50 protein-coding genes (2 of these 50 only partly in view) are annotated in these 57,671 nt (G+C 40.8%); 44 read left to right on the forward strand and 6 right to left on the reverse strand.

Annotated elements, in window-relative coordinates; translation table 11 throughout:
* On the forward strand, positions 1 to 184 hold the 3' portion of the coding sequence (gene yajC / locus IGI88_RS09075; protein ID WP_005232170.1) for a preprotein translocase subunit YajC. The gene continues 158 nt to the left of window position 1, outside the view; the window shows 184 of its 342 coding nt (coding positions 159-342); the start codon falls outside the window, past its left edge; the stop codon is at positions 182 to 184.
* A 131-nt stretch (positions 185 to 315) separates the two neighbouring features.
* Here the strand turns inward: yajC and IGI88_RS09080 are convergent, their stop codons facing one another.
* Positions 316 to 747, reverse strand: a complete 432-nt coding sequence (locus IGI88_RS09080; protein ID WP_142437207.1) for an Hsp20/alpha crystallin family protein — start codon at positions 745 to 747, stop codon at positions 316 to 318.
* A 247-nt stretch (positions 748 to 994) separates the two neighbouring features.
* On the opposite strand from IGI88_RS09080, the gene IGI88_RS09085 reads away from it, so the two are divergent.
* The 9 genes from IGI88_RS09085 (at position 995) to adhE (ending at position 10,851) form a co-directional block, all read left to right on the forward strand.
* Positions 995 to 1,837: a YitT family protein gene (locus IGI88_RS09085; protein ID WP_142437208.1), complete on the forward strand. Its 843-nt coding sequence runs from the start codon at positions 995 to 997 to the stop codon at positions 1,835 to 1,837.
* Between the two features lie 26 nt (positions 1,838 to 1,863).
* On the forward strand, positions 1,864 to 2,592 hold the full coding sequence (locus tag IGI88_RS09090) for a GntR family transcriptional regulator, LSA1692 subfamily (protein ID WP_016611378.1): 729 nt from the start codon (positions 1,864 to 1,866) through the stop codon (positions 2,590 to 2,592).
* 25 nt (positions 2,593 to 2,617) lie between these two features.
* The gene (locus IGI88_RS09095; protein WP_016619682.1) at positions 2,618 to 3,919 is read left to right on the forward strand and encodes a Sapep family Mn(2+)-dependent dipeptidase; all 1,302 of its coding nucleotides are present in this window, start codon (positions 2,618 to 2,620) and stop codon (positions 3,917 to 3,919) included.
* 124 nt (positions 3,920 to 4,043) lie between these two features.
* Positions 4,044 to 4,991 (forward strand): N(4)-(beta-N-acetylglucosaminyl)-L-asparaginase, encoded by a 948-nt coding sequence (locus IGI88_RS09100; RefSeq protein ID WP_086299062.1) that lies wholly within the window; start codon positions 4,044 to 4,046, stop codon positions 4,989 to 4,991.
* A 39-nt stretch (positions 4,992 to 5,030) separates the two neighbouring features.
* On the forward strand, positions 5,031 to 5,363 hold the full coding sequence (locus tag IGI88_RS09105) for a PTS sugar transporter subunit IIB (RefSeq protein ID WP_005227348.1): 333 nt from the start codon (positions 5,031 to 5,033) through the stop codon (positions 5,361 to 5,363).
* Between the two features lie 68 nt (positions 5,364 to 5,431).
* Positions 5,432 to 6,784, forward strand: a complete 1,353-nt coding sequence (gene celB / locus IGI88_RS09110; protein WP_429960365.1) for a PTS cellobiose transporter subunit IIC — start codon at positions 5,432 to 5,434, stop codon at positions 6,782 to 6,784.
* 17 nt (positions 6,785 to 6,801) lie between these two features.
* Positions 6,802 to 7,320, forward strand: coding sequence for a GrdB-related putative oxidoreductase (locus IGI88_RS09115; RefSeq protein WP_005232156.1), 519 nt, complete (start codon positions 6,802 to 6,804; stop codon positions 7,318 to 7,320).
* Between the two features lie 139 nt (positions 7,321 to 7,459).
* Positions 7,460 to 7,951, forward strand: a complete 492-nt coding sequence (locus IGI88_RS09120) for an NUDIX hydrolase (protein ID WP_005232154.1) — start codon at positions 7,460 to 7,462, stop codon at positions 7,949 to 7,951.
* 308 nt (positions 7,952 to 8,259) lie between these two features.
* Positions 8,260 to 10,851 carry a bifunctional acetaldehyde-CoA/alcohol dehydrogenase gene (adhE, locus tag IGI88_RS09125; RefSeq protein WP_008376050.1) on the forward strand — a complete coding sequence of 864 codons (2,592 nt, stop codon included), beginning with the start codon at positions 8,260 to 8,262 and terminating at the stop codon, positions 10,849 to 10,851.
* A 245-nt stretch (positions 10,852 to 11,096) separates the two neighbouring features.
* Here adhE and IGI88_RS09130 read toward each other — a convergent pair whose 3' ends face one another.
* Entirely contained in the window at positions 11,097 to 12,629 is a 1,533-nt protein-coding gene (locus IGI88_RS09130; RefSeq protein WP_429960366.1) for an alpha-N-arabinofuranosidase, read from the reverse strand.
* A 101-nt stretch (positions 12,630 to 12,730) separates the two neighbouring features.
* On the opposite strand from IGI88_RS09130, the gene IGI88_RS09135 reads away from it, so the two are divergent.
* Both IGI88_RS09135 and IGI88_RS09140 read left to right on the forward strand, forming a co-directional pair.
* Complete coding sequence (locus IGI88_RS09135) at positions 12,731 to 13,498, forward strand: AraC family transcriptional regulator (RefSeq protein WP_010748756.1); 768 nt, start codon at positions 12,731 to 12,733, stop codon at positions 13,496 to 13,498.
* 91 nt (positions 13,499 to 13,589) lie between these two features.
* Complete coding sequence (locus tag IGI88_RS09140; RefSeq protein ID WP_016619690.1) at positions 13,590 to 14,075, forward strand: hypothetical protein; 486 nt, start codon at positions 13,590 to 13,592, stop codon at positions 14,073 to 14,075.
* Positions 14,076 to 14,315: 240 nt separating this feature from the next.
* Here the strand turns inward: IGI88_RS09140 and IGI88_RS09145 are convergent, their stop codons facing one another.
* Entirely contained in the window at positions 14,316 to 16,151 is a 1,836-nt protein-coding gene (locus IGI88_RS09145; protein WP_429960367.1) for a DUF2264 domain-containing protein, read from the reverse strand.
* 169 nt (positions 16,152 to 16,320) lie between these two features.
* Between IGI88_RS09145 and IGI88_RS09150 the strand changes: the two genes are divergently transcribed.
* Together IGI88_RS09150 and IGI88_RS09155 are read left to right on the forward strand one after the other, a co-directional pair.
* The gene (locus IGI88_RS09150; RefSeq protein ID WP_074934378.1) at positions 16,321 to 17,169 is read left to right on the forward strand and encodes a hypothetical protein; all 849 of its coding nucleotides are present in this window, start codon (positions 16,321 to 16,323) and stop codon (positions 17,167 to 17,169) included.
* Entirely contained in the window at positions 17,166 to 18,833 is a 1,668-nt protein-coding gene (locus IGI88_RS09155) for a hypothetical protein (protein ID WP_429960368.1), read from the forward strand. The genes IGI88_RS09150 and IGI88_RS09155 overlap by 4 nt, the downstream gene beginning before the upstream one ends.
* A gap of 59 nt (positions 18,834 to 18,892) precedes the next feature.
* On the opposite strand, the gene IGI88_RS09160 is transcribed toward IGI88_RS09155, so the two are convergent.
* Complete coding sequence (locus IGI88_RS09160) at positions 18,893 to 19,936, reverse strand: LacI family DNA-binding transcriptional regulator (RefSeq protein ID WP_005232137.1); 1,044 nt, start codon at positions 19,934 to 19,936, stop codon at positions 18,893 to 18,895.
* Positions 19,937 to 20,113: 177 nt separating this feature from the next.
* On the opposite strand from IGI88_RS09160, the gene IGI88_RS09165 reads away from it, so the two are divergent.
* The 19 genes from IGI88_RS09165 to IGI88_RS09255 all read left to right on the forward strand — a co-directional run bounded on the left by IGI88_RS09165 (position 20,114) and on the right by IGI88_RS09255 (position 43,858).
* Positions 20,114 to 20,536 (forward strand): hypothetical protein, encoded by a 423-nt coding sequence (locus IGI88_RS09165; RefSeq protein WP_429960369.1) that lies wholly within the window; start codon positions 20,114 to 20,116, stop codon positions 20,534 to 20,536.
* Positions 20,499 to 22,340, forward strand: a complete 1,842-nt coding sequence (locus IGI88_RS09170; RefSeq protein WP_429960370.1) for a DUF2264 domain-containing protein — start codon at positions 20,499 to 20,501, stop codon at positions 22,338 to 22,340. The genes IGI88_RS09165 and IGI88_RS09170 overlap by 38 nt, the downstream gene beginning before the upstream one ends.
* The gene (locus tag IGI88_RS09175; RefSeq protein WP_016609652.1) at positions 22,324 to 23,475 is read left to right on the forward strand and encodes a glycoside hydrolase family 88 protein; all 1,152 of its coding nucleotides are present in this window, start codon (positions 22,324 to 22,326) and stop codon (positions 23,473 to 23,475) included. The genes IGI88_RS09170 and IGI88_RS09175 overlap by 17 nt, the downstream gene beginning before the upstream one ends.
* A 46-nt stretch (positions 23,476 to 23,521) precedes the next feature.
* Entirely contained in the window at positions 23,522 to 24,793 is a 1,272-nt protein-coding gene (locus IGI88_RS09180) for an ABC transporter substrate-binding protein (RefSeq protein ID WP_034857867.1), read from the forward strand.
* 86 nt (positions 24,794 to 24,879) lie between these two features.
* Complete coding sequence (locus tag IGI88_RS09185; protein ID WP_005232126.1) at positions 24,880 to 25,782, forward strand: carbohydrate ABC transporter permease; 903 nt, start codon at positions 24,880 to 24,882, stop codon at positions 25,780 to 25,782.
* A gap of 13 nt (positions 25,783 to 25,795) precedes the next feature.
* On the forward strand, positions 25,796 to 26,668 hold the full coding sequence (locus tag IGI88_RS09190) for a carbohydrate ABC transporter permease (RefSeq protein WP_010748766.1): 873 nt from the start codon (positions 25,796 to 25,798) through the stop codon (positions 26,666 to 26,668).
* A gap of 11 nt (positions 26,669 to 26,679) precedes the next feature.
* Positions 26,680 to 27,336 carry a hypothetical protein gene (locus IGI88_RS09195; RefSeq protein WP_010748767.1) on the forward strand — a complete coding sequence of 219 codons (657 nt, stop codon included), beginning with the start codon at positions 26,680 to 26,682 and terminating at the stop codon, positions 27,334 to 27,336.
* 60 nt (positions 27,337 to 27,396) lie between these two features.
* A complete protein-coding gene (locus IGI88_RS09200) occupies positions 27,397 to 27,939 on the forward strand; it encodes a GNAT family N-acetyltransferase (protein WP_008376042.1) in 543 nt (180 codons plus the stop codon).
* Between the two features lie 227 nt (positions 27,940 to 28,166).
* A complete protein-coding gene (gene sufC / locus IGI88_RS09205) occupies positions 28,167 to 28,940 on the forward strand; it encodes a Fe-S cluster assembly ATPase SufC (RefSeq protein ID WP_005232112.1) in 774 nt (257 codons plus the stop codon).
* Between the two features lie 13 nt (positions 28,941 to 28,953).
* On the forward strand, positions 28,954 to 30,294 hold the full coding sequence (gene sufD / locus IGI88_RS09210) for a Fe-S cluster assembly protein SufD (RefSeq protein ID WP_061053720.1): 1,341 nt from the start codon (positions 28,954 to 28,956) through the stop codon (positions 30,292 to 30,294).
* A complete protein-coding gene (locus IGI88_RS09215) occupies positions 30,291 to 31,535 on the forward strand; it encodes a cysteine desulfurase (RefSeq protein WP_061053721.1) in 1,245 nt (414 codons plus the stop codon). The genes sufD and IGI88_RS09215 overlap by 4 nt, the downstream gene beginning before the upstream one ends.
* Positions 31,513 to 32,007 carry a Fe-S cluster assembly sulfur transfer protein SufU gene (sufU, locus tag IGI88_RS09220; RefSeq protein WP_005232105.1) on the forward strand — a complete coding sequence of 165 codons (495 nt, stop codon included), beginning with the start codon at positions 31,513 to 31,515 and terminating at the stop codon, positions 32,005 to 32,007. Before IGI88_RS09215 ends, sufU begins: the two co-directional genes overlap by 23 nt.
* A gap of 29 nt (positions 32,008 to 32,036) precedes the next feature.
* On the forward strand, positions 32,037 to 33,428 hold the full coding sequence (sufB, locus tag IGI88_RS09225; RefSeq protein ID WP_005232103.1) for a Fe-S cluster assembly protein SufB: 1,392 nt from the start codon (positions 32,037 to 32,039) through the stop codon (positions 33,426 to 33,428).
* 346 nt (positions 33,429 to 33,774) lie between these two features.
* Positions 33,775 to 34,380 (forward strand): hypothetical protein, encoded by a 606-nt coding sequence (locus IGI88_RS09230; protein ID WP_225869342.1) that lies wholly within the window; start codon positions 33,775 to 33,777, stop codon positions 34,378 to 34,380.
* A 56-nt stretch (positions 34,381 to 34,436) separates the two neighbouring features.
* Positions 34,437 to 35,876, forward strand: a complete 1,440-nt coding sequence (locus tag IGI88_RS09235) for a hypothetical protein (protein WP_061053723.1) — start codon at positions 34,437 to 34,439, stop codon at positions 35,874 to 35,876.
* A 984-nt stretch (positions 35,877 to 36,860) separates the two neighbouring features.
* The gene (locus IGI88_RS09240; RefSeq protein WP_104010366.1) at positions 36,861 to 38,321 is read left to right on the forward strand and encodes a type I restriction-modification system subunit M; all 1,461 of its coding nucleotides are present in this window, start codon (positions 36,861 to 36,863) and stop codon (positions 38,319 to 38,321) included.
* Positions 38,318 to 39,466, forward strand: a complete 1,149-nt coding sequence (locus tag IGI88_RS09245) for a restriction endonuclease subunit S (RefSeq protein WP_061053724.1) — start codon at positions 38,318 to 38,320, stop codon at positions 39,464 to 39,466. The genes IGI88_RS09240 and IGI88_RS09245 overlap by 4 nt, the downstream gene beginning before the upstream one ends.
* 30 nt (positions 39,467 to 39,496) lie before the next feature.
* On the forward strand, positions 39,497 to 42,853 hold the full coding sequence (locus IGI88_RS09250; protein ID WP_061053725.1) for a DEAD/DEAH box helicase family protein: 3,357 nt from the start codon (positions 39,497 to 39,499) through the stop codon (positions 42,851 to 42,853).
* An 81-nt stretch (positions 42,854 to 42,934) separates the two neighbouring features.
* Positions 42,935 to 43,858 (forward strand): DUF5655 domain-containing protein, encoded by a 924-nt coding sequence (locus tag IGI88_RS09255; protein WP_061053726.1) that lies wholly within the window; start codon positions 42,935 to 42,937, stop codon positions 43,856 to 43,858.
* A 380-nt stretch (positions 43,859 to 44,238) separates the two neighbouring features.
* On the opposite strand, the gene IGI88_RS09260 is transcribed toward IGI88_RS09255, so the two are convergent.
* Positions 44,239 to 45,549 carry a PTS sugar transporter subunit IIC gene (locus IGI88_RS09260; RefSeq protein WP_194199286.1) on the reverse strand — a complete coding sequence of 437 codons (1,311 nt, stop codon included), beginning with the start codon at positions 45,547 to 45,549 and terminating at the stop codon, positions 44,239 to 44,241.
* 11 nt (positions 45,550 to 45,560) lie between these two features.
* Positions 45,561 to 46,178 (reverse strand): hypothetical protein, encoded by a 618-nt coding sequence (locus tag IGI88_RS09265; RefSeq protein ID WP_061053728.1) that lies wholly within the window; start codon positions 46,176 to 46,178, stop codon positions 45,561 to 45,563.
* Positions 46,179 to 46,216: 38 nt separating this feature from the next.
* On the opposite strand from IGI88_RS09265, the gene IGI88_RS09270 reads away from it, so the two are divergent.
* The 11 genes from IGI88_RS09270 to IGI88_RS09320 all read left to right on the forward strand — a co-directional run.
* On the forward strand, positions 46,217 to 46,909 hold the full coding sequence (locus IGI88_RS09270) for a MurR/RpiR family transcriptional regulator (RefSeq protein WP_061053729.1): 693 nt from the start codon (positions 46,217 to 46,219) through the stop codon (positions 46,907 to 46,909).
* Positions 46,910 to 47,518: 609 nt separating this feature from the next.
* Positions 47,519 to 48,340 (forward strand): PRD domain-containing protein, encoded by an 822-nt coding sequence (locus IGI88_RS09275; RefSeq protein WP_061053730.1) that lies wholly within the window; start codon positions 47,519 to 47,521, stop codon positions 48,338 to 48,340.
* Between the two features lie 111 nt (positions 48,341 to 48,451).
* Entirely contained in the window at positions 48,452 to 49,216 is a 765-nt protein-coding gene (locus IGI88_RS09280) for a carbohydrate deacetylase (protein WP_061053731.1), read from the forward strand.
* Between the two features lie 18 nt (positions 49,217 to 49,234).
* Complete coding sequence (locus tag IGI88_RS09285; protein WP_061053732.1) at positions 49,235 to 50,650, forward strand: PTS transporter subunit EIIC; 1,416 nt, start codon at positions 49,235 to 49,237, stop codon at positions 50,648 to 50,650.
* A 16-nt stretch (positions 50,651 to 50,666) separates the two neighbouring features.
* Positions 50,667 to 51,992, forward strand: a complete 1,326-nt coding sequence (locus tag IGI88_RS09290; RefSeq protein WP_061053733.1) for a maltose-6'-phosphate glucosidase — start codon at positions 50,667 to 50,669, stop codon at positions 51,990 to 51,992.
* Between the two features lie 12 nt (positions 51,993 to 52,004).
* The gene (locus IGI88_RS09295; protein ID WP_061053734.1) at positions 52,005 to 52,463 is read left to right on the forward strand and encodes a PTS glucose transporter subunit IIA; all 459 of its coding nucleotides are present in this window, start codon (positions 52,005 to 52,007) and stop codon (positions 52,461 to 52,463) included.
* A gap of 61 nt (positions 52,464 to 52,524) precedes the next feature.
* A complete protein-coding gene (locus IGI88_RS09300; protein ID WP_082741556.1) occupies positions 52,525 to 53,382 on the forward strand; it encodes a GRP family sugar transporter in 858 nt (285 codons plus the stop codon).
* Between the two features lie 334 nt (positions 53,383 to 53,716).
* Positions 53,717 to 54,052 carry a nucleotide pyrophosphohydrolase gene (locus tag IGI88_RS09305; RefSeq protein WP_061053736.1) on the forward strand — a complete coding sequence of 112 codons (336 nt, stop codon included), beginning with the start codon at positions 53,717 to 53,719 and terminating at the stop codon, positions 54,050 to 54,052.
* A 474-nt stretch (positions 54,053 to 54,526) separates the two neighbouring features.
* A complete protein-coding gene (locus IGI88_RS09310; RefSeq protein WP_008377866.1) occupies positions 54,527 to 55,270 on the forward strand; it encodes a hypothetical protein in 744 nt (247 codons plus the stop codon).
* A 707-nt stretch (positions 55,271 to 55,977) separates the two neighbouring features.
* Complete coding sequence (gene celB / locus IGI88_RS09315; RefSeq protein WP_086332993.1) at positions 55,978 to 57,258, forward strand: PTS cellobiose transporter subunit IIC; 1,281 nt, start codon at positions 55,978 to 55,980, stop codon at positions 57,256 to 57,258.
* Position 57,259: 1 nt separating this feature from the next.
* Positions 57,260 to 57,671, forward strand: partial view of a hypothetical protein gene (locus IGI88_RS09320; RefSeq protein ID WP_061054483.1) — the 5' end (the start) only. Its footprint extends 488 nt past the window's final position; 412 of the gene's 900 nt are visible here — the first part of the coding sequence; its start codon is at positions 57,260 to 57,262; the stop codon falls past the right edge of the window.

Genomic DNA, 57,671 nt, shown 5'->3' on the forward strand with positions numbered 1-57,671 from the left:
TGTTCTTTCTGAAGTCAACACAGAAAAAAGCACCGTGATCATCGACTGTGAAGGAATTTTCTTAGAGTTTGATCGTTCAGCGATCCGCACAGTGAAACCTGGAACTGTTGCATCCGTTGAGACACAAATCGAACCAGCTGATGTCGAAGACGCAACGAGCATCCAAGACGAAACCAAAGAATAAGCACAAACGCACCGTCGCTTTCTCAGAAGCGATGGTGCGTTTTTTTAGTAGTCGGACAGTTTCTAAAATAAAACAAGCACCGCAGCAAAACAGAGATCGCTCGTTTTGCTGCGGTGTTTTGATTGGCTTCGCTACTCGATCGGAATCAGTTTCTTTGACGCTTGTTTGCCTTGATCTTTTGGCAACGTCAATTTCAAAATTCCTTCAGCGTAAGAGGCCTTGATTTCATCCTCTTTGACGTTTTCTAACAGGTATTGCCGTCGAACGCTTGTCAAGCTGCGCTCGCTGCGAACCAGACGTCCTTTTTCATCTTCGGTCGCATGATCCGTCTGGTGTTGTCCCGTAATCGTTAAAATCCCATTCTCATAGGTTACTTGAATATTTTCCTTAGGGATTCCAGGCAGTTCTGCTTCAACGAGAAATTCATTGTCATTCTCGTGAATATCGGTTTTGATCAGGTTCGATGGAAACCCATCAAAAAAACTGCGGCCAAAATCTTCAAAGAAATCAAAAGGTGTCATACTGTATGAATCTGAGCGGCGTGGCACAATCTCATGTGTCATAAGAATCATCCTTTCTTTGTTCTTTTGTTTTTACACTTTTTATTTTATTCATTTTTCAGAGAATCTCAAGTGATTTACTCACTTTAAAAAAATCTTAAAAAACCTTTGATACCAACGTTTTACTCCTTGATTTTGGCGTTTTTTTACATTGCTTTGTTTCCATTTCCGCCTTCATTTCGCCTGCTTTTTTTGCGTGACAGTATATACTTAATGATATATACTAAAAGCGAAGTGGAGGAGGGAAAACATGGCATGTTATAGAAAACGAATGCTTGTTGCTTTGATCTATGCATTGTTGTCGTCGATTGCTCTAAATCTCTTTTGGCTGCCGGGAAATATTTATGCGAGTGGGATCACTGGTTTGTCGCAATTGTTGTCGCAGCTTTTAGACGAGCAGTTGAATCTGCAGCTTTCGATCCCGCTTTTGGTGCTTTTTTTTAATGCGCCATTGTTAGCGGTTGCTTGGGTCAAAATCGATCGAGAATTTACCATCATGACGGTTTGTACCGTCGTCCTGTCTTCTGTTATGATGAAGGTGGTACCGGTCATTGCTTTAACGACCGATCCGGTGATCTGTGCCGTGTTCGGCGGATTGCTGCACGGGGTGTCGGTGGGCTTGACATTGAACGACGATTTTTCAACGGGTGGGCTTGATATTTTAGGGATTTTAGTGAAAAAAGCCACTGGTAGAAGTATCGGCAGTTTCTTTATCGGCTTCAATGTCAGTTTGCAGCTAGCAGCCGGGCTGATCTTTGGCTGGCCCTATGCTTTTTATAGTGCCATTTCCTTCTTCATCAGTGGGCGGATGGTCGACTACGTCAACCTGAAGCAGCGGCGTGTGCAGCTGCTGGTCGTTACAGAAAAAGCAGAACCCGTCATTACGACGCTGCAATGTGCCTTGCAGCGAGGCATCACGGTCATCAACGATGTCGAAGGTGGATTTGATCATCAACAGAAAAAACTATTATTACTTGTCATTTCCCATAGAGAACTCAAGACCGTCGAAGGCATGATCCAAGGAATCGATGAACAAGCGTTTGTCAGTGTTTCTTCTGGCGTCAGTGCCAATCGATCGTTTTATGAATGGTAGCAAAGTGAAAGAAAGTAGGAGAGACGTTGAAAAAACAAGCAGTATTTCAAGAAGTTGCCCAGCAGATTGCGCAACGGGTTCATGAAGGTACGTACGTGACGAGCCAAAAACTTCCTTCCGATTATGATTTAGCAGAGGAATTTCAGTGCAGCCGTTTAACGGTGCGCAAAGCCATCGATCTATTGATTGGCCAGAATTTGTTGGTGAAAGAAAAAGGCAAAGGAACCTATGTCATGAAACAGCCCAAGATCCAAAGCGGCTCCGGCGGCCTTCAAAGTTTTACTGAAACTGCAAAGGTCCAAGGGAAAAAGACCCGTACGGAAGTTCTGCATATCGAAACCGTCAAAGAGCTCCCGATAGAGATTGGTCAGTTGTTTGGTGATTACGCCAAGGAACCGATCGTTTATTTGGTGCGCTTGCGTTACTTTGATGATGAGCCGATGACGGTGGAAAATCTTTACGTACTGAAACGCTATCTGCAAGAAGGCACCGCAGAACTCACGAAAGCTCAATTAGAGTCGTCTTTATATCAAGTCATTGAAGCCAACATCGAGATTGGTTATTCCCATCAAGAGGTGGAAGCTGTGAAAAGTCCTGCCGATATTGCGAAACTTTTACAGGTGCCTCAAGAGGAACCGATGCTTTTGGTCCATTCGATGACCTATTCCGCATCAGCCAAACCGATCTTATACGATACATCCTATTACCGAGCAGACAAATATACCTTCAAAAATACATTAGTTCGTCAAAAATAAAATCAATCCTTTAGAGGTGAAGACAGTGGATCCACTCACAGCAAGTATTGAAGCCAATTGGTCAGAATTTCTCACGCTTTTGAGCGAAGTGATGCAGATTGCAAGCGTCAAAGGTGAGCCGGCGCCCCATGCGCCTTATGGCAAGGGACCACGAGAAGTGTTAGCATACGTCATGGAAAAAAGCGCAGCATACGGGTTTCAAACAACGGTCATTGATGATGCAATCGGCTATGCCCATTGGGGACCAACGGATACCGACTATATCGGTGTGTTAGGACACTTGGATGTCGTGCCGGCAGGTTCTGGCTGGAGCTATCCACCGTTTGCACTAACTGAAAAGGACGGCAACTTTTATGGCCGAGGGATTTTAGACAACAAAGGCCCAATCATCAGCTGTTTGTTTGCCATGAAATTGTTGAAAGACCTTGGTCATCAACCGCAATTACCGCTGCGGATCATTTTCGGTACAGATGAAGAAAGCGGTATGTCGGATATCCCGCATTATCTAGCGGCTGAGCAGCCACCGCGTTTTGGTTTTACGCCAGACTGCAAGTACCCAGTGGTTTACGGCGAACGAGGTGTCGTCAATGTGCAACTTGATTTTCCGTTGCCCGCCCAAGAACAGCAGCTGTTAGCGGCGTTTTCTGGCGATCAATTCCGCGATCATGTGCCAGACCACCTATCGGTAACCATAGGCAGCCAGTCCTTTGAAGCACTAGGCAAACGCTCCCCTAGCAATGCCCCTGAGCTAGGGGACAATGCCATTACAAAGCTTGCCCAGCAAGCAGCACCGCAACTAGCGGCGACACCGTCCTTGCAAGCAGCTTTGCAGTGGATCGCCCAAAGTTTTCACCAGCAGCACTATGGCGAAGGCGTTGATTTGGTACTAGAAGATGCTGATTCAGGAAAGTTGATCTTGACCCCTGTGGTTCTCCAAAAATCCGCCAGTGGACTAGCGTTAGAAGTGGCCTTTCGCTATCCTGTATCGGTAACGGAGGAACAAGTACTCGCTGGGGTGCAAAAGGCATTGCCAGAAGGGGCAAGCCTTACGATCCTTCGCAGCATTCCGGGGTTCTGCCGATCAAAAGATGCCCCCGAAATCCAAACGCTATCGACGATCTATCACCAAGTAACGGGCAATGATCCAACCCCCGTGACCACTACAGGAGCAACCTATGCCCGCAAGATGCCAAATATCCTTGCTTTCGGTCCGTCTTTTCCAGGGCAAAAAGGGATCGCTCATAACCAAGATGAGTACATGGCGGTTGCCGATCTACGGATGAATCTTGAAATTTATCTGCGCAGCTTACAAGCACTGACAAAATAAGCGAAGACGCGAACGAAGAAGAGTTTTTCCAATTTTTTTGAGAAACTCTTTTTTTAGTATAGACATAGTAGTATATACCGTATAGAATATACTTGAAAGCGCTATGAAAAATGGAGGGATATTTATGTGGGGAATGATTGCTACATGGCGGATGGCACACGATGGCGTGCTCGCTGCTAAATCACTATTAGAACAACAAGGCTCCTGCCAAGATGCAGTAGAAACAGCCATTAAAGCAGTGGAAGATTATCCATTTTATAAATCGGTGGGGTATGGCGGGCTGCCCAACGAAGAAGGCGTGTTGGAAATGGACGCTGCCTTCATGGATGGTGATACCTTCAAAATTGGTGCCGTCGCTGGGATCGTCGATGTGGAAAATCCTATTTCCGTGGCACGCCGCCTAAGTGAGGAAAAATTCAATAGTTTTCGGATCGGCCAAGGAGCGGTCGCTTATGCGCTTGCCGAAGGATTCCAGCCCAAAGCGATGCTGACACCGCGAGCCAAAACCATTTGGGAAAAGCGCAAAGCAGAGATCGCTGCCAACAACCTCGATCCCTATGACGGCCACGATACAGTGGGAGTAGTTGCGCTAGATGAACACCAAAGTATGGCAGCAGGAACCTCTAGTTCTGGTTTATTTATGAAAAAAAGCGGTCGTGTCGGCGATTCACCTTTATCTGGTTCTGGTTTTTATGTGGATAGTGAAATCGGCGGTGCCGCTGCCACAGGGTTAGGGGAAGACTTGATGAAAGGCTGCCTTTCCTACGAAATCGTCCGTTTGATGGGAGAAGGGCTAGCACCGCAAGAAGCATGTGATCAAGCCGTTTACGACTTTGAAGCGCGATTGAAGAAGCGCTATGGCAAAGCCGGCGCCTTCTCGCTGATCGCCTTAGATAAACAGGGGCGCTGGGGCGTGGCAACCAATGTAGAATTTACCTTTAGTGTCGCAACCACCAATCAAGCGCCAGCTATTTTTATGGCAACGCCAGGACCTGAGCAGACAACCATGATCGAGCCTATTACGAAAGAATGGTTGGAAGCGTATGAAGAACGAATCAAAGCGCCGGTCTAACAACCGCGATTGAGAAAAACAAACATTGGAGGAATGGATATGGCAACGAAAAAAATCTATTTGTTTTGTGAAGCTGGAATGTCAACGAGTATCATGGTCAATAAAATGATGGAAGTCGTCAAAAAGCACAACATGCCTTTGACGATCGAAGCATTCCCTGCAATCCATGCAGAAGAAAAAGTCGAACAAGAAAAACCAGTTGCTATTTTGTTAGGTCCACAAGTACGACACTTAGATAGCAAAATGAAAGCAACTTTCGAGCCAATGGGGATTCCAGTCGGCACGATCGCAACAGAAGCATACGGCATGATGGATGGCGAACGAGCATTGAAAGATGCCTTAAGCTTGATCAAAAAAGCCAAAGCAAAGTAATAAAAGTGTTGGAGTAACAGGGGACTACGTGTTATCTGCCAGATAGCACGCAGATGGGAGGAAGAAAAATGCAGAAATTTTTAAACTGGTTAGAAAAAGTGTTAACACCGATGGCAAAGACGATTGGTGAAAACAAATATTTGATTGCGATTCGTGATGGTTTCTTATTATCCACACCGTTGTTGATCGTGGGTTCACTCTTTTTAGTCTTGACCAATTTTCCGATTCCAAATTGGAACGAGATGATGAGCAGTTTGCTGGGAGACAACTGGGCAACGATGTTGAATATGCCAGCAACAGCCAGCTTTGACATTATGACGATTTTAGCCGTTGGTGGGATCGGGTATAGTTTGGCAAAACAGTTTAAAGTTGATGCCATGCAAGCAGCCATTATTTCACTCGTTTCTTTTTTTATCGTGACACCATTTACGACCGTTTTCACACCAGAAGGCTCTACGGAAGTGTATGAAGTTGGCAGCCTGCCATTACGGTGGATGGGTTCCAGCGGTTTGTTCTTAGGGATGGTCGTTGCCTTGATTTCCACCAGAATGTTCGTTGCGTTATTACGCAAAGGGTGGACGATCAAAATGCCTGACGGTGTTCCCCCAACCGTGGTGAAATCCTTTGAGGCATTGATTCCTAGTTTTGTGATCGTGACGGTTTTTATGATCGCCAACTGGTTAGCCAACTTGACGTCTTATGGCAATCTCCAAGAGATCCTCTTTAAGTTCTTACAGACACCGTTGTTAAGTTTAGGAAATACTTTAGGTGCCATGATCATAGCTTACCTATTTTTGCATTTTTTCTGGTTCTTTGGGATCAATGGTTCCAGTGTGGTCGGTGCCGTCTTCAACCCTATCTTACGGGCATTATCTATTGAAAACTTAGATGCTTTCAAGAATGGCGCAGAAATTCCTAACATCATCACCGGTCAATTTCAAGACATGTTCGCGACCTTTGGCGGGGGCGGTTCGACATTATCTTTGATTTTAGTCATGATCTTAGTCTGTAAAAGCCAAAGGGTCAAAAAACTATCACAGTTATCGTTAATCCCAGGTATTTTCGGGATCAATGAACCAATCATCTTTGGGTTACCAATCGTCTTGAATCCAGTTCTGCTGATTCCTTTTGCTTTAGTGCCAACGATCAATATTATTATCTCTTACTTCTGTATGGATCTTGGGTTAGTCAACTATACCAATGGAATTCAGCTGCCATGGACCACGCCACCGATTATTTCTGGTTTCTTAGTCAGTGGTTGGCAAGCGGCCGTGTTACAAGTCTTGTTGATCCTCTTAGGAATGGCTATTTATTACCCGTTTATCAAAGTCTTAGATAATCAATATCTAAAAGAAGAAGCGGATGCCGTTGAACAAGAAGAGGAAATCAATTTTGATGATTTCGATTTTGATGATCTGTAAGAAAAGAGGCACCGCTCATGAAAAAAATAATTTTGATTCTCAATCATGTCACTGCAGGGATGGGAAGTGATGAAAATGCTCAGTTGCCGCCAAGCGGCAAAAAAGCTGCCCTTGGTCCAGGTCGAACCTTGAATCCACTTTTTCAAGAGCAAGACGCACAAATCGTTGCAACGCTTTATTGTGGTGACCAATATTATCACGAGCATCAAGAAGAAGTGAATAAAAAATTTGTGGGGTTTGCTAAAAAATTTGACGCCGATGCCGTTCTTTGCGGACCTGCGATGCATTATCCTAATTTTGGCGAAATGGCAGCAGGATTGACGAAAGTATTCAATGCACAAGGAATTCCAGGGGCTGCAGCGATGTCAGAGGAAAACCCAGCAGTGGCAATCTATGCCAAAGATATCTATATCTTGAAGATGCCGAAAAAAGGCGGAATCGGATTGAATGATTCCTACAAAAAGATGGCGCATGTTGTTTCCCAGCTTGCCCACGGGAAGCCTCTAACAGAAGCAGACCAAGAAGATTTGTTTTAAAGAGAAAGACGATCAGCGCTGGCTGGTCGTTTTTTTATGAATCAAGCCAAGCATGTTCGATGTAAGACATAAATCGACTAAGCCTGTTGATGATTTGTTTTGATTTACGTAGAATAGATACAAGTTAGGAGGGATTCGGTTGTACCATACCGCATTTGGAGTATATGGAATTTTGTTTCAAGGCAACTGCTTGGCCGTCATCAAAAAGAAGGCGGGACCTTATCAAAACCGCTATGATTTGCCAGGCGGCAGCATGGAGGCAGGTGAATTGCTGGAAGACACGCTGTGCCGAGAATTTAAAGAAGAAACCGGCATGACCGTCACTAGCTATCATCAATTAGGGGCAATTAATTTTCTTTACCCCTGGCACTATCAAGGAACATCTATGAATAATCACATCTGTGTCTTTTATGAGATTCAAACAACCGTTGGAAGTCTTGAGAAGAATGTTCCTCAATTTACAGGCCAAGATTCATTGGGAGCAGTTTTTTTCCCCATCGAGCAGCTAAATGAACAAAATGCATCACCTCTTGTAATAAAAGCTTGTGAGGTGTTTAAACAGAAGGCATTTACGGCAAGAAGCCAACGCCTAATGAAATGGGATGTATTAGAGGACCCTTCTTATGAATAATCCTTTCAGATCATATGACGTTTGACAGAAAAAGTGAAAAGAGCAGATGATCATATTTAGTAGGGATAAGGTGTTTTCGTAAATCCCTCCATTGTTCAACTTAGCACATGACATTTTTCTTAATAAAAACCGAAACTTTTGTCCACTTCTTTTCCTTAAAAGCTCTTGAAAACGCTTAATTTAAAGGGAGTTTAATAAAACTGTGAAAAAAATCACAAAAACTATTTACAAACAAAAAAAGATGTTGTATGATTTGTATGTGAAGTAGTTAACAAACAAAACATGTTTAAAAACTAGGAGGACAAACAATGGCTAAGACATTGGAAAAAGAAGTGACAATCGACGTACAAGCAATGATCGACGATTTAGCAACGAAGGCAAATGTGGCGTTAAAAGAAATGGAAAGCTTTGATCAAGAAAAAGTGGACCACATTGTTCATGAAATGGCAATGGCAGCATTAGACAAACACATGCCTTTAGCTAAAATGGCAGTAGAAGAAACTGGCCGTGGTATCTATGAAGATAAAGCAATCAAAAACATGTACGCTTCAGAATATATTTGGAACAGTATCAAACATGACAAAACAGTCGGCGTGATCAATGAAGACAAACAAAAAGGCTTGATCGAAATCGCTGAACCAGTTGGTGTCGTTTGTGGGGTAACACCAACAACCAACCCAACATCTACAACGATCTTTAAAGCAATGATCGCTTTGAAAACACGTAATCCGATCGTTTTTGCTTTCCACCCATCTGCACAAAAATGTTCAGCAGAAGCTGCACGTATCGTTCGTGATGCAGCCATCGCTGCTGGGGCACCTGAAAACTGTGTGCAATGGATCGAGCATCCATCAATCGAAGCGACTGGCTTATTGATGAACCACCCAGGAATTGCGATCGTATTAGCAACTGGTGGCGCTGGCATGGTCAAAGCAGCATACTCAACTGGTAAACCTGCATTAGGTGTTGGACCAGGGAACGTACCTGCTTATATCGAAAAAACAGCGAAAGTGAAACGAGCAGTCAATGACTTGATCGTGTCAAAAACTTTTGATAACGGAATGATCTGTGCCTCTGAACAAGCAGTGATCGTTGATAAAGAAGTCTATGCCTCTGTGAAAGCAGAATTTGAAGCACATCAAGTATATGTTGTAAAAGCAAAAGAATTACAAAAACTTGAAGATGCCGTGATGAACGAAGGGAAATATGCCGTAAATCCAGCAATCGTTGGTCATTCAGCAATGGATATCGCGAAATTAGCAGGCATCAACGTACCAGAAGGAACAAAATTATTGATCGCTGAACTTGACGGTGTCGGTGCTGATTACCCACTATCAAGAGAAAAACTTTCTCCAGTTTTAGCAATGATCAAAGCAAACAACACAGAAGACGCGTTCGAAAAATGTGAAGCAATGCTTGATTTAGGCGGATTAGGCCATACAGCGGTGATCCACACTGAAAACGAAGACTTGCAATTAGCATTCGGCCTACGCATGAAAGCTTGCCGTATCTTAGTTAACACACCATCTGCAGAAGGTGGTATCGGAAATATCTACAACGAAATGATTCCATCATTGACACTTGGTTGTGGTTCATACGGGAAAAACTCTGTATCACGAAATGTTTCTGCCGTGAACTTGATCAACGTGAAAACTGTAGCGAAACGGAGAAATAATATGCAATGGTTTAAATTGCCACCAAAAATCTTCTTTGAAAAGAACTCTCTAATGTACTTGGAGAAAATGGAAAACGTTGAACGTGTCATGATCGTTTGTGACCCTGGTATGGTTCAATTCGGCTATTGCGATACGGTTCGTGAAGTACTTGCTCGTCGTAAAAATGACGTGAAAATCGAAGTCTTCTCTGACGTAGAACCAAACCCATCAACAAACACCGTTTACGCTGGAACAAAAATGATGGTTGATTTCAAACCAGATACAGTGATCGCCCTTGGTGGTGGATCAGCAATGGATGCTGCCAAAGGCATGTGGATGTTCTATGAGCACCCAGATACTTCATTCTTCGGCGCGAAACAAAAATTCTTAGATATCCGTAAACGGACATACAAGATCGACAAACCAGAAAAAACCCAATTCGTTTGTATCCCAACAACGTCTGGTACTGGTTCTGAAGTAACCCCATTTGCGGTTATCACTGATAGTGAAACACACGTGAAGTACCCATTAGCTGATTACGCATTGACACCAGATGTTGCAATCGTTGACCCTCAATTCGTAATGTCAGTACCTGCTTCTGTTACAGCAGACACTGGAATGGACGTCTTGACTCATGCGATCGAATCTTATGTGTCCGTAATGGCCTCTGATTACACTCGTGGATTGAGCTTACAAGCAATCAAGCTAGTCTTTGACTACTTAGAAAAATCAGTGAAAACACCTGATATGGAATCTCGCGAAAAAATGCATAATGCCTCAACAATGGCAGGTATGGCCTTCGCCAATGCATTCCTAGGTATTTGTCACTCTGTAGCTCACAAAATCGGTGGTGAATATGGTATTCCTCACGGACGTACAAATGCGATTCTTTTACCGCACATCATCCGTTACAATGCCAAAGACCCACAAAAACATGCAATGTTCCCTAAATATGACTTCTTCCGTGCCGATACAGATTACGCAGACATTGCGAAATTCTTAGGCCTTAAAGGCAAAACAACGGCTGAATTGGTTGAAGCATTGGCAACAGCTGTTTACGAATTAGGACAATCTGTTGGTATCGACATGAGCTTGAAAGCGCAAGGCGTCACTCAACAAACACTAGATACAACAGTTGATCGCATGGCTGAATTGGCTTACGAAGACCAATGTACAACAGCAAATCCAAAAGAACCACTAATCTCTGAATTGAAACAAATCATCGTTGATGCCTATAACGGCTAAACAATGAATCAAGAACACCCTGCGGTATCTTAGCTGCCGCAGGGTGTTCTTTTGTCGTTTCATTTTTTTTGAGAAAGCAAGCTGGCAGTTGCCGCTTCCTTGCCCAGATCAGTTAAGAATGCGAAAAACAGCAATCGAACAGGGGGGGATCATAAAAAAGGAGTGGATGTCTCCACTCCGTAAAAGTCTCATTTTTTCAGGGTATCGCCAAGGCGGCTGCTTTTTTGCTCAAACAGATAGGCTCGTTACTTGCTGCCGTTTTTCTTCAAGCGTAGCATCTGGAAGCTTTGTTTTTCCAAGACGACACGCAAAATGCCGTCATTCAATTCCGCTGTTTTTCCATTGACGGGCACAACGTTGTTCGGGGTTGCTTCGGTATTGACAGCATGCAAGTCTGGGTGGTGCAAGACTTGATGGGTAGCGATTTGCAATGAATCATATTGACGCAAGTCGCAAGTGAATTCGTTGGTATCCTGCAAATCCTTATTCACCAAGAAAAAGGTCAAATAGTCATCTTCGTTTTCGATCGCAATGGCATCCACATATGAAGCTTTTCCATGGCTGCTATCGAAATCGGCCCCTCGAAGGATGCTATGCAACACGTGACCGCGACCATAGTTGCTGATCATTTCATAGGGATAAAAAATCGTTTGTTTCCAAGCGGCAGTATCGGAAGTCATGATCGGTGCGATCACGTTGACCAGCTGTGCCATGCAGGCAATTTTAACGCGATCTGCGTGCTGAAGCATCGTGATCATCATGCTTGCGACGAGTAACGCATCTTCGAAGTGATAGACGTCTTCTAATTGTGGTGGGTGTTGACTCCAAGGTTCGATTTTTTGATCCTGTTCATTTGAGTGATACCAGACGTTCCATTCGTCGAAGGAAATATTGATCGTCTTCTTACTTCGGCGTTTGGCTTTCACTGCATCACAGATTGCTGCGACTTGACTGATGAACTGATCCATTGCGACATTGCTTGCTAGATAATCTTGGCTATCGCCGTTACGGTTGCCATAATATTGGTGCATGGAAATGTAGTCGACTTGATCGTAACAATGACTTAATACTGTATCTTCCCACATGCCAAAGGTCGGCATCGTGAGAGAAGAACTACCACAAGCGACGGTTTCGATCGTTGGGTCCACCAAACGCATCGCTTTGCCAGCTTCTTCTGCGAGACGGCCATATTCATCGGCTGTCTTATGTCCTTCTTGCCAAGGGCCGTCCATTTCATTGCCTAGACACCAAAGTTTGATGTCATGAGGATCGGCCACCCCATGGGCACGACGGAGGTCACTATAATAGCTGCCGCCTTTTAAATTGGTGTATTCGATCAAGTTTTTCGCTGCTTCGATTCCTCGTGTCCCAAGATTGATCGCCATCATCGGTGCCGTATTGACTTGTTTGGTCCAATCCATAAATTCGTTTAAGCCGAACTGATTGCTTTCGATTACCCGCCAGGCCAAATCGATTTTTGCTGGCCGTTGCTCTTTAGGACCGACGCTATCTTCCCATTTATACCCAGAGACGAAATTGCCTCCTGGGTAACGGACGATCGGCACATTCAACTGCTTGATCAAGGCAGCGACATCTTGACGAAAGCCTTGCTCATCGGCAAAAGGACTTTCTGGTTGATAGATCCCTTCGTACACACAGCGCCCTAAGTGCTCCACAAAAGAGCCGTAGATCCGTTCGTCGACTGGTGCCAAAATAAAGTGTTTGTCTAAATACATCGTAGTTTTCTTCAATTTTGCAACCCCTTTCTTTTCTTTCATTGTAGCGATAGTCCATGAAAATAAACACTACATTCTGTCTCATTCTATTGACGTTTTGTCCGTTTTCTTTATACTAAAGGCAAGTAGGAAGGAGTGAGAAGTTGAACGTAACCTATTCAGGATTTCAAATGCACAATGCTGTTTCCGATCATATTTATCGCCCCTCTGGCTTAAAGCATTATCTTTTCGTGTTGACGTTGTCTCCAATGGTGTTCACTTTTGAAGATGGTCATCAAGAAACCAGTGAAAAAGGTAGCTGCATTCTTTTTCCTCCAACCGTCTATCAAGATTATCGTGGCAAAGAAGATTTTTTTAATAGCTTTGTTGAGTTTCAAACGGATCAGGTGATCGAAGAAACCTATGCGATCCCTTGCAACCAATTGTTCCAGCCGAAAAATATTCAACAAATCAACAAATTGATCCAAAAGATCAATCATGAATCCTTGTTGCCACAACGGCACACGGAAGAATTGATTGCGGCGTATATGACAAATCTATTGGTCTTACTTGAACGCAATTTTGAAGAAAGCATCCCGCAACCACAAAATGAACACTATCAACTGTTTCAAGCGATGCGGTTGAAAATGTTAGTCAATTGCGAACAGCAATGGGATTTTTACCAGTTTAGCCGAGAGCTTTCCATCGGTAAAAGCCAATTCTACAAGCTCTATCAACAGTTTTTTCATACCACGCCCAAAGAAGATTTATTGCAAGCTCGGTTTCAAAAGTTTTTTTATCTACGCAGCAACGAAACACTAACGATTCGAGAGGCGGCGTTTCAATCAGGGTTCCAAAACATCAACCATTTTAATCGGCTCTTTGCGAAGCGCTATGGGTGCGCACCATCAAAGTACCAACAGGAGCAATAGGCAGGTCTGATCGGTAAAAACGCAGAAAAAAGTCCGACGAATTCTTGACGGATGCAAGAGAAAACGGGACAATGTCATTAGGAGGTGGCATATGGATACAGAAACGATCGTAAGCGAACTTTCTAAACGTTCAAGTGAATTGGAAGCGCTACAAAGAAAATTGAGTCAAAGTCAATTAATGAATAATGAAGCGGCACAAACGTTCATTTTTGACTTAAAGGATTATTTAGATAGCTTAAAGCTCGTAACGGATTTAGTACCGTCAGCGGCAACTACAACAGTGGAAGTTGACCAGTTGTCGTACGTCTTAGGTGAACAAAATCAAAGCATCCAGCAGCTGCTGGTCATTTTGGAAGAAGCCGAAGCAAACGACGACCAGCGCTTTTTTGGCAAAAGTGCAGGAGAAGTGCGGCGGATGATTGGCAGTCTGTCTGGGATCCTGGAACTAAACGGTCTGTTGCTGCAAGACAATCGGGGCTTTCAGCAAGTCGTGAAGGAAACTGGACCACTTCAGGTGGCTGAAACAAAGGAAGTCTCTGAGAAAAAAGGGTTTCTCCAAAAGCTTTTCGGGAAATAAGCACTGATCGTCAATCAAAACATGAATCACTTGTACCAAAAAAACGGCGCTTCACAATGTGTGAAGAACCGTTTTGTGGTACAAGTATTTTTTTGCTCTTTGCCAATAGAGACGGAGAGATCAGAAGGTACCGACGCTGAAACGTTAGAAATCGAACTTCTGGGGGGGCATTCTTCAATCCCGTAAATCAGAAAGGTGTTTTCGGTAGCTTTTCTACTAGCATTTGCCAATAATTTTTTGCTAGTAGTTAAGCTGAATAGTTTTTCTCTGATCCCCTTTGCTCATTGTTATTTTGTCCGCTGTGATAGTGACATCAAAGGGTGGGATCTGATCAGAAAAGGCATTGCCTAAACACGCAACGAGCCATTCCTGTTGTCCGGCGAGAACGGTTTTGCTTACTTGAGGGATGACTGTTCGACTATAAAGTAGATTCGTGTTGGGTTCTGGCATCAAGAGGGTACCCTCTTGATGCGTCGCGAAGGTTTTGATACCAACACAGCCAACCGAGCTTTGATAAAAGGTGCCTTCTTTGCTAGAAAACGCAGTACCATCAGCCGGTGCTGCAAAGCTGCCATTGACCAGTTGCAACCTTCGATCCGTTTGAATCCGATGGTAACGCAGATGCCAAGGATACATCGGAATCACAAAGGTTTCGATGATGACCTGTTCGTAGGGACGCCAGCGACTATAGACGTAGTCATCTTCAATCGCAAAGGCTTCATAACCAAAAGCCGTTTTAAAATCCGTCTGCCCTTCTGAGATCGCCAATGTATTATCATAAGCACCTTGTTTCAATAAAACGGTTGCTTTCGGTACGCTAAACCCAAACGTTGTCGAATAGACAAACTTTTCGTATTTGGCATTGCCGTGAGCATGTTCGTGGGAATGCTGCCCCGCCGTGAAAGCTTGCAATTCTGTGCCTTCTTGGTTATGCACCAAGAGCATCCGACTATGAAGATTGCGCACCTGTGTGGCAAAGGTTGGCACCTGCTCCTCAAGCGTCCAAAATTCAGCATCCGCTGGGATTGCCAATACACAGAAATTTTTGAAAGCCCAATAAGGCGATCCTGGTGCGTTATAGCCTTCAGCCATATTTAGGTTGGGGTAGGCATAGCCAATACTTAAAAAGCCTTCTTGCGTAAAGATTGGTTGGCGAAACCAGTAACGCATGTTTTGTAACAGTAAATATTTTCCTTCATTTTTTGTGAAGCCTTCATATTCTATATCGGCGAAAGCACCGACGGCAAAGAAACTTGATTGCGCAAACCGATACGTTAGACTACGGCCAAAAGGCAATGCCGCACCGGTTTTTGTGAACCACTGCTTAAAGGATTGAGCAAACGTAGCGGCTCTTTGACGGTAGTTAAACTGATAAGGGCATTGGGAACGACAGGTAAGAACACTGTAAAGGAGTCCGTAGTATTGCATCCCAAAAGGAATATAATAGTCGATTTGATTTTCATAGCCATCAAAATACCAGCCGTCTGCTAAGTAATACCTCTCGATCTCTTCTTGATCAGCCAAAAGGGTGGTTTCTACAAAAGGCAATGCTGCCATTTCAAAGAAGGTATTGACTAAAATCCGAAAGAAGAGCCAATTGGTTTTAGGGATCGTGTGCTGATTGATCTGGTTGAGCCAATCAAAGAGATTCGTTTGCTCTCTTGGTGTGAGGAGATCCCAAAAGACGGGTTTGGTAAAAATCAAATAGCTAGCAAGGGCACCCATTTCCACAAACAATTGGTCGTAGTCATGCAGTTTTCCCCAGTACTCCTGAGAGGTCGGGGTGGTGCCTGCAACGATCCCGGCATTGGCTTGTTGAAAAAGTTTTGGGTAACGAAGGCACGCTTCTTCTTGGCTGAACAATGGGCCCAATCCCCAGAGTGTCCGTAAAAAGCCTTCGATGTCACTCTTTTCCTGAGTGTACACCGCTCCTGAATTTCCTAGGTGGACCCTCCCGGGAGTTCCTTGTTGTGCCATACATTCGTATACGGGAGTGACCAGATCAACAAGGGCCTCTTCTAGATCAGTTTTGGTTCGAAGAGGGTTCTTACTTAATGCTTCTTGGAAGTTTCTCATGCAAACAGCTCCTTTTAGTTGTTATTTTACTTTATTTAGTAAAATAAAGAAATGGAAACTGTTACATTTCTTTATTTTAAGTAAAAAAATAGTAAAAAATCGCTGGAACCAGTTACATTTTTTTGTCGACATCGCTATAATGGAGAAAATACGAGAGGAGCTACATGCAATGACCCAGATTTCCTTAACGATTTATGACCAAAAGCATCAAGTAAAAAAAGGCAAACGAACACCTGAAAGTGAACCTACCCTTCTGCAAGCGACGGCGGAAGACTTTGTCACGTTGGCATCCCAAGCGTATTGTTACGAGGACGGAGATAAAATCGTTGTCTCGCTCTCACGCAGTGGACAATTTGTGTGGGTCACACTCGATGAAACGCTGGCGACTACTTTGGTGTACATCAAAGGCAACGAGTGGATCTACCCCGTACACCTTAGTGAAAATGCCAAAGAAGCCGCGCCAGAAGGCCGTTTTGCTGGGAAAAGCCATTATTTGAGTGTGCGGGTAGCAACAAAAGAAGAACTAGCGGCTTACCGCAACGTCGCCTTAAACCCTCATGATCAAAAAGAATTCTTGGGTGCCTATCCGCATGCCCATGCCAATGTTGAAACAAGAGATGATGCGACGTTTTTCGCTTGTAACGCTATTGATGGCATTTTTGCCAATACGTCTCATGGCAATTATCCCTATGGCTCATGGGGAATCAATCAACAAGCAGATGCCGCTTTGACGATCGACTTTGGTCATGAGGTACGCATCGACCAATGTGCGCTTACGTTACGGGCGGATTTTCCCCATGATAGCTATTGGCAACAAGTCACGTTGGCGTTTTCCGACGGGAGTCAAGAAATCTTGCAGACGGTCAAAAGCAGCCAGCCTCAACGGTTTTCTTTCCAGCCGCGAACGGTCACTTGGGTGAAATTGCATGAGCTGATCCAAAATGACGATCCCTCACCATTTCCAGCGTTGACCCAAATCGAAGTCTTCGGACGCTCCATTCAGGAGGAAAACGCGTGAATCCAGCAGATGTAAAAGAAGAAATTTTACAGACGGCACAGGCTTATCTTGAGACTGGTGAGGTTCCCTATTTGCCTTATCAAGGCTATCAAGAGTATCTCGAATCGGGGAATCGTGTTGCCTTCGAATCCCATTATTTTGCCCGCCGACGGATGTTGGTGGTTTTAGGACTTGCTTATGAAATGGAGCGTAAGGCAGCGATCAAAGTGCTGTTGGAGCAAGTGATTTGGGAAATCTGCAATGAATATACATGGTGTCTGCCAGCGCATCTGCCGATTGTCGATGGCCAGTTTTCTTCGCAAGCGCGCCACACAGTCGATCTTTTTGCAGCTGAAACTGGGCAATCCTTAGCAGAGTTGTTTATGTTGGTTGGGGGAGACCTTTCACCAGTCATCACAGAACGAGTGTTGTATGAGATCGATCAACGGCTTTTTTTACCCTTCGAGGAGCAAACCTGGGAGTGGGAGACAAAAGAGAACAATTGGTCCGCAGTTATTGGTGGCTGTCTTGGAATGACGGCGCTCTATGTATTGCCGAGAAAAAGCGAGCGACAATTGCGGATGATCAAACGATTGGATACTGCAATACAAAGCTATCTCAACAGCTTTGGCGAAGATGGTGCTTGTGTAGAAGGCGTCGGTTACTGGGCGTATGGGTTTGGTTATTTTCTGTATTATGCGCAATTGTTGGCAGAAGTATTGCAAGAAGATACCTACCTAAAGCAGCCTAAAACCAGAAAAATTGCCGCTTTTCCTTATTACACGATGATTTCTCCAGGGCATTACATTCCTTTTTCTGATTATTCGGCGATCGAACTGCCTAGCGGCTTGGTCAGTTATTGCTACGAGCATTTGGGCGTGGTGGTTCCCCAATTATCGGGGGTCAGTCCGTTAGATTTTGATCCTTGCTACCGGTTTGCCCACAGCTATCGAAATTTGTATTGGCATAACGAAGCGATCACACGAGAAACGAATGCCTCGTTTCATCACTATTTTGAACAAGCACAGTGGTTCATGGCAAAAGATGTGCAACAGGATCTTTTTTTTGCTGCCAAAGGGGGGAGCAATCAAGAAAGCCATAATCATCTTGATGTCGGTCATTTTGTCTTAGGAACGACGGAGGAGTTGTTTCTGACGGACCTTGGTGCAGGGGAGTACACCAAAGAGTATTTTGACGAGAACACGCGCTATCACTACTTTCCCGCAGCCGCAATCAGTCATTCGCTGCCAATCATCAACCAGCACACCCAACGCCCAACAGCCGAGGAAGCAACGGTGCTACAGGTTAATGACCAGCAATTTGACTTAGACCTCAGTGCGTTCTATCCGAAAGCAGCGGTCACTGAATACCAGCGGCGCTTCGTGGTCTCGCAGCAACAAGTAACGATCGAAGACCATTTTGTCTTTGACGAGCACCAACCAAAGAATCTGGTGGTGGAAAACTTTATTACGAACATACCACCAATGGTGCAAGATAAGACCGTTCAACTAATGACAAAAAAAGTACGCTGTGTTCTTGGTTTTACCAGTGATAAGATCCAAATACAGCCAGTCACTTATCAAGACCACCATGGTGTACAGGCACAAGCGTATTTGATCCAAGCCGAATACACGCTTGAGCAGACAGGGGAAATCAAAACGACCATTAAAATAAAAAAAGGGTGAGAAGGATGCGGTGCTTCCTTGCAATGACGTTGATCAATGCAAGAAGACACCGCAGCTTCTCAGCCTTCTTTTGGTTTTGCGGTAGATTGACGAATCACCAGCTGTGTACTTAAAAAGATGCGTCTGGCGATCCCAGGATTTTCGATGCGGTTATAGAGTAGCTCTAACCCCGTTTCACCCATCTCTTCAGTAAATGCTTGGACTGAAGAAAGGGGTGGAGAGACATAGCGGGACACCGAAATATCGTTGATGCCCATAACACTGATGTCTTCAGGAATCTTGATTCCATGAGCCGTTAACGTATGGATGACCCCGATCGCAAAGGCATCATTGGCTGCCAAAATCGCAGTCGGCAAGCGGTCTTGCCACAAAGCCAAAGCCTGCTCCGTTAATTCTTCCCCCGTTTGGACATCCAACCGACTATTTTCTTTCACGATGAAATAATCCTCATCAAACAGCTGATAATGCTGCATCATATCGACATAGGTGTTGACCGTTGGCGTTTTGTACCGCCGATACCCATACATATTTTGACTTTCCTCGGCGCCGATAAAGGCGATTTTTTGATGACCAAGTCCCATCAAGTGAGAAAGAGCCAACTCCGTTGCTTGCGTAAAATCGGTATTGACAGAATCGTAGTCATCCAGCGGAAAGTTACTGCCAATCACACAGAGGTTGGGGTGTAGCTCATGGAGTTTCTTGACCCGCTCTTCTGTAAACTTGCCGATTGCCAGTAAGCCGTCGACGGACTGGATCACTGACTCATCAAGGTTGGAGATTTTTAACAGATCACAACCCAGTTCGGCGGCGCGTTTTTCCACACCCAAACGAATCGACATATAGTAAATGTCTTCTAATTCTTCATCATCCATCCGCCACTGAACGATCCCGATCGATTTGTTGTGTTTTTTTGGTACATCCACTGGTAGTTCACGCTGCTTTTGCTTGTTTTTGTATTTCGTATAATTTAGTTTTTCAGCTGCCTCGAAAATCTTTCGTTTGGTTTCTTCGGTCACTGAAAGACTAGGATCGTAGTTCAGAACCCGTGATACGGTTGATATTGATACCTCAGCTATGGTCGCTATGTCGGTAATCGTAGCCATAGAATCCCTCCTCCAATGCTTCTCCTCTTCAGTATATTTCTTTTTAGTAAAAAAACCAAGAGAGAAATTGCCCTCAAGTAAAAATTTTACTTTTTTTAGGAAAAACTATTGATTATTTTCCTAAAAAAAAGTATGATTTGAAATGAAGAAAGCGTTTTAAAAATGAGGGTGGCATGAATGGAGTGGATTAATTCGTTATTTATCCTGGGTCTACTTATGGGGTTGACTGCTTGTTCTCCAAATGAAGCAACGCAGACGCAAGCATTTTCTCAAAGCAGCGAAAAGCAATTAAAAGAACGAGCGCTTTGTTATTCTGACGAAGATTTTTCGCAAGGTGTCGTCCCGTTGCATGAATTCGTGAAGCTATCTGGCACCATCGTAAAGAGTGATGCGAAAACAGCAGACATTGAGAAAGGGGATCGATTTATTCTAGAAACAGCGGCTGGACAGTACCAAGTATTCAATGAACAAAGTCAAAAACTGAAACTGCAAGATGTGGTGACGGTCTACGGAGAATATTATGGTTTTATTAAAGCGACATTGATTGAAAGGAAGGATGCGGATGCAATCACAGAAGCTGCAGCAATTGAAAAAGAATAAATTTGAAAGTTATGAAGATGTAGCAGCCGGCTTCAAAACGATCATGGATCAACTCAAGTCCGCTTTTGCAAGCAGTCGTCCCGGTCATTTGGCTTTAGGCAGCCATGGGACTGTCTATGAGAAAGAGGTACAGGAACTTGAAGCGTTCTTGCGACCGCTTTGGGGACTCGCGCCTTATCTAACCCAGCAAGAAGATTCATTCATGGAAACCTATCTCTCAGGAATTATTGCGGGTACAGATCCAGAGAGTCCCGATTATTGGGGTGTTGTGGAAGACTTCGACCAACGAATCGTGGAAATGGCTTCGCTAAGTACCTTTTTACTATTAAATAAGGAAAAAACGTGGGATGTTTTATCCCAACGCCAAAAAGATAATCTCCATGCGTGGCTGATCCAAGTCAATCAACGAGAAATTCCCGCAAACAATTGGCATTTCTTTCGGGTTCTCGTCAATGTAGCCATGAAGCGTTGTGGCAGCAGCTTTTCCCAAGAAAAGATCGATGCTGACTTGGCATTGATCGAGACCTTTTATTTAGGGGAAGGATGGTACTGTGACGGAGTAGCCACTCAAATCGATTACTATGTATCTTTTGCGATCCACTACTATAGTCTTCTGTACTGTCGATTTGTCCCTGAGGATCTTGAAAGGGGAAGGAAGTTCAAACAACGAGCCACCGAGTTTGCTCCAACCTTCAAGCATTGGTTTGCAGCAGGTGGAGCTGCCGTTCCTTTTGGTCGAAGTTTGACGTATCGCTTTGCGCAAGTTTCTTTCTTCAGCGCATTGGTTTTTGCGGATGTTGAAGCATTGCCATGGGGAGAGATCAAAGGGTTGATCAGTCGTCACCTGCATCAGTGGATGCAGCAAGACATTTTTACTTCCGAAGGGATACTGACGGTCGGCTATTCGTACCAGAATCTGATCTTTGCCGAAGGCTACAATGCACCAGGTTCACCTTATTGGGCGTTAAAAATCTTTCTTTTGTTAGCGGTACCAAAGGAGCATCCCTATTGGCAAGCCACCCCAACGCCATTAGTGATCACTGAAAGAACACTGGCTCATCCCATCAGTAAGAACTTTTATCAACACAATCAAGACTTGACCCATGCCTTGATGTTTCCTGCAGGACAATGTATCAACTATCAAAGTCATGCCAGCAGCAAATATAGCAAATTTGTCTACTCAACGACGTTTGGCAATAGCGTGCCCAAGAGCAATTATTGGTTTTATGAAGGAAATTATGACAACACATTGGCTTTATCAGAAGATGACCATTACTTTCGCACCAAAGGATTGGATCGCCAGTATCAGCTTTTACCTGATCGGATCATTCATGAATGGAATCCATGGGAAGACGTCCAGATAAAAACAACAATCATTCCACTGATAGGCAGTCACCTTCGCATTCATGAGATCAATTCTCAGCGCGCCCTTTCTTTCTATGAGGGTGGGTTTTCATCACCGAAAGAGGCAACTGCCATCACTGAAAAAACCGCAAGCAGCGCTGCGGTACGAACATCGATCGGCTATTCGAAAATCGAGGCGATCGCTGGCTATGAAACGAGCGATGTCCTACGAACGGAGCCAAATACGAACCTCTTGTATCCTGCAACGTGGCTGCCGTATTTAACTGCTCAACGACAAGCGGGAAAGCACCTGTTCGTTTCCCTCGTCACCGGCTTGCTTCCACAAGAACAAGAACAAGCAGTGACCGTCGAAGTGACAACAAACAACATTACGATCAATCAATCCGGACATATGATCCAGGTTGAGCGAATAGGAGGAAAAAATGGAAACCAGCTATGACGTACAGCTATCACAATGGGTAGCCGAGCAAATCGACTTCACCGTTAATCAAGTAAGAAAGAATACTAAGACCTTTGACACGTTGGTCCCACCTGCAGCAAGTGAACAGCTTGTCTATCGACCAGAAGCCAACCATGATTGGACGGCGAGTTTTTGGACTGGCATGTTGTTTTTGAGTAAAGAACTGACGGGATCAACAGAATTTGATGAAACCATCGAAAAACAACTGCACTCTTTCCAAGAACGATTGGACCAAAGAATTGGACTAGAAACCCATGATATCGGGTTTTTGTATAGTTTGACTGCGATTGCCGACTATCGAGTGAACGGACGGGAATCTTCGAAAAAACTCGCGATTGCCGCCGCCGATCTATTGATGGCCCGTTACTCACCCAAAGCCCAGATCATTCAAGCGTGGGGCAATCTCGATGATCCGCAACAACGCGGGCGCATCATTATTGATTGCTTGATGAATTTGCCGCTATTGTATTTTGCTTCCCAAATGACGGGGGATGAATCCTACAAACAAGCAGCCTATGCTCATGCCAAGCAGACCCAGAAATACATCGTGCGAGACAACGCCACGACGTATCACACCTATTACTTCGACGTTGAAACTGGAGCGGCGATCGGCGGCAATACCCAACAAGGCTATGCCGATGATTCCTGCTGGGCGAGAGGGCAAGCGTGGGGAATCTACGGATTTACGCTGAGTTACCTTTACACCGGTGATACCAGTTTCTTGAAGACTGCTCAAGACCTTGCGGATTACTTTATTGCGGAATTACCGGCGGACAAGGTCAGTTATTGGGATTTAGTGTTTAACGATGGTAGTCAGGAAGAAAGGGATAGTTCGGCCGCCGCCATCGCAGTCTGTGGCTTGCTAGAACTGGCGAAACATTTACCGATCACGCAGCCAAACCAAGCCGCCTATCAGGAAAACGCCTTGGCGATCTTGGCGTCGTTAGCCCAAAACTATACAACGATCGACCATCCCGAATCAAACGGACTTTTGATGCATGGGGTTTATGACAAGAATTCCCTCAAAGGGGTCGATGAATGCATGATCTGGGGCGATTATTATTATATGGAAGCGCTGATGCGGGTGTCACAAAGTTGGTATTCCTATTGGTAGTTTTTAGGGGCGACCCTTTAAAAAAATGTTTAATGGAGGAATGAACATGCACTTTTTGAAAAAAGGTTTATTAGCAGCAACGATGTTTGGGACGATCGCAGCCTTGGCAGCGTGTGGAGGCGGAGCGACAGATGATTCCGCTGCTTCTGAAGATGGCGACATCAAATTGACCGTAACCACTTGGAATTACGATACGACACCTGAATTCGAAAAACTATTCCGTGCCTTTGAAGAAGCGAATCCAGGCATTACCGTTGAACCTGTCGATATTGCTTCAGATGATTATGATACCAAGCTAACGACGATGCTCTCTTCAGGAGATACGACAGATATTTTGACCATGAAAAATTTACTTTCTTACTCTAATTATGCGTTGCGGGACCAATTGGTGGATCTCACCGACCATATCGGATCATTGGATATTGCCCCAGCGCAAGAAAGCTATGACATGTATGACGTAGAAGGCAAAACCTATGCACAACCGTATCGGACGGATTTTTGGGTCTTGTATTATAACAAAAAAATGTTCGATGAAGCAGGCTTAGACTACCCATCAAACATCACCTGGGACGAATATGAGGAGCTTGCCAAGCAGCTAACAAAACCAGACGAACAAATTTATGGTGCGTATCAACACACGTGGCGTTCCACTACCCAAGCGATTGCAGCTGCCCAAAATGGCGCCAACTTGATCGATCCTCAATACGACTACTTGGAAGCGTACTATGATCGTGCATTGCGGATGCAAGACGAAAAAGCGCAAATGGACTTTGGGACAGCAAAATCAACGAAAGTTACGTATCAATCACAATTTGAAAATGAAAAAGCAGCCATGATGTACATGGGAACTTGGTATATGGGAGCGTTGATGACCAATATCGACGATGGCAAGACAGATGTCGAGTGGGGTATTGCGGAAATGCCGCAAAATGAAAAAGGGGAAGTAACGACATTTGGTTCTCCGACTGCTTTTGCCATCAATAAAAATTCAAAACATCAAGAAGCTGCGCAAAAGTTCTTAGACTTTTGTTCTGGTGAAGAAGGCGCCAAAGTATTAGCAGAAGTCGGTGTTGTTCCTTCGTATAAGACTGACGCCATTGATGAACTTTACTTCTCCCGTGAAGGCATGCCCGCCGATGAAGTATCGAAAAAAGCCTTCAATCCAGAAACCGTCGCGATCGAGTTTCCTGTCGATGAAAATGGACCAGCGATCGACAAAATCTTGCAAGAAGAACATGACTTGATTCTTGTAGGGGACGAAACACCAAAAGAAGGCATTGCTAATATGGAAAAAAGGGTGAAATCTGAAACCGAATAGTCCTAACGAGAGAAGGGACTTGGGCAAAAAAGTTCCTTCTCTTTATTAATGAAAGGGGGCCTGCTGGCAAGCAGCAGGAGACAAATATGGAAATAACCTCAAAATCAAAAGCAGCTAATAAGTTGAAACGCAAAAATACGCTAACCGCGCTGTCTTTTATTGCACCGAACTTTATCGGCTTTTTCTTATTTACCTTAGTGCCCGTTGTGTTCTCATTGATTCTGGCTTTCATGGAATGGGATTCCTTTAGTTCGCCTGAATTTGTGGGAATGAAAAATTTCAGCAAAATGCTAGGGGACGACACCTTTTGGATCTCGTTAAAGAACACCTTTCTCTATACGATTGGCGTCGTTCCATTGACGTTAGTATGTTCCTTAGGCTTAGCAATTTTATTGAATAAAAAAGTACGTGGAATGAAGTTTTTCCGTACGGCCTTCTTCTTTCCTTATGTCACCTCGTTAGTTGCGATCGCTGTCGTGTGGAACATGTTGTTTCACCCAACGATGGGACCAATCAATCAGTTTTTGAAATTTTTTATTGAAAATCCTCCTGGTTGGACCTCCAGCTCTGATTGGGCTTTGACGGCGATCATCATAGTCAGCGTCTGGCGTGGCATGGGGTATTACATGATCTTATACTTGGCAGGGTTACAAAGTGTGCCAAAGGAATTGTATGAAGCGGCTTCGATCGATGGCGCCAACAAGTGGCAGCAGTTTCGCAACGTGACGTTGCCGTCCTTGCGACCAACGACCTTCTTTGTTTCGATCATGTTGGTCATCAACTGTTTCAAGATCTTCGATTTGGTCCAAGTCATGACTGCCGGCGGACCCGGTCGAGCCACCAATGTCTTGGTGTATCAAATTTACAACGAAGCGTTTGTGAAATTTAATTTTGGTTACGCATCTGCGATCGCCATGGTCTTGTTTGTGATCGTTTTGGGCATCACGGTGATCCAGTTTAAGTGGAACCAAAGACAAGAACGGGTGTAAGGAGGGAGTACAGATGGAAAATACACTGAGTAAAAAGAATGTTCAAGCCAAACCAAAACAAAAAGCCAAGCTGTCGGTCGGCAGTGTCTCCTTGATTCTTTTATTAACATTTCTCGCGTTAGTGACACTGATCCCGTTTCTCTGGATGATTTCTGCTTCTTTTAAGACCAATAACGATGTTTTTAGCGTACCGATCCAATGGATTCCAAAAAGTTGGCACCCAGAAAACTATACGGTGATCTGGGATCGCATTCCTTTGTTGACTTTTTTCAAGAACACAGCTTTTTTGAGCATCATCATTACCTTGATCCAATTGTTTACCTCTAGCTTTGCGGCCTATGGGTTTTCGAAGATGCATTTCAAAGGACGCGACCTGTTGTTTCTGACATACATCGGTACGATTGCGATTCCTTGGCAATCCTATATGATTCCTCAGTTCATCATGATGCGCCAGTTCGGGCTGACAGACACGCTTTGGTCTTTGGTCCTCTTACAAGCCTTCAGTGCCTTTGGCGTCTTTTTGTTGAAACAATACTATAGTAGTATTCCTGATTCATTGTGTGAAAGTGCGCGGATCGACGGCTTGAGTGAGTGGGGGATCTATCGAAAAATCATTCTACCACTGACGAAGCCCGCTTTAGCGAGTCTGACCATCATCACCTTCGTCAATACATGGAACGATTATATGGGACCATTTATCTACCTCTCCTCAACCGAAAACAAAACCATTCAGTTAGGGTTGAAAATGTTTGTCGGCTTATATGATGCCGAGTACGCCCTGATCATGGCAGCATCTGTGGTCTCCATTTTGCCAGTAGCGATCGTCTTTTTAGCAATGCAAAAATACTTCGTAGAAGGAATCGCTACTTCGGGAATGAAAAATTGAGGTGATCAATCATGTTTACCAAACCTACCTTTGAAAACAATCTTTACATGCGGATCTTCCGCTGGCTATATATTGGCTTTGCCCTGAATATCAGTTTTTGGGTCGTGAATACACCCTACACCCTCACGGCAATGTTCTTGGCAGTCGATCCTAGAAACCTCCTTTGGTTTGCATTGGCACTCTTGCTGATTGGTCCAAGCATGATCAGCCTCCTGGCTGCGATCGATCGCTTTGCAGAACACAAAGACATCGATCCAGTAAAAGATTTCTGCTACTTTTTACGAACCTTTGCCGTGCGCGGTTTTCTCTATTGGCTCATCGGCTGGCTGGGAAGTGTCATTGCGATCGTGGATATTCTGTTTGCGGTTCAATTTGAAAGTGGCAAATGGCTCGTTCCTTTCTTTCTTTTGTTAGGGATGCTTTCCATAGCTCTAAGTATCAACGCTTGGTACTTCCAAGTGCGTAATCCAAAAGCCGCTAAGAAAGATGTCCTGCGTACCGCACTTTTCTTCACTTTGAAAAAATGGCCTGTTAGTTTGTTAGCAACCTTTTTGTTTGTTGCCGTTTTTGTCGCCTTGATTTTGAAGCCGCAATTTGGCTTTACTCTTTTTCCAGTCCTTTTTTTCGGACTCCTTTATTTAAACTTACGGAAATTTCAGATAAAATAGAAAGAAAGTCGTCTACGAATAAAGGAGACGACTTTTTTTAGGAGAAAGGGGGGCTTGAAAATGGCAGAAACAGTCACACTTCAACCGATTACCGAAGAAATGCTTGCTGAACTTTGGTCGATCAGCTATGGACCAAAGGCAGATTTAGAATGGAAAAAATGGGACGGACCGTATTTCCAAGACCCCGTATTGACGTGGGAAGAATTTCGAACGGGGTTTGGCGCTAGCTGTATCGACAACCCGTTACGTAAAGCGATCAGCTATCAAGGTAGAATCGTGGGGATCGCGACCGCTTATTGGGAAGACAATACCTTGCAGCAGTGGTTGGAATTCGGGATAGCCATCTATGATGCTTCCCTTTGGAATCAAGGCATTGGCAGCCAAGCAATTCGCCAGTGGATCAATGAGTTGTTTGAATCACAGCCTCATATCCAGCGTGTCGGGTACACCACGTGGTCGGGCAATCACCGCATGATGAAACTAGGAGAAAAGCTAGGGATGACCAAAGAAGCCCAGATCCGCAAAGTCCGTTTCTGGGAAGGCACCTATTATGATTCCATCAAGTATGGCATCTTGCGAGAAGAATGGGCACAGCAGAAGTGAAGGTAGGGGATACGGCAGCCAATGTCGTATTCCTTTTTCTTTTTTTACAACAAATCAAAAAAATTTCTAGCATTACAGACAATAACCATGTACTATCTCTATGTAATACTTTATAATAATTCCAATGTACAGATTAGAAATATTTTAAAAAAGTCGGGAATAGCGTTTGAAGTTCATTCTCAATTAGTCTAAAATAGTGAGAAAGAAAAGATACTGGAGGGAAAGAAATGTCAGTTTTAGAAATCAAAAATCTACACGTCCAAATCGAAGATAAAAAGATCTTAAAAGGCGTTGACTTAGTGTTAAAAACTGGAGAGATCCATGCCATCATGGGACCAAACGGTACAGGGAAATCAACCTTGTCCGCTGCCATCATGGGCAACCCGAATTATGAAGTGACAGAAGGAGAAATTTTGTTCGACGGCGAAAACGTCTTGGAAATGGAAGTGGATGAGCGAGCTCGCTTAGGTTTGTTCTTGGCGATGCAATACCCAAGTGAAATTCCAGGCATCACCAATGCAGAATTCATGCGGGCAGCGATCAATGCCAAACGTGACGAAGACGACAAAATCTCTGTCATGGATTTCTTGAAAAAATTAGATGAAAAAATGGATTTATTGAATATGCCCGAAGAAATGGCGGAACGCTATCTGAATGAAGGCTTCTCTGGTGGAGAAAAGAAACGAAATGAAATCTTGCAATTGTTGATGCTAGATCCAACCTTTGCGATTTTGGATGAGATCGACTCTGGTCTAGATATCGATGCCTTGAAAGTCGTAGCAAAAGGCGTCAATGAAATGCGCGGCGAAGGCTTTGGCGCTTTGATCATCACCCATTACCAACGTCTGTTAAACTACATCACACCAGACGTGGTTCATATCATGATGGAAGGCCGTGTCGTGATGACCGGTTCGGCAGACTTAGCCAAACGCCTAGAAGCAGAAGGCTATGCTGGGATCAGTAAAGAGTTAGGGATCGACTACAAAGAAGAAGAAGCGTAAGGAGGCAAGGTAAATGGCAAAATTACAGGATTATCTTGAACAAGTCAACGTTTTTTCAGCGTTAAAAGAAGAGCCTGAATGGATGTTGGAATTACGCCAAGCAGCCCTTGCGAAAGTGGATGAACTTGCGTTTCCAAAAATCGAGCGGGTGCGTTACGAGCGTTGGCCATTGTTCAATATCGACGAACAAGCACTTGCTGGTGAAAAAGAATTTGCAGGCTTCATCGATCCAACCTTACCTGCAAGTGAATCTAAGGAGACAGGTGCTGGCTTGGTTCCCGCCTTTGACACGATGGATAACCATCCGACCCTCGTTCAGTTCGATGACACCACGATCTTTGAGCAATTACCGCAAGAGTTGATCGACAAAGGCGTGATCTTTACCGACTTGTTTACAGCAATGAAAGAAGTACCAGAGTTGGTTAATCAATACTATATGACCAAAGCAGTGCCAATGGACGAAGACAAAATGACCGCAGCACATGCGGCGTTTATGAATAGCGGCATGTTCTTGTATGTACCAAAAAACGTGGTGATCGAAGAACCCCTTGAAGCGATTTTCTACCACAATGGCAATAGCCAAGCGCATTTCTTCAAACACATTTTGATCGTTGCTGATGAGCACAGTGAGTTCAGCTATTTGGAACGTTTCCAAACCAAAGGCGACCAAGCGAAAAAACTGTCAGGCAATATCGTAGTGGAAGTAATTGCCAAAGCAGGCGCGAAGGTCAAATTCTCTGCGATTGATCAGTTAGGTGTCAACATTACTACGTACATGAATCGTCGCGGCTACGTATTACGAGATGCGATGGTAGATTGGGCGATCGGAGTCATGAATGACGGCGACGTCGTGGCAGACTTTGATTCTGATCTTGTAGGCGAAGGCGCGCATTCGGAAGTCAAAGCGGTCGCAATCAGTGCTGGACGCCAAACACAAGGGATCGATACCCGCGTAACCAACAAAGCACCGCATTCCATTGGTCATATCCTGCAACACGGCGTTATCAGAGAACGCGGCGTCTTAACCTTTAACGGTATCGGACACATTTTAAAAGGAGCCAAAGGGGCGGACGCGCAACAAGAAAGCCGAGTCTTAATGCTTTCTGACCAGGCTCGTGGCGATGCTAACCCAATCCTTTTGATCGATGAGCACGAAGTAACAGCCGGACACGCAGCCAGTGTGGGACGGGTCGATCCAGAAGAAATGTACTACCTGATGAGTCGTGGGTTGCGCAAAGAAGAAGCGGAACGTTTGGTGATTCGTGGTTTCTTAGGATCCGTCTTGACCGCGATCCCAGTCAAAGAAGTGCAACAAGAATTGGTTGCCGTTATCGAAGGGAAGTTGCTCGCATGATCGATGCCCAAAAAGTGAAACAAGCGTTTCCCATCTTGGATCAGCTCGTAAATGACGAACCATTGATCTACCTCGACAATGCCGCCACTACGCAAAAACCAGAGGCGGTGCTGCAGGCAATCACCGATTATTACCATCAAGACAATGCCAACGTTCATCGTGGGGTTCATACCCTCGCAGAACGGGCGACCCATTCCTATGAAGGCGCACGAGAAAAGGTTCGCCGTTTTATCCATGCGAGTGAGACGGCGGAAGTGCTGTTTACTCGAGGGACGACCACTGGTTTAAATTGGGTCTCCCGCAGCTACGGCGACCGTTTTGTCAATGAAGGCGATGAAATCGTGATTTCTTATATGGAACATCACTCCAATATCATCCCTTGGCAGCAATTAGCTGCTCGGAAAAAAGCTACCTTGAAATATATCCAGTTGACACCAGAAGGCACCTTGGACATGGAAGATGCCAAGAAACAGATCACAGACAAAACCGCCATCGTTTCGATCGCGCACGTTTCCAATGTTTTAGGCGTGATCAATCCGATTGCAGAGCTAACCAAATTGGCGCATCAGCACCAAGCCGTCATGGTGGTGGATGGTGCTCAGGCTGTTCCACATATGGCAGTTGATGTCCAAGCACTGGATTGTGATTTCTATGCCTTTTCTGGCCATAAAATGTGCGGACCAACTGGCATCGGTGTCTTATACGGCAAACGGCAATGGCTGGATCAAATGGAGCCCGTCGAATTTGGCGGTGAAATGATCGATTTTGTCCATCTGCAAGAAAGCACGTGGAAAGAACTGCCGTGGAAATTTGAAGCGGGCACACCAAATATTGCCGGCGCGATCGGCTTAGGTGCAGCGGTCGATTACTTAACAGAAATCGGCTTAGAAAACATCCACGCCCATGAAGCAGACTTAGCTGCCTACGTTTTGCCCAAACTGCAAGCCATTGAAGGTTTGACCATCTATGGTCCCCAAGAAGCAGCAAAACGCACGGGAGTGATCGCCTTTAATCTAGCAGGCATCCATCCTCATGATGTTGCCACCGCTTTAGACATGGAAGGCATCGCGGTACGGGCAGGTCATCATTGTGCCCAACCCCTCTTGACCTATTTGCAAGTCCCAGCGACTGCACGGGCCAGCTTTTACCTGTATAATACAAGAGAGGACGCCGATCGACTGGTTGACGCCATCAAGCTGACGAAGGAGTTTTTCCAACATGGCACTAACGAAATTAGATAATTTGTATCGACAAGTCATTCTGGATCATTCTAGCCACCCACATCATCGGGGCACCTTGGATGATTCAACGTACAAAGTCGAATTGAATAACCCTACCTGCGGCGACGTGATCCACTTGGAGCTCGCTGTCGAAGGAGACACCATCAAAGACATCGCGTTTACTGGCGAAGGCTGTTCCATCAGTACCGCCAGTGCATCCATGATGGGGGATGCGATTATCGGTAAGACACTAGCAGAAGCTGGTGAGCTATCAGGCTTGTTTTCTGAGCTCGTCCAAGGAAACGACATTCCCCAAAGCGATCGCTTAGGCGATGCTTCCATGCTTGGGGGTGTGGCGAAGTTTCCTGCACGCATCAAGTGTGCGACCTTAGCTTGGAAAGCATTAGAAAAAGCCATTGCTGCCGACAGTACACAAGCATCTGTCAGTCACAGCCACGCCAATGAATCTGACACTGAAGAAACCAGCGAATAGACAACCGCACTACAAAAGGAGTGAGAACCATGGGTGTACCCGAATTAGAAGAATATAAATTTGGCTTCCACGATGACGTGCAGCCTGTTTTTAGTACCGGCGAAGGATTGACCGAAGACATCGTCCGTGAAATCTCACGGGTCAAGCAAGAGCCAGAATGGATGCTTGAGTTCCGCTTGAAGTCTCTTGAAGCCTTCAACAAGATGCCCATGCAAAACTGGGGCCCAGACCTGTCTGACATCGATTTTGATGCCATCAAATATTACCAAAAACCAAGTGATCGTCCTGCCCGTGATTGGGATGACGTACCAGAAAAAATCAAAGAGACCTTTGAGCGCATTGGTATTCCAGAAGCCGAGCGGGCATACCTGGCTGGCGCTTCTGCCCAATACGAATCAGAAGTCGTTTACCACAACATGAAAGAAGAGTTTGAAAAACTTGGCATCGTCTTTACCGATACCGATTCAGCCTTGAAGGAATACCCTGAGCTGTTCAAACAATACTTCTCAAAATTAGTCCCACCAACCGATAATAAGCTTGCTGCTTTGAACTCAGCCGTTTGGTCAGGTGGTACCTTTATCTATGTACCAAAAGGCGTTCGTGTCGATGTGCCATTGCAAACCTATTTCCGGATCAATGCCGAAAATACCGGTCAGTTCGAACGAACATTGATCATCGTTGACGAAGGCGCCAGCGTTCATTACGTCGAAGGCTGTACCGCCCCAACCTATTCAAGCAATAGTTTGCACGCAGCCATCGTTGAAATTTTTACCCTAAAAGACGCTTACTGCCGCTACACCACCATTCAAAACTGGTCAGACAACGTCTACAACCTAGTAACCAAACGGGCCAAAGCCTTAGAAGGTGCTACCGTTGAATGGATCGATGGCAACCTAGGTGCCAAAACAACGATGAAATACCCTAGCGTGTATCTTGATGGCAAAGGCGCACGGGGCACGATGCTTTCCATTGCCTTTGCAGGTGCCAACCAAATCCAAGATACTGGTGCAAAAATGATTCACAATGCACCAAACACCTCCAGCTCCATCGTCTCAAAATCAATTTCTAAAGATGGCGGTGCAGTAAACTACCGTGGACAAGTCACCTTCGGCAAGAAGAGCGCAGGCTCTATCTCCCATATCGAGTGTGACACCATCATCATGGATGACCTATCGAAATCTGATACCATCCCATTCAATGAGATCCACAACAGCCAAGTGTCCCTAGAACACGAAGCCAAAGTCTCCAAAATCTCAGAAGAACAACTGTACTACCTAATGAGCCGCGGCCTCTCCGAAAGCGAAGCAACCGAAATGATCGTCATGGGATTCGTCGAACCATTCACCAAAGAATTACCGATGGAATACGCAGTCGAATTGAACCGGTTGATTAGTTATGAGATGGAAGGGTCTGTGGGGTAATTGAATTGATTAAGCTAGAAATGCCTATTTGAAGGCGTTTCTGGCTTTTTTTATTTTTGGTATGTATAAAGTAACACCATTTGGATATAAATTTTTAGAGAGATTTAACTAGTATGCAGTTATTTTTGCATTGTTAAGCCTAAATAAAATAATTAGTAGCGCCCAATTTTGAAAGTATACATTTGCTGACTATATCAATGATAAAGGTAAAGAGACAAGAATATGGTATGTTACAAAAGATGATTTTGGAAAAGATACAGCAATTGAGTCTGTTTTAGTATTTGATAAGAATAATAAAATTAGCAGATATAAGAATACTAAGTTAACTATCGGCGATGTCTCTAAGATGACAGATGAAGAGATATTAGAAAAAGTTAAGCAAGATGAATTTGATTATCAATCAGCTAGAATTCAAGGTGTACGAGAAGATATTGCAATGGCGGAGGAGCTGATAGAGAAAAGCGACAGTTCCATAGTAAAATCAGGAAAAGAATTCCTATACAAGATGAAATCAGATAATAATTTGAACCCAATTGATATCGAACCATCAGATTTTTATTTCAATATTATCACTGATTCATCAGGAAATCAGACGGAGAAGGAAGAGTTTTCATTTATTATTCATGAAGTGAGTTACCCTGATTCTAGTTATACAGGATTATATAATGTGGAAGGAGATTTGTATGCGATTGGGGACAATTATGTAAATGATGAGACAATCAACGAGGCAATCTCCAACAAAGAATATCAAATGCGTACAGTGCAAAACGAGGTAACTTATGAAATTACGGCTCCGACAGTAGTACGAGCGCCCCAAGTTTATGAAAGTACGTATAATTATTTTCCTATTGAGCCTCTGGGATGGTCTATAGCCTTCAGAACAAAAGATTTAGTCTCACTTCAATTTGATCAACCAGATACGGATATTGAGAATATTACCATTGATGAATAGTCTTTTGCTCCTTTCTCCAAACACCATTATATTTTGGTCAAAAGGATCTGTCTTACATGAACAATGGATTTGAATTAGATTTGTTGAACAAATTAGTTGGAAAGAAAACAAAATCATTTCGAAGGGATTTGACACTAATCAATGAACAGTTGATTGATAAGTTCAGTAAAATATTCAGCTTAAATGATCAAGTTAATGCGCTTCCCGAGCTAAGAAAGAGCCTAGTAGATACAAAGCACAGAATAGAGATTTTTGAAGAAAAAGGCTTATCTGAAAAGCTATCTAAACAGGTTAATTTTCAAAAAGATGAGCGAAAGATAGCTAATGCATATCAGTTGATAAACAAATTTAAAAAAGAGGTCAAACATTTAATAAATTCCAATAATATCAACGAGTTGGAAGAACTAAGTCCACTTAGTTCTGATGAAGTTCCAGAGTTGTTTGAAAAAGTATCAACGGAAATTATAAAGATTATCGAAGTCAAAGGTGAGCTTGAAGGGATTATCTCTAAGATAGATTCTAGCTCTGAGCAAGTAAATATATATTTAATGGAGATTCAAGAGATCATAAAATCACTCGAGGAAGAATTTGCTGAAATTAAAAGGGAAATTAATATACCTAATTTAAATCCAGATGATTTTGCCAAATTTAAAGTTGAAGAAGATAATTTATTAACCTCTATTGAGCAAGTTGAAAAGGAAGAAAAAAACAAGAGCATAATAGAAACCAAAATTAGAGAAGCATTAAATGCAAGAAACCAATTGTTGCTTAGTGAATTTAAATTATATGAAACTGAAATAAACACAATAAATGAAAGTCAAGATGCGTTGGAACTAGGCATTGAGTTTAAAGGTAATAAAGATATTTTTCTTGAACATTTATCTCAATTTTTTAAAGGATCTAATATAAATCAGAATACTTACAAAAATATAAGTGAAGAACATTCTGACTTTGCGTCTCTATTAATAGATATTTTAATAGATGATGCTAAAAAAACTTCTGAATTAGTAACGGATACACAATTAGCAAAGATGAAAGAAAAAATCAAAGACAACTATAGTGAATTATTAAAACACCGAACCCCAAATCAAATTGAAATTAAATATCATGGCAAGCCTTTAGCAAAACATTCAATTGGTCAAAGAGCATCTGCATTAGTGCTTTTCATTTTGTCTCAAAAAGAAAATAATTTAATTATGATTGATCAACACGAGGATGATTTAGATAATCAGGTAATTTATAATGAAATAATTACCAAAGTGAAGGAAAGAAAACCTGAAGTTCAGTTTATTTTCGCTACACATAATGCTAATATTCCGGTATTAGGTGATTCGGAGCAAGTAATTGCCGTTGCTTACGATGAAAGTCTGATAACTCTAGAAATGGGTAGCATTGATAATAAAGATATTCAGAATAAGGTTGTTGATATTATGGAAGGTGGGCAAGAAGCATTTAATAAAAGAACCCAAATATATAGCTTGTGGAAGAAAGAATGATTTTTTATTTTCTTTCTTAAATTAAAATGTTATTCCTGAGATGATATTATTTATTAAATATTCCACCAATGAGACATAACCTGGTTGTGTCTCATTGGAAAAAGGCGCTATCCATTGTGAATCTAAGAGAAATGCACATTTCTTTTTGAGCCTTTTTCTTTCACTCGTTTTAAATAAGACATATATATTTTCGCAGTAAATTGATTTAGAGTAGTTAACCGATATCTAACAGCAAAATTAACACCAAATCAAAAAAATCATACGACTCCCATAAAGCTAAATAGATTTAAAAAACTTGACTTGATAGTATTTAGAAGCTGTTAAAACTTTTAGAAAACACTATCCCTTTGCTGGAAAGCAGTGTGGGATGAAAAAACAACTATAAACGTTTGTATAACAACGTTTATAGTTGTTTTTTATGAAAATTAGCGATCTTGAAGAAAATGACGAAACCTTTTTAGTGTATATAATGTAATTATAAGTGAATAAGATGGACTTGAATTTATGTTATTATTTTATAGAATATACTGTATTAAAAGTTATGGATAGAGATACCATAAATAAGGAAAAAAACATGATATTCTAGATAACGTGAAACAAGAGGAATTGTTTTTGAAATAATTCAACTATCCTCTTGTAATGAATAAAATGAGTTAAGAAGCAATAGAAGATAAGACATAGAAAATTAAACTTCGCCTGTACAATCTTCTTCTGTTGAAGAATTAATAAAAGGCTTGAACGAAACACACCATCAATTATTTTTAAGGTTAATTTCAAAATAATTTGTAGTGCTGTTAACAAAAAAGAGTCACTTTTGTAATAATAGTAATTTTTCTAAATTGAAGACTAAATGTATTTCTTATTCAATTGATGCTACAATTGTAGGGAATATATAACTAGAAAAATTAAAATGAAAAGTATATATAATGACTTTTATTGATTGTATTTGAATTATAAATAGTGCTAGATAGGAGAAATAAAAAAATGATTACAGGAACGATTAAGAGTAAAATTGACAATATTTGGACAACATTATGGACTGAAGGAAGTACCAATCCATTAACTAATATAGAACAGTTAACTTATTTACTATTCATGAAAGATTTAGATCGTGCGGAACTAGAAAAAGAAAAAAATAGTAAAGTATTGGATTTAGAATACACATCAGTATTTCCCAAAAAACACCCTGAATATCGTTGGCATACATTTAAAGACCTAGGTGATGCACAAGAGATGTTCAATTTGATGCAACAAAAAATTTTTCCCTTTATAAAAACTTTAAATGGTGAAAATGATGACACTGCTTTTTCAAGATATATGAAAGATGCAATTTTTCAAATTAATAAACCGGGAACATTACAAAAAGTAGTAGAAGCTTTAGAAGAATTACCTACCGAAGATCGAGATATGCAGGGGGACATTTATGAGTATCTTTTATCTAAACTAGCAACTTCTGGAACGAATGGACAATTTCGTACTCCACGTCATATTATAAAGATGATGGTAGATTTGATGGCTCCTACACCTCAAGATACAATAAGTGACCCAGCTATGGGTTCGGCAGGTTTTCTAGTTGCAGCGAGTGAGTATGTTCGAAAACATCATCCAGAATTATTTTTAGATTCAATATTAAGTAAGCATTATCACAATAATATGTTTCATGGAAATGATATGGACAGTACGATGTTAAGAATTGGCGCAATGAACATGATGCTTCATGGGGTGGATAATCCGCAAATTAAGTATCAAGATTCACTTTCACAAGATAATTTAGAGCGGGAAAAATATTCTCTTGTATTAGCTAATCCGCCATTTAAAGGTTCTTTGGACTATGACACAACAGCGAATGACTTGTTAGCTTCTATTAAAACTAAGAAAACGGAATTACTCTTTTTGACTTTATTCTTGAGAACGTTAAAACCAGGTGGTCGAGCTGCAGTCATTGTTCCCGATGGTGTTTTATTTGGTTCTTCTAAAGCTCACAAAGATATTCGGAAAGAAATTGTTGAAAATAATAAATTAGATGCTGTGATTTCAATGCCAAGTGGTGTATTCAAGCCTTATGCAGGAGTTTCAACTGCCATATTAATTTTCACTAAGACTGAAATTGGTGGTACAGACAATGTTTGGTTTTATGATATGCAGACTGATGGCTATAGTTTGGATGATAAGCGTAACCCAATCAAAGAGAATGACATACCTGATATTGTCAAGCGTTTCAAAAATCGTGAAGAGGAAATGGAACGTAGACGCACAGAAAAATCATTTATGGTTCCGGTTGAAGAACTGAAAGAAAATGATTATGACTTAAGTATTAATAAGTATAAAGAGATTGAATATGATGAAGTGGAGTATGAAGAACCTCTAGAAATCATAAAAAAAATAGAGATAATAGAACAAGAAATTGTTCAAGGAATCGATAAACTTAAGGATTTGATCAGATGAAAAATAAGAAGTTGGGTGACTATGTAGACATAGTTAGTGGATATGCCTTTAAATCTAAAGAGTTTGATATTAAAGGTGTACCAGTTATACGTATGAGTGATTTATACCAGAATAAAATCAGAATTACGGCAAATACAGCTAGAGTAGTTGACATCAATATTGATGAAAAGTTTTTGATTCAAAAGGGTGATATATTGTTAGGCATGTCGGGTTCAATAGGGAAAATGGGGATTGCTGATATAAATGGAAAAATGTATTTAAATCAACGTATTGCGAAAATAGTACCGAAAAATAATGAAATCAGTCGAGTTTTTCTTATATATTTGATAAGACAAATCTGTGAGAGAATGAAGCAAGATTCAGTAGGAGGAACAGTTCCTAATATTAGTCCCAATACGTTGAAAAATTATGATGTATGGGTTCCATCAATTGAGAATCAAAAAGAAATAGCCAATACTCTAAATCTAGCTTCAAAACTAATAGAAAAACGCAAAGAACAGATTGCTGAGTTAGAGCGACTAAAAAAGAATACTTTTATTAACAGATTTCTTCATAATGAAAATCTAACTAAGTGGGATAATGTCTGTTTGAAAGAATATGTGACCATTGATACTAAAATGATTAAAGATTTTACTATATATCAAAACTTTATATATATTGGAATAGAGAATATTGAGAAAAACACTGGAAAATTAATTAATATTTCTAGAGTTAAAGAGGTGAATATTACAAGTGGAAAGTACCTTTTTGATGAAAGACATGTTATATATAGTAAAATCCGACCTAACTTAAACAAGGTTGCTTTGCCGTATGAGAAAGGAATTACGAGTGCAGATTCTTACCCATTATTAGTAAAAGATGGTATGAATAGAATATACCTAGCAGAACTTTTGAAATCAATTGATTTTTTAAATTATGCTAAAAAGCAAAGTTCGCGAACAAATATTCCAAAAATAAATAAAAAACAATTAGAAAATTATCAATTTAAATTACCACCAATTAAATATCAAAACAAATTCGCTTCCATAGTCGAAGAAATCGAATCACAAAAAAAAGTCATGGAAGAAAGCCTACATGAAATGGAAAATAATTTTAATGCTCTGATGCAAAAAGCATTTCGTGGTGAGCTCTTTCCTGAGCAATAATTTCAGACATTGAAAGAAGGGAGGAATAAAATGGGGAATTTTGATTTTTTATTAAAAGATAAAGATTATCGGGGGTTTGCTCAAGCTAGTATTGACACAGAAAAAGCGATGAATGTTAGCACGATTATGGCAGCAATTTGCTGCCGACGTGCGCTTGAACTTTCAGTTAAGTGGGTTTATCAATTTGATAGTGAGTTGAAAGTTCCTTATCGTGATAATCTATCTTCATTAGTCAATCATCGTGAGTTTCAAGATATACTTGATCCCAATTTACTGCCTGCTATTCGTTTTATTATTAAACTAGGGAATGTTGCTGTACATAATAATGCTACAGTCAAACGAGAAGAGGCTGTATTAGCTATAAAAAATCTATTCCAATTTATTTTATGGATTGATTATTGTTATGGCGAAAATTATCAAGATAGGACGTTCAATGAGGCTGTCCTTAATTTATCAACAACTATCAAAGAAAAAGAATCGCCGCGTCAATTAGGAGAGCTAACAGAAAAAATTAATGTGACTGATCCGCCACTTAAAGAATTGCAGCAAGCTCTACCAGATGAAACACGTGTAGATTTCATGAACAAACGAAAAAGTACAGTTGAATCAGGAAACTACGATTTCTATGTTGATAAAATTTCTGAAAGTGAAACACGTAAACGATATATTGATATTGAGTTACGACTTGCTGGTTGGAAATTCGATGAAAATATTGAAATTGAAGAGAAAATTGAAGGAATGCCTAATAAATCTGGTTTTGGGAAAATCGATTATGTTTTATATGGGAAAAATGGGCTGCCTTTAGCAATTGTCGAAGCAAAAAGAACGATGAAAAGTCCTAAAGAAGGGCGACAGCAGGCAAAACTCTATGCTGATCTTTTAGAAAAAAAGAAAGGTCAAAAACCTGTTGTTTTCTATACAAATGGGTTTGAAACATGGATGATTGAAGAACCCTATCCAGCTAGAGAAGTATCTGGTTTTTATACACAAGATGAGTTGCAGCTAATCATTGATCGAAGAGAAACAAAACGATCATTGAACTCAATAACTATTAACGATGACATAACGAATCGTTTTTATCAAAAAGAAGCAATTATTAATACTTGTGAGGCATTCGAGAATAGGCAACGTGAATCACTGCTAGTGATGGCGACAGGAAGTGGAAAAACAAGAACGGTTATCTCTATTGTTGATGTATTAACACAGGCAAATTGGGCTAAGAATGTCTTGTTTTTAGCAGATCGAACTTCGTTGGTAAAACAAGCTTTTCGTAACTTTAATCAGCTGTTGCCAAATCTTTCATTATGTAACTTATTGGAAGCGAATACGGAGAAGAATAATCCGCGTACTAGTCGAATGATTTTTTCGACATATCCAACAATGATGAATGCTATTGATTCAGTTAAACATGAAGAAAACCGGCTGTTTACGGTTGGACATTTTGATTTGATTATTGTTGATGAAGCTCACAGAAGTATTTACCAAAAATATCGTGCTATTTTTGATTATTTTGATTCCCTAATAGTAGGTCTTACTGCAACACCTAGAGAAGATATTGATAAAAATACCTACGACCTCTTTAACTTAGAGAATGGTGTTCCGACGTATGCTTATGATTTAGATAATGCAGTAGACGATGGTTTTTTGGTGAATTATAAAACGATTGAAACAGAACTGAAAATTCCAAATGAAGGCATTCATTATGAGGACTTAACTGAGGAAGAGAAACAGGCGTTTGATGATACTTTTGAAGATGAACCAGAAGTTAAAGATATTGATCCAGAAGCAATTAACGAGTGGCTGTTTAATAAACATACGATTGACCTTGTTTTAAAAGAAATAATGAACAAAGGAATACAAGACTCTAGCGGTGATGAGATTGGAAAAACGATAATATTTGCGAAAAATCATCGTCACGCAGAAATGATAAAAGAGCGGTTTGATCTCCTTTTTCCTTATAAAGGAGATAGTTATACTGATGTTATTGACTATAGTGTTAATTATCATCAAAGTTTGATTGATACTTTTTCAGTGAAAGAAAAGTATCCTCAAATTGCTATTTCTGTTGATATGCTTGATACAGGTATTGATGTGCCAGAGGTAGTGAATTTAGTTTTTTTCAAAAAGGTTAGATCGAAAATCAAATTCTGGCAAATGCTCGGGAGAGGGACAAGACTATGTGAAAATTTATTTGGTCCAGGACAAGATAAAGATGGTTTTCTAATTTTTGATTATAGTCGAAATTTTGAATTTTTCCGAGAAGATAAGCAAATAGGAGAAGCTAGACTGGTGACTCCATTGACTCAAAGGCTCTTTAATTTAAAAGTTGAATTGATTTATGAACTACAAGCCATACAGTATCAAGAATCTTCATTTATTTCATATCGAACCAAACTAGTTAATCAGTTATTTTCATTTGTCCAACAACTAGATCAAAATTATTTTATGGTTCGTATGGAAATCAAACATGTGGATAAATTCTCACACTCAGACTCATGGAAAGCACTAACTATTTTAAATGTTAATGATCTAAAAAAACATATTTCACCTTTGATTGAACCGGAAAAGGATGATGAACTTGCTAAGCGATTTGATTTATGGGTATTTACTATTGAATTATCTACATTAACAAAGAGCAATGCAACACGAGCAATTCGACAGGTAATGGAAAGTGCTCAAGAACTTCAAAAACTGGGGACAATACCTCAAATTTTGGAGCAAAAAGAGTTGATTAAAAAAATCCAAGAACCAGAATTTTGGGAGCAACCAACTCTTGAAGCGTTGGAAGAAGTTCGCTTAGCATTAAGAGAGCTAATTCGTTTTATTCCAAAGTACACGCAAAAAGTCTATTACACCAATTTTGAAGATGAAATTATCTCGATACATGAAGATGATGCACCACTTCTAAAAGTAAATGACTTACGTAGTTACAAAGAGAAAGTCGAAAATTATATCAGAACGCATTTGGATAACATTGCTGTCTACAAGTTACATCATAACCGTCCATTGACCAAGAAAGATGTAGAGATGTTGGAAGAAGTTCTCTGGGAGAAATTAGGTTCAAAAGATCAGTATAAAGAAAGTTACGGAGAAAAATCTGTGACTCTCTTAGTAAGGGAGCTGATAGGACTAGACAAAGGTGCCGCCAAAGCTGTATTTTCTGATTTTTTATCTACTGAAAATTTGAACTCACAACAATCAGAATTTATTAAATTGATTATTGATTATGTTGTTCAGAATGGTTATTTAGAAAAAGCACAACTTCTGGAAGATCCTTTTAAACGTATCGGAACTATTGTCAATTTATTTGGTGATAACCAGAGGCAAATTCAGACATTAATTCAATCAATAGATTCAATTAATGCCAATGCTAAGATTATTAATTAGCTTGTCTATATCAACTGATTGAGCTAATCTACATTATTAGATAATTTCAACATGAAATATCTTGGAAACGGAGGTGTTTTGTTGGCTCTTTATCACATTAATAAACATGAGATGGTAGAAATTCAAGAAGTACCATTTGCTAAAGAAAAAGAATTACAATTTTTAGTAGAAGCAAATTTAGAAAAGCTGTTCAATTTGAAATTTGTAGCTACTGAATTTTCTGTGGATGATTTTCGGCTGGATACGGTAGCTTATGATGAAGAAACCAAGAGTTTTGTAATCATTGAGTACAAAAAAGGGAAGCGATTCAGTGTAATTGATCAAGGTTATGCTTATCTAAACTCATTATTAGCTCATAAAGGGGAATTTGTCTTGAATTATAATGAGCAGTATCCAGATCAACTAAAGCGTACTAGTGAAATTGAATGGTCACAAACACGAGTTATTTTTGTGGCGAATGATTACACTAATTATCAATATGGTGCAGTAAATAATCCTGATTTGCCTATTGATTTAGTCATGGTGAAAAAATATAAAAATGGCTTGATAGATGTTGAAACGCTCAACAAAACTAATTCAAAGCAGAGTAAAGCTAATAAGCAAAATAATCAAAGAGAAGCTAATAAGAAAGGCTTGTCTAAAGAAATTAAGATTTACACAGAAGAAGAGCATCTTGAGAAAGGCTCTTTAGAAGTTCAAGAACTTTATGAAGAATTAAAAGAAATTATTTTAAGTTGGGATAGTAATATTCGAATTAAGCCAGTTAAGTTATATAATTCGTTTAAAATGAAACGTAATATAGTAGATATCGAAATTCAGAAAAAAGCCCTGAAAATATGGATTAATCTAAAATATGGAGAACTAAATGATCCTGAAAATATAACTCGAAATGTAAGTGAGACAGGTCATTGGGGAAACGGTGATTATGAAATTATTATGAAAGACAATCAAGATATTGAGTATATTGCCAGTTTAATTAAGGAATCTTGGCGATATCACAAGTAGTAATTTGGATAAAAACTAACACCCAAACTAGCACCAATCCCGAAAAATTATCAGAATTTTATGGCACCATCCAAAACAACGGTTGTTGATCTAACAGCATTTAGAAGTTGTTGAAACTTGTAGAAAACACCATCCCTTTGCTGGAAGGGTCTGTGGGGTAATCATATAGTACGAACTTCAAATGTTGATATACCAGCATTTGAAGTTTTTTTATTTATTGATTTTAGTCAGTTTCATGGGACTGAAGAATCAATTCTGATTCATCTGTCCCATGAATTATAGAGTCATTTCTATCGGTCCTAAGTTTATAAACGCTGAGAGACACTTAGCTTGATTCCTATCAATTAGTACTAAAAATTCAGTATAATTTCAGTTATTCCTTATAGACTTTCTAGCTTATCATCTATTATTTTTATTCTATTATTTTCCATTATTTTAAAGAATGGATAGTAAATAAAAATGCTGACCAAGATAAGTACGAAGCAGAAAATAATATTACGCCAATCCATACTAGAAAGGTAGGCTTGCGCAAAGAAAGGTGTGAATGAGGGATCAATTATAAATCCTAATCCAATCCATCCAAATTGCTGAGCAAAATAAGTTAATAATAAAGAGACAATAGGTGTAAATAAAAATGGAATTGCTAAAATAGGATTGAAGACGATTGGTAATCCAAAGATGACTGGTTCATTGATGGAGCAGATTCCAGGGATTAATGATAATTTTCCTATCGTACGATATTCTGGAACTCTACTTCGCATCATTAGTAACACTAATCCCAAGGTTCCACCAGCTCCGCCAAGAACGGAAACACGGAACATTTGAAGATTCATCAAGTGGGTCATCGTCTCATTATTTGTCATTTGTTCAGCATTTAAGCCAGTTTGGGCGATTCCTAACGTGAAGACGATTGGGAAGATAATTGAGGAGCCGTTAATACCAAACATCCACAAGATATTCCCTAAAGTTACAATAAATAAAAAACCTCCTAAACTGCCAGCAATGTTTGTTGCAGGCGTTAGTAATTGCATTATTGCTTCTGGGAAAATTGTATTTGTTGTCGATAAGACAATTAGATTGGCGCCATAAAAAATAATGATGTTAGTAAGTAGTGGCACCAACATATTGATAAAGGTTGCGACCATTGGTGGGACAGTATCTGGAAGTTTCAGCTTGATATTTTTTATTTCAAAAGTGCGATTCACCTCTACGACAAGTAAACCGATGATAATTGCAACGAAAAGGCCATTCGTACCTAAAAAATCTAGTGAAATCATTCCATCTTTCACAGGAGTGCAAACCGTTAGAAAAATGACTACTGCGATCATTCCGTTCATGGATGCATTGAATTTATATTCATGAGCAAGTGAGAAGGCAATACCAAAAACACTGATCAAACCGATGATACCCATCGTCAAATTATAAGGCGCAGTAATTACATCATAATTTGCTACTGCAAAATATTTCCAACCGGCCATGAATTGCATGAAGTAATTTGCTGTTTCTGGGTTGTAACGGTCAATATTTATAGGTGGATTGGCAAAAATCAGAAAAAAAGAACCGATAACAATAAAAGGCAGACTGAACATCATCCCACTGGATATAGCTTTCAAATGACGTTGATTTCCAATTTTAGCTGCTAATGGACTCAGTATTTCATTAAGCTTTATGACAAGTGCAGAATTTTCCATACTATTTCCTCCTATACTTGCCAAGGGTTGAAAGCAAAAGCACTTGGCACGACACGTTCTGGATCATATTTCTCAATTATTTTTTCATATTGTTCTTTGTAATTATTATCAATATCGGCTTGAGGAATTACTTTACTTGCTTCATATAAAAAATGTTCGGACCCTCGCCCCATTTCTTGCCCACGAGTGGTGTGTTTATCCAAAGCAATATCTGGTATTTCTGGAATATAGCCCATAGCGAAGCTCTTTATAACGATATTTTTGAGTAAATCGGATGAACGATCCTTTTCAGAATCACATAAGTAACGTATTGCATGGAAGAAATACATTGCACGGTCTGATTCATTATACTGGAATTCTCTACGCATCACGTTCAAATTATTAATCATGATGGCAGCTAAAGGATTACCCATTCCTACATCTTCTACACTAATTGCCAATAAGCGTCGCCATAATTTTTCTTCAAATTGTGGCGAGGTAATGTACATTTCATATGCAAACTCGCAAGCATCTTTTTCCTTTCCACGGCGAATCGATTTCTGTAGTGCAGAAATAACTTCATCTCCTCGCAGCCCGTTACGTGTGGTCATCTTTGCCCATGGATCTTGAATGAATTTACTTTCTGTCATGATATAATACTCCTAACTAAAAATTTGAGGTGGATCTTATGGATATTGAAATGCTTATCGACAAATATCAGTTGAACAATTCAGAAGCTGATGTCTTAAGATTTATGTGGAAAAATCGTCAGTCATTAAAAAACTTAGGTATTCGAGATGTTGCCAAAGCTTCTTATGTTTCTACTGCTACAATTATACAAATGGCTAAAAAAATTGGCTTTACAGGATATAGTGAATTAGTCTTTTCGGTAGGCAATCAGCGGCACAGTATGACCTTGCCTAAAATCTGTTCAGACAAAGAAAAAGAGACATTTATTCGTCTGATGTCTGATTACCAAGATAGACGAATGATGATCCTTGGATCAGGATTTTCTCAAAATATAGCAAATTATTTTTCTGAAGCTCTTAATCTACATGGTTTCCGTGCGACTGCCAATAGTCATCTTGAATTCTTGAGAGAAAATGTTCAAAGCGATATCCTGCTTTTTATTATCTCAAATTCAGGGGATACGGTTCGCTTAGCTGAATTAGCTAAAGTTGCGAACGATCATCATATTGATTTGATTGCTTTTGTTGGTGAAAAGAATTCAAAGATAGGTAACTTGGCGACATTAACAATCAGTACTGAAACATATACACCGAAAAGAATATCAGATTATCAACCCAATCTTTTTTTTGGAACAACATTAAATCAATTTGAAATCTTACTGAGTGAAGCATTATTAGCTATTTTTAGCTAGAAGAACGATGTGGCCACTGTTTCTTCATTCATTAGTATAAATGGTTTCAAAACGAATGTAAGTGTTCTCTCGATATTAAAAACATGTTTTGAAATTTAAAAACTTGTTTAAAAATCATACTCTCAGCTTTTAAATCAGCAAAGCTTCATTTTATTGTTCTCGCTAGTTTTAATCATTATTCGTATTTTATTTATAAGATAAGTGAAGTAGTTTGAAATAAAATGAAATTTTTTTTTGTTAAGAAAGGAACCCTAAGTGCTATGTAAGTGAAATAGAAATATTTCTATACATTTTTTGTTCTAACTGTTCATTAAAATATTTATAAAAGAGCGATTGGTTTATCTTTTTTGAATAAATGAGAATCAATATAATTGATTGAGCAATTCTTGTCACTCTCAATAATTATTCAAAAAAATAAATTCACCCTTGATACCGGTTTCATAGTATGCTAAACTGTGTCCATAAGTGATAGGGTGCTACTATTAAATTAGGCACGACCGAAGAAAGGTTTCTTTCTTTGGTCGTTTTTTATTGTTTGAAAACAACTCGATAGTTTCAGAAAAATAGTTATTCTAATTTTGAAGAACTATGCGGAAAGGGGGACAATCAATGTTTGTGGTAAAAAAACTGAATCATAATGCCGTTTTGATTGATGATGATGGAGTTGAAAAAATAGCAATGGGGAAAGGTCTTGGGTTTTCAGCGGTAGTCAATCAGCCATTTGATCCAGTGTTTGCAGATAAAATTTTCACATTGGATTCAAAAGAAAAAACAAAGCGATTTAGTGAGATCGCTGCACAAATCCCGATTGAATTTATTGAGTTTACTGAAGAGATGATTCAACTGATTTCCACTAGGATCAGCTCTCCATTAGATTCCAATATCTATATTACATTGACAGATCATATGTATTTTGCCGTTCAAAGAAAAAGAGAAGACAGTCATGTAACTGCCATTATGCTGCCAGAAATGAAACTTCTTTATCCAACCGAATATGATACAGCTGTCGAGGTAGTTGAACGGATCAATCACCAGTATCAAACGGAATTGGGTGCAAATGAGGTCGGATTTATCACGATGCACATTATAAATGCGGAATTAGGTGAGCCCAATAGCTTGAACAGTTTGAAAATATTAGAAATGACGACAACGATCTTGAGCTATTTAGAAAAATCTTATTTAGAAAACTTTGATAAAGAATCACTGACATATCATCGCTTAATGATCCATATCAAGTTCTTGGTCAAGCGTTTGATTTATAACGAAGCCTCTCCAGAAGAAAATTTTGGCTTTTTTACGGAAACTTTTAAGAGCAGCGAAGCATACCAAGCAGCTTTAAAAATCAAGGAAATCATAGAAAACCAGTTTCAACTGGCAGTTCAAGAGAATGAAGTTATTTATTTAGCCATTCATTTAGCACGTATCTATTAAATAAGTGAATCCGGGCGTAACTAGTTGGTAGGCGCAACCGAATGAAACATAGCACACAAGCTATGCTCATTTGGTTGCGCTTTTTTAGCGGAAAAAGAAAGGAAGAATGAAATGGGAAAAGTAATTTTTAATTCGGATGATTTTGGTTACAGCTATGGTGTTAACTATGGCATTTTAGATGCCTACCAGCGAGGGATCCTCACCTCGACAACATTGATGGCAAACATGCCTGGTTTTGAACATGCAGTGAAACTAAAAAAGGAGGTGCCGGGTCTAGGAGTAGGAATTCATTTGACCCTAACATGTGGAAAACCACTTTTGGAAAACGTTGATAGTCTAACAGAAGGTGGCCGATTTAGACCGTTGAAGTTTTATCAGCAACCATTTGCTATTGACCAAGATCAGCTCTATCAAGAATGGAATGCTCAGATTCAAAAAGTATATCGAGCTGGGATCTTGCCTACGCACTTAGACAGCCATCACCATACGCATTCTTTTGGCAGCAATCAGGAAGTAGTGATTGCTTTAGCCAAAAAATATGATTTGCCCGTCAGAGGAAACTTTGAGCGAAGTGAAGAAGTGCGGCATGTCGATTATTTTGAGCCGTATTTTGATGACGTGGGAGAAAAAGAGGTGAAAAAAAGACAAATTAGTACGTCTATTGAAGCCTATTTGAAGGATTTGTATAAAAAGCTTCAAGGGAACCAAACGATCGAAGTCATGTGTCATACTGCTTATTTGGATCAGGAGTTATTAGAGGGGTCGAGTTTCATTTATCCTCGTGTGAAGCAGGTTGAATTTTTGATTCATTCGTCGTTTGCTCAGAAAGTAAAGAAAGATCCGTCGATTGAATTAACTACTTACAAAACAATTTAATATAGGAGGAATGTAATAATGACGAATTTTAAAGCAAATGTACAAAAGTTAGGGCGGGCAATGCTGTTGCCAGTTGCAGCAATGCCGCTAGCAGGATTGATCATGCGGCTATCAGCTGACGACATGTTGAATATTCCCGTTTTGGGAGCGGCCGGCAATGCAGTTTTCGGCAATTTGGATATCCTGTTTGCGATTGGGGTCGCAATTGGTTTTGCTAAAACCAAAGACAAAGGAATACCAGCACTTACTGGTTTCTTAGCAATAGCTACCTTGAAAAAAGGGTTGGAGATTATGAATCCAGCAGTAAGTATGGGTATTTTTGGGGGCATCATTTCCGGACTGATTGCCGCTTGGACTTATAACCGCTTTAAGGAACAAAAATTACCGATGGTTTTCTCTTATTTTGCGGGTGAAAAATTTCCTTTGACGATGGTCATGATTTTACAGACGATCTCAGCGGTTGTTTTCGGTTTGGTTTGGCCGATCATACAAATGGGTATCGACAATTTTGCCAAAATGCTGGTTGACATGGGGGCACTCGGTGTTGGGATTTTTATGTTTTTAAATCGATTGTTGATTCCCTTTGGCTTGCATCACGTTTTGAACACCTATGTATATTACGATTTAGGAAGCTATACTTCACCTAGCGGGGAAGTTTTCCGAGGAGAAATGACACGCTTTATTAATGGCGATCCGCAGGCAGGATTGTTTTTATCAGGATTTTTTGTGGTGATGATGTTTGGAATACCAGCTATCTGTTTAGCGATTTACAAAGCAGCGTATAAAGAAAATAAAGATATGGTTAAAGGAATCATGGGAAGCGGTGCTGCCACATCGTTTATTGCCAATATTACAGAGCCTGTTGAATTCAGCTTTATGTTTCTCTCACCTATGCTGTATGTGATCCATGCCTTTTTTGCTGGGCTAGCAGGGATCGTCTGTTATTTGTTTAATATACGAATTGGTTTCACTTTCGGAGCATGTATTGTAGATTATCTTATTAATTTCCGTATTGCGACGAATGCTATTCTGATCCTTCCAATTGGGCTCGTCTTTTTCGCCTTGTATTACTTTACCTTTTATTATTTGATTAAAGCGAGAAATATCCAGACATTGGGCCGAGAAACTGCGACAGAATTTGGGGAAGAAATATCTCCAGAGGAAACAGAGTTGGGATTGGCGAGCAAAAATTATGAATACATGGCAAAAAAAATGCTCCAAGCGTTTGGCGGGAAAAACAATATTTTGGATGCATACAGCTGCAACACACGCTTGCGTGTTGAAGTTGCTGATTCTTCATTAGTAGAGGAACAACGAATCAAGCAATTAGGCGTGAGCGGGATTATCAAGCCAACTGAAAAAAACTATCAAGTGATCATTGGGTTAGAAGTGACATATGTAATGGCTGAATTTGATAAATTATTGGAACAATAGAAAGGAAGAAAATAGGATGAAAAAACAAATCATTACCATCGCTGGAGGCGGAAGTACTTATACACCAGGAATTGTTCAGGCTATTTTAAATAATGCACAACGTTTACCGTTAGCTGAAATCCGTTTGTATGATATTGATGCAGAACGAAATGCAGATATGTACTTGATTATTCAGTTTATGTTGAAAAAAGAGGGCTTTTCAGATGTCCAGATCATTTCAACAGAAGATCCTAAGCATGCGTTTACTGGCTGTGACTTTGTATTCTCGCAGATTCGTGTTGGCGGAATGAAAATGAGAGAAAAAGACGAAAAAATCCCCTTGAATCATGGGCTAGTTGGACAAGAAACTTGTGGATTAGGCGGTTTTGCGTACGGCATGCGTTCAATGAAAGGATTGCTAGAGATCGTCGGTTATGTGCAAGATTATGCATCTGAAGCATGGATCTTGAATTATACAAATCCAGAATCGATCGTCTCTGAAGCGGTTCGCAGAACGTACCCAAATGCAAAAATGATCAATGCATGCGACATGACCATCTCGATCGAAGAAACGATTGCCGTCAACTATGGTTACAACCGTGAAAATTGGATACCGACATATTATGGGTTAAATCATTTTGGCTGGTATACCTCTATCTATGATAAAGAGCTAAAACGAGAAATCATGCCGGAAATTATTGAAAAGCTGACAACACAAGAAATGCAGGTTGCTGACTTTAATGCAGGGGATAAAACTTGGCAAGAAGCGTTTCAAATGATGTCAGTCATCACGAGAAATTTTCCAAACAATATCCCTAACAATTACTTAGAGTATTATTTGTATCCAGATATGGTTGTAGAGCATACAGACAAAAAATATACGCGAGCAAATATGGTGATGGATGGCCGTGAGAAAAATACCAAAGAAATGGCAGATAAAATCCGACGCGGAGAGAAAGAAGATGTCTTAAATTTTAACTTTGGTGAGCATGGACAATACATTGTGGATATGGCGACATCTTTATTAAATGATGAACGGCGCCGATTTATGCTGATCGTGCCCAATCAAGGAGCAATTCCTAATCTGCGTTCGGATGCCGTAGTTGAGGTGCCTGCTTACGTGGGAGCAACGGGAGTGGAGCCGATTGCACTGAGAGAACCGATTTGTGACTTTCACAAGGGATTAATGGAGGCGCAAGTGGCTGCTGAAAAACTCCTTGTTGATGCTTACTTTGAAGGGTCTTATCAAAAAGCATTGCAGGCATTCACATTGAATCAGACTGTTCCGAATGCGCGAGTGGCTAAAAAAATCTTAGATGAAATGATTGAGGCAAATAAAGAATATTGGCCTGAATTAAAGTAGAGGTGATGGAACGTGCTCTTTTTTAAAGAAAAAAAAGTGTTGAGAGCTGTGGCAAAAGGTCAAATTATTCCTTTGGCAGCTGTAAAAGACCAAGTGTTTTCCTCGAAAATGATGGGGGAGGGCTATGCAATCATCGATCATGACGGTCATGTCTATTCTCCCGTTGAAGGAACGATCGAAAATATTTTTCCAACGTATCATGCAATAACAATTGGCAGTAAATCAGGAGAGAAAGTTTTGATCCATATGGGGATTGATACGGTTGAACTAAAAGGGGCACCTTTTTCTATTCACGTCACCATCGGTCAGAAAGTGCCTTGTGGTACTTTATTAGCTGAGATGGATTTGCAACAACTGGTTGAAGCAAAAAAAGATGCAGCTATCATCGTTGTTTCACCTGACCTGTCGAAAGGAAAACTGCTGAAAACAAATCAACAAGTATCGATACAAGACGATTGCTATCAATTTTAAAAACGCAAGAAAAGGCTGAGGTTTTCGCTCAGTCTTTTCTTAAGCGTATATTATAGGAGAAATGATGATATTCTTTTATTTTTTACCAGCGATAGGATGGGGTGTCATGCCGCTTATTGCGAAGCTGACTCGAGCCAAACCAATTAATCAGTTAGTTGGAACGACAACTGCTGCTGTGTCAGTCAGCTTATTGTTTACTTTTCTTATAAAACCAGAATTTACAAATATTTCCGTCATGATCGCATTTATTTCTGGATGTTTTTGGGCGATTGGACAATACTTCCAATTTTACTCGTTTCAATTTTTACCGGTATCAGAAGCAATGCCTATTTCTAATGGTACTCAATTAATAGGGACAACCTTTGTTGCCGCCTTCTTTTTCCAAGAGTGGACAAATGTTTCCATGTGGCTGATTGGCAGTGGAGGAATATTGCTGATTGTACTTGGTATATGGCTGACGTCATGGAAAGAAAAACAGACATTAGAGAATCAAAAGCGGACAAACCGAAAAGCAATTGCCTATTTGTTGCTTTCCTCTGCGGCTTTAACCGTATATGTAGTTTTGCCGCAGGCATTTCAAGTAAGAGGCTCAGGTATATTATTTCCGCAAGCAATAGGTATGTGGAGTACATCAGCTGCTTTTGCTTTTTTTAAACAAAGAGAAATTGATTGGCAGCAAATCAGAAAAAATATTAGTACGGGCATTGCATGGAGTATGGCGAACATTAGTCTATTTTTAATGATCCCAATGCTAGGGGTAGCAAAGAGTTTCACTTTTTCACAATTTGCTGTTTTGATTTCTATGTATGGCGGATTGTTGGTTTTCAAGCAGAAGAAAAAGCGTAAAGAATTTCTTTTATTGAGCTTAGGGGGAGCTTGCATAATTGGAGGAATATTGCTGATTGGTTTCATCAAGTGATTTTGAAAAAGACGAGTTTAATAAGATGTTTCAGTGCTCTTCATTCGTCAAATGCTTTAAGAACAAAAATCACAATGCTATACTAGAATCAATAGTATTCGATTCCTTTGTATTGTAAACATGTATTTTATGTGAAAGCATTTTTCAATACAACAACATACAAAAACAAGTGAGCCACGGAGAAATAACTCTATAGCCAACCACTTACAAGACTATATGAAATCAGAGCCCGTATTAAAAGGGATGGATAACTATTCGCCAACCATTCAGAGATGATAAAAACCGATCATCCAAAAACTCTTAACCCTACAAAACGAAAGGAGCCAGTCCTACCATGCAAAACCAACCCTCTTCAATGGAACGGATCAATAAATTCCGAGATGATCGCAATTGGCGACAATTCCATAATGAAAAAGATCTAGCTATTTCTATCTCCATCGAAGCCGCCGAATTGTTGGAGATTTTTCAATGGAAAACACCTGAAGAAGCCACTCAAGATTTCGAACATTTAAAAGAAGAAATTGCCGATGTTCTGATTTATTCCTATATGCTGGCAGACAATTTGGGGCTTGATATTGATGAGATCATCAAAGAAAAGCTGGAAAAAAACAACATGAAGTATCCGGTAAAAGAAAGTAAAGATTCGAAAAAGAAGTATAATGAGTTGTAACAAAAAAAGAAGCAAGGACGTTGCAAGTTCTTGCTTCTTTTTTTGATGGAATAGTAGCAACAATGGCTTTCTGAATTCATCAGTGATTGGTTACGAACGTCAAAAATCTGACATAATTGAGAAAGTTGAAGATAACTTCAAATTGGTTACATTTTTTCGGAAATTTGAAGATAACTTCAAATAAGCCCAATTTTTTATAAAAAATGAAGTTAGACCTACTGTCTGCTCGAGCAAAAACAAGATTATCCTATCCGAAAATGAAGACAAGATCATCGGGAAAAAATCGGCAACAATGAAGGGCGTTTTCTATCAAAAAGATTTCTCCCCAAAAACCTATTGCCCCCCAAGCCCACTTACTGTATAGTAAACAAGAATATTTCATGAAAATAACCAAAAATAACTAATTAAAAAGACTTTGTTATTGAAAATTGCGATTAAACGATGCTGTAAACGGAATGTAAGAAGGAGAAAACAATGACGTATTTAACAAACAATTTTGTGAATTGCATGATCACTTTAGGGTTTATCTTCATCCATCTATTTTCAAATGTTATCTCATCCAGAAAACTAAACGTGCAATACATGAGCTCCTTTGCCGCTGGGGTAGGAATCTCCTATGCGATCGTTCATCTATTGCCCCATTTGGCGTATTTTCAAACGGTGTTGATTGATGAATTTGGCTGGGACTCGGGGATTTTTTATAGTCATGGGGTCTATGGCATCGTTTTGTTTGGCTTAGTCTTCAGTTACGTGATCTACAAAATCGATGAGCGGACGTTTATGGTGTTAGAAAAGAAAGACATCACCAGTGCCAAAAACGCCTTTTTTTGGTCGGATATCGCTTTTCATGTGATTTATAATATTATGATCGGCTATATCGTGATTGCCAATACGCTATCAGAGCGTTTCTACATTTTGACCTACTTTATCGCTTTTGGTTTGCACTTTCTCATGAACGATTGGTTGCTCTATCACCATCATGGTGCCCTTTATAACAAATATGGCCGCTTTGTGCTTTCCTTCAGTATTTTCGCGGGAGCGGCGTTCTCCCTCTTTGTATCATTGCCCTACTATTTGGTGGTCATCATTGAAGCCTTGATCACCGGCGCTTTGCTGGTGAATATCATCAAATTTGAGTTACCCAATGAAGGGGAAGGCAGTATTCGTGGGCTATTGGTAGGCACGATCTGCTCTGGAATTTTGTTTGTATTTGTCTAACGCGAAAAGGAGGACTGAATCATGGATGATTCGGTCCTCCTTTTTTTATAAATACGCAAAGTAATTACTATTTTCTATTTCAATCGAACAAATCACAATAGTTTTTTATTTTTTTGACCATTATTTACAATTTTGTTACGATGTTCGCTTGCTTTTCCCAAAAACATTCTATAAAATGTAAGCGAATAGAAACCAAAAAAATAGGCACCTCGTATCTCTGCGCCAACAGATTTACGAGGCCCTGATCAGTCACACCCTTAAGACGGATGACCAATCAAGTTGCCATAGTTGATCGCCAAAGGCATCAACGTGTTTATTGTACCCGATTTCCTTGTCGATTTCTAGTAGATTCAGGCAGGTTTTTGGGCAAAAACCGTGGGATGCTGGACGCTTATTTTGCTATGCCAAAGGCATTGGACAATCTTGTCCAATGCCTTTTTTGTCGTTTGAAACGGTTCATGCGCAGGATCGTTTGCGGCAAATAAAAGGTGTGAAGATCAGTTGAGAACAGTTGCATGGAAAATAGGCAGTCATAGTTGAGAAATCCAATGCCTTGCGTTCTTACTGTGTTCATAGCAATAGCGTTTTGGCGATCAGCACTTCAATCCTAGGTTCTTGAAGGTGGCAAGCCTTGGTTTCTATTCACACTTCGAAAAGATACCTGAACGCACTCTTTCAGCGATCTTTTAAGGTTAAGGAGGAAGCTTATGAAGGATTCGTTAAAGAAATTTATGGAAGAAAAAATGCTGCCATGGGGAATGAAAATTGGCAGTGAAAAGCATCTAGTTGCCATCCGTGATGGACTTGTCACCACGATGCCTTTGATTATTATCGGTTCCATTTTTGTTATTTTATCCAACGTTCCATGGGAAGGCTTTAACCTATTTGTTACTAGTATTTTTGGCGGGGAATGGCGCAGCAAATTAGACTTTGTCGTCCAAGTGACCTTTGGTGTGATGGCGCTGTTCAATTCCTTTGCTATTGCGTATAGTTTAGCAACCACTTACCGCGTCAGCGGTTTATCTGCCGGTGTATTGGCAGCGTCGGTTTTTCTTTTAGTCACTCCGATTGAAGATGGCGGCATTCAAATGTCTTATCTTGGTAGCCGCGGGCTGATCGTAGCAATCATCACTAGTCTAATCACGGCGGAGATTTTCCGATTATTCGTACAAAAGAATATCGTGATTCGCATGCCAGAAAACGTTCCCCCGGCGGTCAGTCGCTCCTTTATTGCATTGATCCCCTCATTCTTTTGCCTCTCGCTTTTCTGGGTGATTCGTTTATTAGTGGAATCATTCGGCAACACGAATGTTCATGATCTGCTGTACAGCCTTGTGGGACAACCTTTATCGATCATTGGCGGAGGCTTTATAGGTGGTCTATTTGCCATTATGTTTACGTCATTGTTTTGGTCAGTGGGCATCCACGGTTGGGACTTGGTCTTGAGCGTCCTGCAGCCGACATGGATTCAAATGATCGATGAAAATCGGATCGCTTTTCAAAACGGCGAAACGATTCCGCATATCATCAATTATACCTTTATGAATACCTTTGTCTGGATTGGCGGTAGTGGGGTGATTTTGGGCTTGGCGATCTTGCTATTAGTCAGAAGTAAAAGTAAGTATTTAAAAGAGTTGGGGAAACTCGGATTTCCATCAACGGTTTTTAATGTCAATGAACCCATCATGTTTGGGTTGCCTGTTGTCATGAATCCATTGATTTTGTTCCCATATATTCTGACGCCGGTCGTGTGCTATGTCATCTCTTATACGACAGTTGCCATGGGGATCGTCCAACCTGCCGTCGTTTTGGTTCCCTGGTCGATGCCGCCAATCATCGGCGGTTATCTAGCCACAGGCGGACATATTTCGGGGGCAATCTTACAGCTGGTGAATCTGACGGTTTCTATCGCCATCTATTATCCATTCTTCAAAATGCTAGATAATCGGACATTAGCCAGTGAACTCGGTTCAGAAAGTGGGGCATAAAATGAAGACAAAACGATTATTGAATTGCACGGCAGCTGATTTTAAATCATTTGATAAAGACCAACTATTGGAAAGTATCCGAGGAAGTGCCGGTCGGACGATCGTAGCAGAAAATGATGTCCAAATCGATCCGATGTCTAGAGGAATCACTAATGCTGAATTCGTCGCTGCATTTGGGGCGGATTTGATTTTGCTGAACCTTTTTGATTGCGAAAACGGCGCTATCAAAGGTTTACCGACAACGGATGACCCGATTCGCTTTTTGCAGTGCTTAACGGGGCGGCCTATTGGGGTCAATCTTGAGCCTGTCGACGATTGTGCGGAACAGATGGAACAGTTGACAACTATCGCTACTGGGCGTTTGGCAACAAAGAAAAACATGGCTCGTGCAGAAGCACTTGGATTTGATTTTA

Source organism: Enterococcus sp. AZ179 (genome assembly GCF_050498885.1).
Classification (GTDB): Bacteria; Bacillota; Bacilli; order Lactobacillales; family Enterococcaceae; genus Enterococcus_D; species Enterococcus_D entomosocium.

Bases quoted from the DNA above. Each gene is read 5' to 3' on its own strand.
- IGI88_RS09085 (WP_142437208.1), top strand. From the start codon at position 995: ATGGCATGTTATAGAAAACGAATGCTTGTTGCTTTGATCTATGCATTG.
- IGI88_RS09195 (WP_010748767.1), top strand. From the start codon at position 26,680: ATGTTTACCAAACCTACCTTTGAAAACAATCTTTACATGCGGATCTTC.
- IGI88_RS09215 (WP_061053721.1), top strand. From the start codon at position 30,291: ATGATCGATGCCCAAAAAGTGAAACAAGCGTTTCCCATCTTGGATCAG.
- IGI88_RS09285 (WP_061053732.1), top strand. From the start codon at position 49,235: ATGACGAATTTTAAAGCAAATGTACAAAAGTTAGGGCGGGCAATGCTG.
- IGI88_RS09130 (WP_429960366.1), bottom strand. From the start codon at position 12,629: ATGAAAGAAAAGAAAGGGGTTGCAAAATTGAAGAAAACTACGATGTAT.
- IGI88_RS09115 (WP_005232156.1), top strand. From the start codon at position 6,802: ATGAAAAAAATAATTTTGATTCTCAATCATGTCACTGCAGGGATGGGA.
- celB (WP_429960365.1), top strand. From the start codon at position 5,432: ATGCAGAAATTTTTAAACTGGTTAGAAAAAGTGTTAACACCGATGGCA.
- IGI88_RS09240 (WP_104010366.1), top strand. From the start codon at position 36,861: ATGATTACAGGAACGATTAAGAGTAAAATTGACAATATTTGGACAACA.
- IGI88_RS09100 (WP_086299062.1), top strand. From the start codon at position 4,044: ATGTGGGGAATGATTGCTACATGGCGGATGGCACACGATGGCGTGCTC.
- IGI88_RS09105 (WP_005227348.1), top strand. From the start codon at position 5,031: ATGGCAACGAAAAAAATCTATTTGTTTTGTGAAGCTGGAATGTCAACG.
- IGI88_RS09305 (WP_061053736.1), top strand. From the start codon at position 53,717: ATGCAAAACCAACCCTCTTCAATGGAACGGATCAATAAATTCCGAGAT.
- IGI88_RS09270 (WP_061053729.1), top strand. From the start codon at position 46,217: ATGGATATTGAAATGCTTATCGACAAATATCAGTTGAACAATTCAGAA.
- sufD (WP_061053720.1), top strand. From the start codon at position 28,954: ATGGCAAAATTACAGGATTATCTTGAACAAGTCAACGTTTTTTCAGCG.
- IGI88_RS09290 (WP_061053733.1), top strand. From the start codon at position 50,667: ATGAAAAAACAAATCATTACCATCGCTGGAGGCGGAAGTACTTATACA.
- IGI88_RS09265 (WP_061053728.1), bottom strand. From the start codon at position 46,178: ATGACAGAAAGTAAATTCATTCAAGATCCATGGGCAAAGATGACCACA.
- sufU (WP_005232105.1), top strand. From the start codon at position 31,513: ATGGCACTAACGAAATTAGATAATTTGTATCGACAAGTCATTCTGGAT.
- IGI88_RS09140 (WP_016619690.1), top strand. From the start codon at position 13,590: ATGGATACAGAAACGATCGTAAGCGAACTTTCTAAACGTTCAAGTGAA.
- IGI88_RS09310 (WP_008377866.1), top strand. From the start codon at position 54,527: ATGACGTATTTAACAAACAATTTTGTGAATTGCATGATCACTTTAGGG.
- IGI88_RS09170 (WP_429960370.1), top strand. From the start codon at position 20,499: ATGCAATCACAGAAGCTGCAGCAATTGAAAAAGAATAAATTTGAAAGT.
- IGI88_RS09245 (WP_061053724.1), top strand. From the start codon at position 38,318: ATGAAAAATAAGAAGTTGGGTGACTATGTAGACATAGTTAGTGGATAT.
- IGI88_RS09190 (WP_010748766.1), top strand. From the start codon at position 25,796: ATGGAAAATACACTGAGTAAAAAGAATGTTCAAGCCAAACCAAAACAA.
- IGI88_RS09250 (WP_061053725.1), top strand. From the start codon at position 39,497: ATGGGGAATTTTGATTTTTTATTAAAAGATAAAGATTATCGGGGGTTT.
- IGI88_RS09230 (WP_225869342.1), top strand. From the start codon at position 33,775: ATGACAGATGAAGAGATATTAGAAAAAGTTAAGCAAGATGAATTTGAT.
- IGI88_RS09165 (WP_429960369.1), top strand. From the start codon at position 20,114: ATGGAGTGGATTAATTCGTTATTTATCCTGGGTCTACTTATGGGGTTG.
- IGI88_RS09185 (WP_005232126.1), top strand. From the start codon at position 24,880: ATGGAAATAACCTCAAAATCAAAAGCAGCTAATAAGTTGAAACGCAAA.
- IGI88_RS09145 (WP_429960367.1), bottom strand. From the start codon at position 16,151: ATGAGAAACTTCCAAGAAGCATTAAGTAAGAACCCTCTTCGAACCAAA.
- IGI88_RS09300 (WP_082741556.1), top strand. From the start codon at position 52,525: ATGATGATATTCTTTTATTTTTTACCAGCGATAGGATGGGGTGTCATG.
- IGI88_RS09235 (WP_061053723.1), top strand. From the start codon at position 34,437: ATGAACAATGGATTTGAATTAGATTTGTTGAACAAATTAGTTGGAAAG.
- IGI88_RS09275 (WP_061053730.1), top strand. From the start codon at position 47,519: ATGTTTGTGGTAAAAAAACTGAATCATAATGCCGTTTTGATTGATGAT.
- sufB (WP_005232103.1), top strand. From the start codon at position 32,037: ATGGGTGTACCCGAATTAGAAGAATATAAATTTGGCTTCCACGATGAC.
- IGI88_RS09160 (WP_005232137.1), bottom strand. From the start codon at position 19,936: ATGGCTACGATTACCGACATAGCGACCATAGCTGAGGTATCAATATCA.
- IGI88_RS09175 (WP_016609652.1), top strand. From the start codon at position 22,324: ATGGAAACCAGCTATGACGTACAGCTATCACAATGGGTAGCCGAGCAA.
- adhE (WP_008376050.1), top strand. From the start codon at position 8,260: ATGGCTAAGACATTGGAAAAAGAAGTGACAATCGACGTACAAGCAATG.
- IGI88_RS09180 (WP_034857867.1), top strand. From the start codon at position 23,522: ATGCACTTTTTGAAAAAAGGTTTATTAGCAGCAACGATGTTTGGGACG.
- IGI88_RS09280 (WP_061053731.1), top strand. From the start codon at position 48,452: ATGGGAAAAGTAATTTTTAATTCGGATGATTTTGGTTACAGCTATGGT.
- sufC (WP_005232112.1), top strand. From the start codon at position 28,167: ATGTCAGTTTTAGAAATCAAAAATCTACACGTCCAAATCGAAGATAAA.
- IGI88_RS09200 (WP_008376042.1), top strand. From the start codon at position 27,397: ATGGCAGAAACAGTCACACTTCAACCGATTACCGAAGAAATGCTTGCT.
- celB (WP_086332993.1), top strand. From the start codon at position 55,978: ATGAAGGATTCGTTAAAGAAATTTATGGAAGAAAAAATGCTGCCATGG.
- IGI88_RS09080 (WP_142437207.1), bottom strand. From the start codon at position 747: ATGACACATGAGATTGTGCCACGCCGCTCAGATTCATACAGTATGACA.
- IGI88_RS09260 (WP_194199286.1), bottom strand. From the start codon at position 45,549: ATGGAAAATTCTGCACTTGTCATAAAGCTTAATGAAATACTGAGTCCA.
- IGI88_RS09150 (WP_074934378.1), top strand. From the start codon at position 16,321: ATGACCCAGATTTCCTTAACGATTTATGACCAAAAGCATCAAGTAAAA.